General features: G+C 32.2%; 45 protein-coding genes (1 of these 45 only partly in view). 44 read left to right on the forward strand and 1 reads right to left on the reverse strand.

Annotated features, from left to right (window positions below; translation table 11 throughout):
- From pyrH to arsB, 19 genes are all read left to right on the forward strand, one after another.
- Positions 1 to 480, forward strand: partial view of a UMP kinase gene (pyrH, locus tag LQ686_RS02855; RefSeq protein WP_025905325.1) — the 3' portion only. 243 nt of this gene lie to the left of the window's left edge; 480 of the gene's 723 nt are visible here — the last part of the coding sequence; its start codon lies off the left edge, out of view; its stop codon occupies positions 478 to 480.
- 17 nt (positions 481 to 497) lie between these two features.
- The gene (frr, locus tag LQ686_RS02860) at positions 498 to 1,052 is read left to right on the forward strand and encodes a ribosome recycling factor (RefSeq protein WP_037587780.1); all 555 of its coding nucleotides are present in this window, start codon (positions 498 to 500) and stop codon (positions 1,050 to 1,052) included.
- Between the two features lie 140 nt (positions 1,053 to 1,192).
- A complete protein-coding gene (locus LQ686_RS02865; RefSeq protein WP_025905327.1) occupies positions 1,193 to 1,945 on the forward strand; it encodes an isoprenyl transferase in 753 nt (250 codons plus the stop codon).
- 11 nt (positions 1,946 to 1,956) lie between these two features.
- Positions 1,957 to 2,739 (forward strand): phosphatidate cytidylyltransferase, encoded by a 783-nt coding sequence (locus LQ686_RS02870; RefSeq protein ID WP_103361323.1) that lies wholly within the window; start codon positions 1,957 to 1,959, stop codon positions 2,737 to 2,739.
- 15 nt (positions 2,740 to 2,754) lie between these two features.
- On the forward strand, positions 2,755 to 3,885 hold the full coding sequence (locus tag LQ686_RS02875; RefSeq protein ID WP_107572773.1) for a 1-deoxy-D-xylulose-5-phosphate reductoisomerase: 1,131 nt from the start codon (positions 2,755 to 2,757) through the stop codon (positions 3,883 to 3,885).
- Positions 3,886 to 3,887: 2 nt separating this feature from the next.
- Entirely contained in the window at positions 3,888 to 5,174 is a 1,287-nt protein-coding gene (gene rseP, locus LQ686_RS02880; protein ID WP_058611079.1) for an RIP metalloprotease RseP, read from the forward strand.
- A gap of 17 nt (positions 5,175 to 5,191) precedes the next feature.
- Positions 5,192 to 6,895 (forward strand): proline--tRNA ligase, encoded by a 1,704-nt coding sequence (locus LQ686_RS02885; RefSeq protein ID WP_107572772.1) that lies wholly within the window; start codon positions 5,192 to 5,194, stop codon positions 6,893 to 6,895.
- 97 nt (positions 6,896 to 6,992) lie between these two features.
- On the forward strand, positions 6,993 to 11,312 hold the full coding sequence (locus tag LQ686_RS02890; protein ID WP_374229765.1) for a PolC-type DNA polymerase III: 4,320 nt from the start codon (positions 6,993 to 6,995) through the stop codon (positions 11,310 to 11,312).
- 121 nt (positions 11,313 to 11,433) lie between these two features.
- Positions 11,434 to 11,901: a ribosome maturation factor RimP gene (rimP, locus tag LQ686_RS02895; RefSeq protein ID WP_037587791.1), complete on the forward strand. Its 468-nt coding sequence runs from the start codon at positions 11,434 to 11,436 to the stop codon at positions 11,899 to 11,901.
- Positions 11,902 to 11,919: 18 nt separating this feature from the next.
- Positions 11,920 to 12,987, forward strand: coding sequence for a transcription termination factor NusA (gene nusA / locus LQ686_RS02900; protein ID WP_037587793.1), 1,068 nt, complete (start codon positions 11,920 to 11,922; stop codon positions 12,985 to 12,987).
- Between the two features lie 17 nt (positions 12,988 to 13,004).
- On the forward strand, positions 13,005 to 13,289 hold the full coding sequence (gene rnpM, locus LQ686_RS02905; protein ID WP_025905335.1) for an RNase P modulator RnpM: 285 nt from the start codon (positions 13,005 to 13,007) through the stop codon (positions 13,287 to 13,289).
- Complete coding sequence (locus LQ686_RS02910; protein ID WP_025905336.1) at positions 13,286 to 13,612, forward strand: ribosomal L7Ae/L30e/S12e/Gadd45 family protein; 327 nt, start codon at positions 13,286 to 13,288, stop codon at positions 13,610 to 13,612. Before rnpM ends, LQ686_RS02910 begins: the two co-directional genes overlap by 4 nt.
- A gap of 4 nt (positions 13,613 to 13,616) precedes the next feature.
- A complete protein-coding gene (infB, locus tag LQ686_RS02915) occupies positions 13,617 to 15,725 on the forward strand; it encodes a translation initiation factor IF-2 (protein ID WP_239733158.1) in 2,109 nt (702 codons plus the stop codon).
- Positions 15,726 to 15,963: 238 nt separating this feature from the next.
- On the forward strand, positions 15,964 to 17,139 hold the full coding sequence (locus tag LQ686_RS02920; protein ID WP_103361320.1) for a glycerate kinase family protein: 1,176 nt from the start codon (positions 15,964 to 15,966) through the stop codon (positions 17,137 to 17,139).
- A gap of 5 nt (positions 17,140 to 17,144) precedes the next feature.
- Positions 17,145 to 18,521, forward strand: a complete 1,377-nt coding sequence (locus LQ686_RS02925) for an SLC13 family permease (protein WP_107590575.1) — start codon at positions 17,145 to 17,147, stop codon at positions 18,519 to 18,521.
- Between the two features lie 11 nt (positions 18,522 to 18,532).
- Positions 18,533 to 19,216 carry a response regulator transcription factor gene (locus LQ686_RS02930; protein ID WP_049319074.1) on the forward strand — a complete coding sequence of 228 codons (684 nt, stop codon included), beginning with the start codon at positions 18,533 to 18,535 and terminating at the stop codon, positions 19,214 to 19,216.
- A 4-nt stretch (positions 19,217 to 19,220) separates the two neighbouring features.
- Positions 19,221 to 20,576, forward strand: coding sequence for a sensor histidine kinase (locus tag LQ686_RS02935; protein WP_107590576.1), 1,356 nt, complete (start codon positions 19,221 to 19,223; stop codon positions 20,574 to 20,576).
- 1 nt (position 20,577) lies between these two features.
- On the forward strand, positions 20,578 to 21,240 hold the full coding sequence (locus LQ686_RS02940; protein ID WP_107596469.1) for a PepSY domain-containing protein: 663 nt from the start codon (positions 20,578 to 20,580) through the stop codon (positions 21,238 to 21,240).
- 62 nt (positions 21,241 to 21,302) lie between these two features.
- Positions 21,303 to 22,592, forward strand: coding sequence for an arsenite efflux transporter membrane subunit ArsB (gene arsB, locus LQ686_RS02945; protein WP_107596475.1), 1,290 nt, complete (start codon positions 21,303 to 21,305; stop codon positions 22,590 to 22,592).
- 25 nt (positions 22,593 to 22,617) lie between these two features.
- Here the strand turns inward: arsB and LQ686_RS02950 are convergent, their stop codons facing one another.
- Positions 22,618 to 23,166: an Ada metal-binding domain-containing protein gene (locus tag LQ686_RS02950; protein WP_107590578.1), complete on the reverse strand. Its 549-nt coding sequence runs from the start codon at positions 23,164 to 23,166 to the stop codon at positions 22,618 to 22,620.
- A 132-nt stretch (positions 23,167 to 23,298) separates the two neighbouring features.
- Between LQ686_RS02950 and LQ686_RS02955 the strand changes: the two genes are divergently transcribed.
- The 25 genes from LQ686_RS02955 (at position 23,299) to LQ686_RS03075 (ending at position 50,790) form a co-directional block, all read left to right on the forward strand.
- The gene (locus tag LQ686_RS02955; protein WP_107565687.1) at positions 23,299 to 23,799 is read left to right on the forward strand and encodes a methylated-DNA--[protein]-cysteine S-methyltransferase; all 501 of its coding nucleotides are present in this window, start codon (positions 23,299 to 23,301) and stop codon (positions 23,797 to 23,799) included.
- A 69-nt stretch (positions 23,800 to 23,868) separates the two neighbouring features.
- Entirely contained in the window at positions 23,869 to 24,432 is a 564-nt protein-coding gene (locus LQ686_RS02960; RefSeq protein ID WP_025905346.1) for a dihydrofolate reductase family protein, read from the forward strand.
- 330 nt (positions 24,433 to 24,762) lie between these two features.
- On the forward strand, positions 24,763 to 25,206 hold the full coding sequence (locus LQ686_RS02965; protein ID WP_025905347.1) for a hypothetical protein: 444 nt from the start codon (positions 24,763 to 24,765) through the stop codon (positions 25,204 to 25,206).
- A gap of 68 nt (positions 25,207 to 25,274) precedes the next feature.
- Positions 25,275 to 26,048, forward strand: a complete 774-nt coding sequence (locus tag LQ686_RS02970; protein WP_025905348.1) for a MurR/RpiR family transcriptional regulator — start codon at positions 25,275 to 25,277, stop codon at positions 26,046 to 26,048.
- 115 nt (positions 26,049 to 26,163) lie between these two features.
- The gene (gene malX, locus LQ686_RS02975; protein WP_107590580.1) at positions 26,164 to 27,729 is read left to right on the forward strand and encodes a maltose/glucose-specific PTS transporter subunit IIBC; all 1,566 of its coding nucleotides are present in this window, start codon (positions 26,164 to 26,166) and stop codon (positions 27,727 to 27,729) included.
- A 20-nt stretch (positions 27,730 to 27,749) separates the two neighbouring features.
- Positions 27,750 to 28,916 carry a MalY/PatB family protein gene (locus LQ686_RS02980; protein WP_107596470.1) on the forward strand — a complete coding sequence of 389 codons (1,167 nt, stop codon included), beginning with the start codon at positions 27,750 to 27,752 and terminating at the stop codon, positions 28,914 to 28,916.
- Between the two features lie 97 nt (positions 28,917 to 29,013).
- Positions 29,014 to 29,358, forward strand: a complete 345-nt coding sequence (rbfA, locus tag LQ686_RS02985; RefSeq protein WP_048542606.1) for a 30S ribosome-binding factor RbfA — start codon at positions 29,014 to 29,016, stop codon at positions 29,356 to 29,358.
- 257 nt (positions 29,359 to 29,615) lie between these two features.
- Positions 29,616 to 30,542 (forward strand): tRNA pseudouridine(55) synthase TruB, encoded by a 927-nt coding sequence (truB, locus tag LQ686_RS02990; RefSeq protein ID WP_182672425.1) that lies wholly within the window; start codon positions 29,616 to 29,618, stop codon positions 30,540 to 30,542.
- Positions 30,543 to 30,554: 12 nt separating this feature from the next.
- Entirely contained in the window at positions 30,555 to 31,511 is a 957-nt protein-coding gene (gene ribF / locus LQ686_RS02995; protein WP_025905353.1) for a riboflavin biosynthesis protein RibF, read from the forward strand.
- A gap of 102 nt (positions 31,512 to 31,613) precedes the next feature.
- On the forward strand, positions 31,614 to 31,883 hold the full coding sequence (gene rpsO, locus LQ686_RS03000) for a 30S ribosomal protein S15 (RefSeq protein WP_025905354.1): 270 nt from the start codon (positions 31,614 to 31,616) through the stop codon (positions 31,881 to 31,883).
- A gap of 120 nt (positions 31,884 to 32,003) precedes the next feature.
- Complete coding sequence (gene pnp / locus LQ686_RS03005) at positions 32,004 to 34,118, forward strand: polyribonucleotide nucleotidyltransferase (protein ID WP_239733159.1); 2,115 nt, start codon at positions 32,004 to 32,006, stop codon at positions 34,116 to 34,118.
- 452 nt (positions 34,119 to 34,570) lie between these two features.
- Positions 34,571 to 35,791 carry a M16 family metallopeptidase gene (locus LQ686_RS03010; protein ID WP_107596473.1) on the forward strand — a complete coding sequence of 407 codons (1,221 nt, stop codon included), beginning with the start codon at positions 34,571 to 34,573 and terminating at the stop codon, positions 35,789 to 35,791.
- A gap of 143 nt (positions 35,792 to 35,934) precedes the next feature.
- Positions 35,935 to 37,608 carry a ribonuclease J2 gene (gene rnjB / locus LQ686_RS03015; protein ID WP_025905357.1) on the forward strand — a complete coding sequence of 558 codons (1,674 nt, stop codon included), beginning with the start codon at positions 35,935 to 35,937 and terminating at the stop codon, positions 37,606 to 37,608.
- A 209-nt stretch (positions 37,609 to 37,817) separates the two neighbouring features.
- Entirely contained in the window at positions 37,818 to 40,109 is a 2,292-nt protein-coding gene (locus LQ686_RS03020; protein WP_239733160.1) for a DNA translocase FtsK, read from the forward strand.
- Positions 40,110 to 40,118: 9 nt separating this feature from the next.
- A complete protein-coding gene (locus tag LQ686_RS03025) occupies positions 40,119 to 40,832 on the forward strand; it encodes a GntR family transcriptional regulator (RefSeq protein WP_239733161.1) in 714 nt (237 codons plus the stop codon).
- Between the two features lie 77 nt (positions 40,833 to 40,909).
- Complete coding sequence (yfmF, locus tag LQ686_RS03030; RefSeq protein WP_025905360.1) at positions 40,910 to 42,184, forward strand: EF-P 5-aminopentanol modification-associated protein YfmF; 1,275 nt, start codon at positions 40,910 to 40,912, stop codon at positions 42,182 to 42,184.
- Complete coding sequence (yfmH, locus tag LQ686_RS03035) at positions 42,177 to 43,466, forward strand: EF-P 5-aminopentanol modification-associated protein YfmH (RefSeq protein WP_107565680.1); 1,290 nt, start codon at positions 42,177 to 42,179, stop codon at positions 43,464 to 43,466. The genes yfmF and yfmH overlap by 8 nt, the downstream gene beginning before the upstream one ends.
- A complete protein-coding gene (ymfI, locus tag LQ686_RS03040; RefSeq protein ID WP_025905362.1) occupies positions 43,459 to 44,163 on the forward strand; it encodes an elongation factor P 5-aminopentanone reductase in 705 nt (234 codons plus the stop codon). Before yfmH ends, ymfI begins: the two co-directional genes overlap by 8 nt.
- A 16-nt stretch (positions 44,164 to 44,179) precedes the next feature.
- The gene (locus tag LQ686_RS03045) at positions 44,180 to 44,995 is read left to right on the forward strand and encodes a YmfK family protein (RefSeq protein WP_025905363.1); all 816 of its coding nucleotides are present in this window, start codon (positions 44,180 to 44,182) and stop codon (positions 44,993 to 44,995) included.
- A gap of 20 nt (positions 44,996 to 45,015) precedes the next feature.
- Positions 45,016 to 45,411 (forward strand): helix-turn-helix domain-containing protein, encoded by a 396-nt coding sequence (locus tag LQ686_RS03050; protein WP_037587819.1) that lies wholly within the window; start codon positions 45,016 to 45,018, stop codon positions 45,409 to 45,411.
- Positions 45,412 to 45,475: 64 nt separating this feature from the next.
- Entirely contained in the window at positions 45,476 to 46,057 is a 582-nt protein-coding gene (pgsA, locus tag LQ686_RS03055; RefSeq protein WP_037587820.1) for a CDP-diacylglycerol--glycerol-3-phosphate 3-phosphatidyltransferase, read from the forward strand.
- Positions 46,058 to 46,114: 57 nt separating this feature from the next.
- Positions 46,115 to 47,263: a CinA family nicotinamide mononucleotide deamidase-related protein gene (locus tag LQ686_RS03060; RefSeq protein WP_025905366.1), complete on the forward strand. Its 1,149-nt coding sequence runs from the start codon at positions 46,115 to 46,117 to the stop codon at positions 47,261 to 47,263.
- A gap of 211 nt (positions 47,264 to 47,474) precedes the next feature.
- Positions 47,475 to 48,488, forward strand: coding sequence for a recombinase RecA (gene recA, locus LQ686_RS03065; RefSeq protein ID WP_049319417.1), 1,014 nt, complete (start codon positions 47,475 to 47,477; stop codon positions 48,486 to 48,488).
- 218 nt (positions 48,489 to 48,706) lie between these two features.
- On the forward strand, positions 48,707 to 50,266 hold the full coding sequence (rny, locus tag LQ686_RS03070; protein WP_239733162.1) for a ribonuclease Y: 1,560 nt from the start codon (positions 48,707 to 48,709) through the stop codon (positions 50,264 to 50,266).
- 197 nt (positions 50,267 to 50,463) lie between these two features.
- Positions 50,464 to 50,790, forward strand: a complete 327-nt coding sequence (locus LQ686_RS03075) for a hypothetical protein (protein ID WP_025905369.1) — start codon at positions 50,464 to 50,466, stop codon at positions 50,788 to 50,790.
- Positions 50,791 to 50,819: the final 29 nt, after the last annotated feature.

Raw genomic sequence — 50,819 nt, forward strand, 5'->3', positions numbered from 1 at the left:
ACTGTTATGAATGCTTTAGCATTACAAGATAGTTTAGAACAATTAGATTGTGATACTCGTGTATTAACTTCAATCGAAATGAAACAAGTTGCTGAACCATATATTAGAAGACGTGCGATTCGTCACTTAGAGAAAAAGAGAGTCGTTATATTTGCAGCGGGAATAGGGAATCCTTACTTCTCTACTGATACGACTGCAGCTTTAAGAGCAGCCGAAGTTGAGGCTGACGTTATCTTAATGGGTAAAAACAATGTTGATGGTGTTTATTCTGCTGACCCTAAAGTAGATCCTAAAGCAGAAAAATACGAAAGATTAACATATATTCAAATGTTACAAGAAGGATTACAAGTTATGGATTCAACTGCTTCATCATTCTGTATGGACAATGATATCCCACTTGTTGTATTCTCAATTATGGAAGAAGGAAATATTAAACGTGCTGTTCAAGGTGAAGAAATCGGTACGATTATTACAAAATAAACTTGAGGTGTAATTCCATGGCAGATGTTATTCAAGAAACGAAGTCAAAAATGAACAAAACTATTGAAAGTTTCAATAGAGATTTAGCTGGTATTAGAACTGGACATGCAAATGCAAATCTTTTAGAAAGAGTAAATGTTGAGTACTACGGTGTTCCAACACCTATTCAACAATTAGCAGGTATCTCAGTACCTGAAGCGCGTTTGTTAGTTGTTCAACCATATGACAAATCATCAGTTGATGATGTACTTAAAGCAATTAATGCAGCTAACTTAGGTGTTAATCCAACAAGTGATGGTACAGTTATTAGAATTTCAGTACCAGCATTAACTGAAGAACGCAGAAAAGAATTAGTAAAAGAAGCTAAAAAAGAAGCTGAAAATGCTAAAGTTGCAATTCGTAATGTTCGTCGTGATTCAAATGAAGATTTGAAGAAACAAGAAAAAAATGGCGAAATTACAGAAGATGATTTAAGAAATCAAACTGAAGAAGTTCAAAACATTACAAATGATTTCATCAAACAAATAGATGATTTAACGACTCAAAAAGAAAATGACATTTTGGAAGTTTAAAGATAAGAGCTGTACCAAATCAGACTTTGGTACGGTTTTTTCTTTATATATAACAGAATCACTCTTTTTGTGATAAAATGTATTACGATATGTTTAATTAATTTTACATATAAATTCGCGTTTGTTTGATGGAGGACGCTATGATAAAAAAGTTTATAAAGCAAAAACAACAAATAAATAATCAAGACAATGAATTATCGATACCTGAACATATAGCAATTATTATGGACGGAAATGGTAGATGGGCTAAAAATAGAAAAATGCCTCGCATAAAAGGACATTATGAAGGTATGCAAACGGTTAAGAAAATAACACGTAAAGCAAGTGATTTAGGTGTGAAATATTTGACTTTATATGCTTTTTCTACGGAAAATTGGTCAAGACCAGAAGATGAAGTGAAATATTTAATGAAATTACCGGTTGATTTTTTAAAGACTTTTCTACCAGAATTGATTGAAAAAAATGTTAAAGTCACAACGATTGGTTTTACCGAAGCTTTGCCTAAGCATACTAAAAATGCAATTGAAGAAGCTATCGAAAAAACGAAACATAATACAGGGCTAAATCTAGTATTTGCGTTGAACTATGGTGGTAGAGCAGAAATTCTTAATGCTGTTAAAGAACTTTACCATGAAGTTGAAGAAGGCAATTTAACAATTGATGATCTATGTGAAGATAATATTAAGAAATATTTATTCACTTCAGATATTCCAGATCCAGAGTTGCTCATTCGTACATCAGGTGAAGAAAGATTAAGTAATTTTTTAATATGGCAATCATCTTATAGTGAATTTATATTTACTAAGACACTTTGGCCAGATTTTGATGAACAATCACTCATAGACTGTTTGAAAATTTATCAGTCGAGACAACGAAGATTTGGTGGGCTGTAAAGGAGATAAAAATGAAGACAAGAACAATATCGGCAATTGTTGCTATGGCTGTATTTCTTCCAGTCGTAATATATGGTGGATTACCCGTAATAGCGTTAGCGTATTTATTAGCGATTATTGCTTTAAAAGAAATTTTAAATATGAATAATTTATCAATTATTTCTATACCAGGTTTTTTGTCCACTGTTTCGCTATGTATAATATTATTGCCACAAGAACTCATTAATAACGATATTAGCGTTCAACTTAAACTTCTAATCGTAATGAGTTTCTTAATGTTGAGTTATACAGTGATGTCTAAAAATAGATTTAATTTTATGGATGCCTCTTTCTGTGTCATGTCCGTTACATATATTGGAATAGGCTTTATGTATTTCTATGAGACAAGAGAACATGGCTTACAATTTATCTTATTCGCATTATTATTAGTGTGGTTGACTGATACAGGTGCATATATATTTGGTAGATTATTTGGTAAACATAAACTTTGGCCATTAATTAGTCCGAACAAAACGATTGAAGGATTTATTGGAGGTATTTTCTCAAGTTTAATCGTTGCAGTTATTTTTGGACAATATTTTGATATGGATGTATCATTATGGTTATTAATTCCATTAACGATGTTATTAAGTATGTTTGGACAATTAGGTGACTTAGTAGAATCAGGGCTTAAAAGACATTTCGGTGTGAAAGATTCAGGGAATATTATGCCAGGACATGGTGGTATATTAGATAGATTTGATAGCTTTATCTTTGTTTTACCACTGTTAAATCTATTCCTATTTCAATTGTAAATTGGGGTGAGGTCTTTGAAAAATATAGCTATTTTAGGAGCTAGTGGTTCTGTTGGACAGCAAGCATTAGATGTTATAAGAGAACATGCATCACAATTTAATTTAGTTGCATTTTCAGTCGGTAAAAACATTGCTTATGCACAGAATATAATTGAAGAATTTCATCCAGAACTCATATCTGTTCAAAATGAAGAAGATATAGATAAACTTAAACATTTAAATATTGAAATTGTACATGGGGACGCAGGTTTATTAGCAGTTGCAACATACCATAATACCGATATTTTATTAAATTCAATTGTCGGTAGTATAGGCTTAAGACCTACTATCGCAGCTATAGAAGCTGGTATAGATATAGGACTAGCGAATAAAGAAACTTTAGTTGCAGCTGGTGAACTTGTGATGTCAAAAGCTAGAGAACATAATGTTAACATTCTACCTGTCGATTCAGAACACTCAGCAATATTTCAATGTTTAAATGGTGAGAATAAAGAGCAGGTTAATAAATTAATCATAACTGCGAGTGGTGGATCATTTCGTGATTTAACACGTGCAGAACTCAAATCTGTAACACGTGATGAAGCGCTCAACCATCCTAACTGGTCTATGGGTCAAAAGATTACGATAGATTCTGCAACAATGATGAATAAAGGTTTAGAAGTCATTGAAGCAAAATGGTTATTTGATTTAGATATTGACCAAATTGAAACAGTCTTGCATAAAGAGAGTATTATTCATTCTATGGTTGAATTTAAGGATACGAGTGTGATTGCACAATTGGGTACACCAGATATGAGAACACCCATTCAATATGCATTTACATATCCAGAAAGATATACAAGAGATGCAGAAAAATTAAATTTAGCTCAAATTGGTCAGTTAAATTTTAAAGAAATGGATTTCGATCGCTTTAAATGTATACAGTATGCTTATGAAGCCATTAAAATAGGTGGTACAATGCCCGTTGTTTTAAATGCTGTAAATGAAGTAGCTGTAAATAAGTTCTTGAACAATGAAATAACATTTTTGGAAATTGAAGACATGATTGGGGAAGCAATTAAAAACCATGAAGTTATTGAGCATCCAGATTTAGAAACGATTCTAAAAATTGATGCTACATATAAATCTAAGGATTACGGGGTGTAGGCGTGATTTATACAATATTAGCATTTATTTTTGTATTTGGACTATTAGTGACAGTACATGAATATGGACATATGTTCTTTGCGAAACGTGCAGGTATCATGTGCCCAGAGTTTGCCATAGGTATGGGACCTAAAATTTATTCATATAAGAAAAATGAAACACTTTATACAATTAGACTACTTCCAGTAGGTGGTTATGTCAGAATGGCTGGAGATGGATTAGAACAAAATCCATTAACACCAGGTATGCATATCGCAATTAAATTAAACGATCAAAACGAAATAACACATGTTATTATGGATGATCAACATAAATTCCAACAAATTGAACATATCGAAATTAAAGATAGTGATTTTGAAAATGATATTTTCATTGAAGGTATTACAGCAAGCGATGAAGAAAGACATCATTTTAAAATAGCGAGAGAAGCTTACTTTGTTCAAGGTGGAGATTTAATACAAATTGCACCTAAAGATAGACAATTAATGTCTAAAAAGCCTTATCAAAGATTTCTAACTTTATTTGCAGGTCCGTTATTTAATTTTATTCTTGCTTTTGTTATTTTTATTGGGCTTGCTTATTGGAATGGTGTGCCAACGAATGAACCAGTATTTGGAGATTTAGAAGACGGTGCTCCTGCACAAACTGCAGGTATTAAAAAAGGTGACGAAATTTTATCAGTAGATGGACAAAAGATTCAGAAGTTCACAGATTTACAACCTATTTTTAAAGAGAAGAAAACTGAACCTGTAGAAATCAAAGTTGATCGTGATGGTCAAGAAAAGACTTTCAAAGTAGCAGCTAAAAAAGATAAACTAGAAGTTAGTAAAGGTAAATATGAAACACGATACATTATCGGTGTTGCACAACCGACAGAACACACAGTGTTTGGTCCATTAATTGCAGGTATTGAAAAAACAATAGTGGCAGGTCAATTAATATTCCAAGCAGTTCTTGGCTTGATTACGAGCATATTCACGGGTGGATTCTCCTTTGATATGTTAAATGGACCTGTTGGTATATATAGCAATGTAGATTCTATTGTGAAGCAAGGGTTTATTACATTAATGGGTTACACAGCGTTATTAAGTGTTAACTTAGGTATTATGAATTTATTACCTATTCCAGCTTTAGATGGCGGAAGATTATTATTTGTTATTTATGAAATGATTTTCAGAAGACCGATTAATAAAAAAGCAGAAATGGTTATGCTTTCAATTGGTGCTGTATTTTTAATATTTGTAATGATTATGGTTACATGGAATGATATTCAAAGGTACTTCATGTAGCTTATAGGAGGAAACTTATGAAACAGTCGAAAATATTTATACCAACATTAAGAGAAGTTCCTGCAGAAGCGGAAGCAATTAGTCATAAACTTTTATTAAAGTCAGGTATGATTAAACAAAATGCAAGAGGTATATATAGTTATTTACCAACTGCTAAGCGTGTACTCAACAAAATTGAGCAAATTGTACGTGAAGAAATGGAAAAAATTGATGGCGTAGAAGTACTTATGCCTGTGTTACAACAAGCCGAACTTTGGAAAGAATCAGGTAGATGGGATGCATACGGTCCTGAGTTAATGAGATTGCACGATCGTAATAAACGTGAATTTAGTTTAGGACCTACACATGAAGAAGTTGTGACTTCTCTTGTAAGAGATGAATTGAAATCTTATAAACGTTTACCAATCACTTTATTCCAAATTCAAACAAAATTTAGAGACGAACAACGTCCAAGATTTGGATTATTACGTGGCCGTGAATTTATTATGAAAGATGCTTATTCTTTCCACGCTAATGAAGATTCATTAGATGATACATACCAAGATATGTATCATGCTTATCATAATATCTTTACAAGAGTAGGTTTAAACTTTAGACCAGTACTTGCTGACTCTGGTGCTATCGGTGGAGATCATACGCATGAGTTTATGGCTTTAGCTGATATTGGTGAAGATACAATTGTTTATAGTGAAACAAATGACTATGCTGCAAATATTGAAAAAGCTGAAGTAGCTTATACACCTAATCATGAACATACACCATTAAAAGATTTAGAAAAAGTTGAAACGCCAAATGTTACAACAGCACAAGCATTAGCAGACTTTTTAAATGTGACTTTAGATAAAATTATTAAATCAATGATTCTTAAAGTTGATGATGAGTATGTCATGATATTAATTAGAGGTCATCATGAAGTAAATGATGTTAAGTTAAAATCATATTTCAAAACAGATAATATCGAAATGGCAACTGAGTCTGAAATCGTGAATATTTTAGGTGCTAAGCCAGGTAGTCTAGGACCAGTTAATGTAGACCAAATCAAAATTTATGCAGACAATTTCGTTCAAGATATTAATAATTTAGCTGTTGGTGCGAATGAAACAGGTTATCATTTTATTAATGCGAACGTAGACAGAGACTTTAAGATTGAGGCATATGGAGACTTTAGATTTATTCTTGAAGGAGAAGCATTACCGGGTGATTTAGGTACTGCTAAATTCGCTGAAGGTATTGAAGTTGGTCAAGTCTTCAAACTTGGAACGAAGTACTCTGAAAGTATGAATGCGACATTCTTAGATGAACAAGGTAAAGCACAACCACTTATTATGGGTTGTTATGGTATTGGTATTTCTAGAACATTATCAGCAGCAATCGAACAACATCATGATGATAAAGGGATTATTTGGCCAAAAGCCATCGCACCTTATGAAGTACATTTAATTGCGATTAATCCTAAAAAAGAAGAGCAACAAGCACTAGCGGATCAACTTTATGGACAATTACAAAATAAATATGATGTCTTATATGATGACCGTAAAGAAAGTGCTGGCGTGAAATTTAATGATGCAGATTTAATAGGTTTACCAGTACGTGTTATGGTTGGTAAGAAAGCTTCAGAAGGCATCGTAGAAGTAAAACGTCGTGATAATTCAGATAGTAAAGAAGTCCATATTGATGAATTAGATGAAGTACTTGCTACTTTCTATGATGCAGTAAAATAGACTGATAAAAACAACTAAATCTGATATAATATAAGATATTTAAAGAGGCTATTTAATGATTAGCCTCTTTTTCATTTTGATGAAGGTGGTCGTATAAGTGTCAATGACAGGGCAAGAGAAATTCCAAACGCTTCTCACGCAAATGAACATTACAGATGAACTTGATAAAGATGTCGTAGAACAAGGTGAACTTACAAGAATTGATGTGTCCCAATCAAAAAGATTGTGGCATTTCTACATAAAGTTGCCATATTATTTATCAAGTGAAATGTATCTTGTTTTTACAAATCAACTGAAAAGTGCTTTTAGTAGTATTGCGCAAGTTGATTGGACAATTGAAGTGACAACTAAAGAACAAATAGATGAACATATATTGAAATACATTCCACATTGTATTGATGGTACTGAATTAAGTGATAAAGTGAAACATCAACTTAAACAAAAGCCTATTATCTTTGCTGATGATATCGTAAAAGTTCAAGTGAACAATGATATTGAACGCGATTATTTCGATAAGCGTGTTAATGGTTCATTAGTAAAAGCGCTCCAGAAATGTGGCTTTCACATAAGTCGTGTTATATTCGAAACGATGGATAATGAAGAACAAATGAGAAGAGAACTTGAATCATTTGAAGCGCACATCCAACAAGAAGATGAAGAAGCTGCACGTATTGCATCAGAAAAAATGGAACGTATGAAGAAAGAAAAAGCAGAATCTAGTGATAATGAAAATGCTGTATCACGATGTCAGATAGGTAAAGACATTCCTGTAGATTCTATTCGCAAAATAGAAGATATTATTGAAGAAGAGTTCAAAGTAGCACTTGAAGGTGTTATTTTTGATATTGAAATGAAAGAACTTAAAAGTGGTAGACATATTGTCACATTAAAAATTACGGACTATACCGATTCTCTCATACTTAAGATGTTTACGAGAAAAGGCAAAGATGACCTTGAACATTTTAAAGCTTTAAAAGTAGGTACATGGGTAAGAGCACAAGGTAGAATTGAACAAGATCAATTTATACGTGATTTAGTGATGATGATGACGGATATCCATGAAATTAAGAAGTCTCCTAAACTTGATAAAGCAGATGAAAAAAGAGTTGAATTTCACTTACATACATCTATGAGTCAAATGGATGGCATTACACATATTGGTAAGTATGTTGAACAGGCTGCTAAATGGGGACATAAAGCAATCGCGATAACAGACCATAATGGTGTTCAAGGATATCCAGATGCGCATGCAGCTGCCATGAAAAATGGTATTAAAATGATTTATGGTATGGAAGGTATGCTTGTAGATGATGGTGTACCTATTGCATACAAGTCACAAGATATTCCGCTCAAGACAGCAACGTATATTGTATTTGACGTTGAAACAACAGGACTTTCAAGTCAATATGATCAAATTATAGAATTAGCTGCCGTTAAGGTTAAAGATGGCGAAGTAATTGACACATTTGAACGTTTTTCTGATCCAGGAGAACGTCTATCAGAAACAATTAAAAATTTAACCGGTATTACAGATGAAATGTTACGTGGACAACCTGATATCGAAACAGTTCTAAAAGATTTCCATGAATGGGTTGGGGACGCAATATATATTGCGCATAACGCATCATTTGATATGGGCTTTATAGATACAGGATTTGAACGTATCGGACTTGGTGCTACGACAAATGGTGTCATCGATACGCTTGAATTATCACGTACAGTGAATACTGAATATGGTAAACATGGTTTGAATTTCTTAGCTAAAAAATATGGTGTAGAACTTACACAACACCATAGAGCGATTTATGATGCGGAAACAACAGCACATATCTTTATTAAGATGTTAAAACAGTTAGAAGAACTCAATGTTTATAATCATAATCAAATAAACGAGAAGCTATCAAATGATGAAGCATATAAACGTGCAAGACCTTCGCATGTAACGCTAATCGTACAAAACCAAGTCGGACTTAAAAATTTATTCAAAATTGTCAGTGCCTCATTAGTTGATTACTTTTATCGTACACCACGTATACCACGCTCGTTATTAAACAAATATAGAGAAGGTATTCTAGTAGGTAGTGCATGTGATGAAGGGGAAGTATTTACAACGGTTATGCAAAAAGACCAAGATGAAGTTGAAAAAGTTGCGAAATATTATGACTATATAGAAGTTCAACCAAAAGGGTTATATCAAGATTTAATTGATAGAGAATTGATTAAAGATAATGAAACGATGGAAGAAATATATAGTCGTATATTAAGCGTTGGTGAGAAACTTGATATTCCAGTTATTGCAACAGGAAATGCTCATTATTTATACGAACATGATGCTGTTGCACGAAAAATATTAATCGCTTCTCAACCAGGTAATCCATTGAATAGACAAACATTACCTGAAGCACACTTTAGAACAACTGATGAAATGTTGGATGAATTCCACTTCTTAGGTGAAGAAAAAGCATATGAAATTGTTGTTAAAAATACGAACGAGCTAGCAGATAGACTCGAAACTGTAATACCGATTAGGGATGAATTATATACACCTAATATGGAAGGTGCGAATGAAGAAATTCGTGAAATGAGTTATGAGAATGCTAGAAAATTATATGGTGAAGACTTACCACAAATCGTAATTGATAGACTTGAAAAAGAATTAGAAAGTATTATAGGAAATGGATTTGCTGTTATTTATTTAATCTCGCAAAGGTTAGTTAAGAAATCCTTGAATGATGGCTATTTAGTTGGTTCACGTGGTTCTGTCGGATCTAGTTTTGTTGCGACAATGACTGAAATAACTGAAGTGAATCCATTGCCACCACATTATATTTGTCCATCTTGTAAAGAAAGCCATTTCTTTGATGATGGTTCTGTCGGATCTGGTTTCGACTTACCAGATAAACAATGTGAAAAATGTCATGTTGATATGATTAAAGAAGGACAAGATATACCGTTTGAAACATTCTTAGGTTTCAAAGGAGACAAAGTACCGGATATTGACTTGAACTTTAGTGGTGAATATCAACCAGTTGCCCATAATTATACGAAAGTACTGTTCGGTGAAGACAAAGTATTCAGAGCAGGTACAATCGGTACGGTTGCTGAAAAAACAGCTTTCGGTTATGTTAAAGGATATTTAAATGATCAAGGTATTCATAAAAGAGCAGCTGAAGTTGATAGACTTGTTAAAGGTTGTACCGGTGTTAAAAGAACGACCGGGCAACATCCAGGGGGTATTATTGTTGTACCAGATTATATGGATATTTATGATTTTACACCAATCCAATATCCTGCCGATGATCAAAAATCACCATGGAAAACAACGCATTTTGACTTCCATTCTATTCATGATAATATTTTGAAACTGGATATATTAGGACACGATGATCCAACAATGATTAGAATGTTACAAGATTTATCAGGCATTGATCCTAAGACAATTCCAGTAGATGATAAAGAAACAATGAAAATCTTTAGTACACCAGAATCATTAGGTGTAACAGAAGAAGATATTCTTTGTAAGACTGGAACATTTGGCGTACCTGAATTCGGTACAGGATTCGTTAGACAAATGCTTGAAGATACGAAACCAACTACTTTTTCTGAACTCGTTCAAATTTCTGGGTTATCACACGGTACAGACGTTTGGTTAGGAAACGCACAAGAGTTAATCAAAACAGGTACATGTGATTTATCAAGTGTTATCGGTTGTCGTGATGATATTATGGTTTACTTAATGTATAACGGTTTAGAACCATCACTTGCCTTTAAAATTATGGAAGCAGTTCGTAAAGGTAAAGGTTTAACAGATGAATTCGAAGAAGCCATGAAAGAAAATAATGTACCTGATTGGTATTTAGATTCATGTAAAAAAATTAAATACATGTTCCCTAAAGCCCATGCTGCTGCATACGTTTTAATGGCATTAAGAATTGCATACTTTAAAGTTCATTATCCGTTGTTCTATTATGCAAGTTACTTTACAGTACGTGCGACAGACTTTGATTTAAAAACAATGACGAAAGATAAAGAGTCTATTAAAGCAACGGTGAAAGAATATTATAGCCGATTCCATGAATTAGCTAAAAAAGAAAAAGATGTATTAACAGTTTTAGAAATTACAAATGAAATGGCACATAGAGGTTACAAAATCCAACCAGTTAGCTTAGAGAAAAGTGATTCGTTTGAATTCAAAATTGAAGGTGATTCACTTATTCCACCATTTATCGCAGTTCCTGGACTAGGTGAAAACGTTGCGAAACGTATCGTTGAAGCAAGAGAAGAAGGTCCATTCTTAGCTAAAGAAGACCTTAATAAAAAAGCAGGTGTATCTCAAAAAATCATCGAATATCTCGATGAACTTGGATCATTACCAAATATGCCTGATAAAGCTCAGCTTTCAATATTTGATTTATAATGCATGTTCTTGAGCATAGCGACATTATGTGATATACTGTTATTGCTTAAAATAATACTCTGACGTTTAAAGAGTGGGACATTTCCCGCTCTTTTCTGTTTGTATTAAGAGGGAGGTCATTATGAGTAAAGTTGCAGCACACGTTGAGGAAATTATTCAACCAATACTTGAAGATTTAAATTATGAACTTGTAGATGTCGAATATGTCAAAGAGGGATCAGACTATTATCTACGTATTGCAATTGATAAAGACGGTGGCGTTGATTTGAACGACTGCACAATTGCCTCTGAAAAGATTAGTGAAGTTATGGACAAAGAAGATCCTATTAAAGAACCTTATTTCATGGATGTATCTTCACCTGGTGCAGAACGCCCATTGAAAAAAGAAAAAGACTATCAAAATGCAATTGAACAACCTGTATTTATCTCGTTATACGAACCTGTTGAAGGAGATAAAGAATGGTTAGGCGTTTTAAAAGAAGTTACTGAAACATCTATAACGCTAGAAGTGAAAATTAAAACAAGAACTAAGAATGTCACGTTGCCACGCAAGAAAATCGCTAAAGCACGTCGATCAGTAATGTTATAATATAAAGGAGGATACATTGTGAAAGGTAATGAATTATTACTTGCAATTGAATACCTTGAAAAGGAAAAAAGAATACCTCGTGAGGTACTTATTGATGCAATAGAAGCGGCTTTAATCACAGCTTACAAAAAGAACTATGACAGTGCCAAAAATGTTAGAATCGAATTGAATCTTGATGAAGGTACTTATAGAGTTATTTCAAGAAAAGACGTTGTAGAAGATGTTGAAGATTATAGAGATCAAGTAGCATTAGATACAGCGTTAGTTACAAACCCAGCATACGAAATTGGAGATGTCTTTGAAGAAGACGTTACACCTAAAGACTTCGGTCGTGTTGGTGCTCAAGCAGCTAAACAAGCAGTTATGCAACGTTTAAGAGATGCTGAAAGAGGCATTCTTTATGATGAGTTTATTGATAAAGAAGATGACATTGTAACAGGTGTTATTGACAGAGTCGATCACCGTTATGTATATGTTAATTTAGGCCGTACTGAAGCTGTACTTTCTGAAGCTGAGAGAAGTCCAAATGAACAATATTTACCAAATGAACGTATTAAAGTATATGTGAATAAAGTTGAACAAACGACTAAAGGTCCTCAAATCTTTGTATCACGTACACATCCTGGTTTATTAAAGCGTTTATTCGAGCAAGAAGTTCCTGAAATTTATGACGGTACTGTTATTGTTAAATCTGTAGCACGTGAAGCTGGAGACCGTTCTAAAATTAGTGTCACTTCAGAAAATGGCGATATCGATGCTGTAGGTGCATGTGTTGGTGCTAAAGGTGTTCGTGTTGAAGCAGTCGTTAATGAATTAGGTGGCGAAAAAATCGACATCGTTGAGTGGGACGAAGATCCAAAAGTATTCGTAAGAAATGCTTTAAGTCCTTCACAAGTTGTAGAAGTTATCGTAGACGAAGAAAATCAATCGACTACAGTTGTCGTACCAGATTACCAATTATCATTAGCAATCGGTAAACGTGGACAAAATGCACGACTTGCTGCAAAATTAACAGGTTGGAAGATTGATATTAAATCAGAAACTGATGCAAGAGAAGCAGGCATTATTTCAACTGAAGAATCATAAAGTGAGGTGCTTTTATCATGAAAAAGAAAAAGATACCAATGCGTAAATGTATACTTTCAAATGAAATGAAACCTAAAAATGATATGATTCGTGTCGTTAAAAATAAAGAAGGCGAAATAACAGCAGATGCGACAGGTAAAGCACCAGGTCGCGGTGCATATGTTTCTAAAGATCTAGAAGTTATCGAAAATGCACAGAAACAAGGAAAGTTAGAACGTTATTTTGACAGTAATAAAGAAACACTTGAACCTGTCTATAAAGAAATCATTCGTTTAATTTACCGTGAGCGTATACCTAAATGAGTATAGAAAAGAAAGATCAAATTTTAAATCTTCTTGGTCTGGCAACAAGAGCTAGAAAGATTAAGACTGGCGAAGAAATTGTCATAAGTGAGTTAAGAAAAGGCAATGTTAAACTTGTCATACTTTCAGAAGATGCTGCAGCAAATGTTACAAAAACAATAAAAAATAAATGTGCAACTTATCATGTAACACTTTTAACTTTTGCTACACGCTATGAATTAGGCTACGCAATTGGAAAAGAAAGCAGAGTGGTGTTGGGCATAACTGACATTGGATTTAGCAAAAAGCTAAAAACGATGATTCATGATTTTCATGAGGAGTGAGTATATGAGTAAAAAGAGAATATATGAGTATGCAAAAGAAATCGATGTAAAGAGTAAAGCAATCATAGATGAATTAAAAAAGAATAACATAGAAGTATCAAATCACATGCAAGCATTAGAGGAGAATGACATTAAAATTTTAGATAAAGCATTTAAAAAGCAGGATTCTGCTAAAAAAGACCAATCAACTACTCACGCAAATACAAATAAATCAAATAACAACAAACAGAATAACAAACAAAACAATAAACCTAATCATCAACAAAAGAATCAAAAGAATCAAAAGAATCAAAAGCAAAATAACAAAAAACAACATAATCAACAACAGCAACAACCTAAACCTGAAGTTAAAGAAACACCATCTTTAATTACGTATGAAGAAGGTATTACAGTTGGTGAATTAGCTGATAAAATCAACAAAGATGCTTCTGAAATTATCAAGAAGTTATTCTTACTTGGTGTCGTAGCTAATATTAACCAAGCATTAGATACTGAAACTGTTGAATTAATTTGTGCAGATTATGATATTGAAGCTGAGTTAGAAGTACATGTAGATGCTACTGACTTAGAAAATTACTTTGAAGTTGATGAAAATGATGCAGACTTAATTGAAAGACCTGCAGTTGTTACAATCATGGGACACGTTGACCATGGTAAAACAACACTTCTAGATTCAATCCGTAATACACGTGTTACAGCTGGTGAAGCGGGCGGTATTACACAACATATTGGTGCATACCAAATTGTTAACAATAACAAGAAAATTACTTTCCTTGATACACCAGGACATGCTGCTTTCACAACAATGAGAGCGCGTGGTGCTCAAGTAACAGATATCACAATTTTAGTTGTTGCAGCTGATGATGGTGTAATGCCTCAAACAATTGAAGCAATTAACCATGCTAAAGCAGCTGAAGTACCAATTATTGTTGCGGTAAACAAAGTTGATAAACCAACAGCAAATCCTGATCGTGTTATGCAAGAATTAGGTGAATATGGTCTTTATCCTGAAGACTGGGGTGGAGATACAATCTTCGTTCAACTTTCAGCAATCCAAGGAGACGGAATCGATGATTTATTAGAAATGATTGGTTTAGTTTCTGAAGTTGAAGAATTAAAAGCTAACCCTAACCGTGCTGCAGTAGGTACTGTAATCGAAGCAGAGCTTGATAAATCACGTGGACCTGCAGCTTCTCTATTAGTACAAAACGGTACTTTAGAAGTTGGTGACTCATTAGTAGTGGGTAACACATACGGTAGAGTACGTGCGATGGTTAACGACTTAGGTAAACGAATCAAAACAGCTGGACCATCAACACCTGTTGAAATTACTGGTTTACATGATGTACCACAAGCTGGAGATCGATTTGTTGTCTTCAAAAATGAAAAACAAGCGCGTCAAATCGGTGAAAAACGTCAACAAGAAAATATCTTAAAACAACGTCAAGATAGTAAGAGCGTTTCATTAGATAACTTGTTTGAACAAATGAAACAAGGTGAAATGAAAGATTTAAATATCATCATTAAAGGTGATGTTCAAGGTTCTGTAGAAGCTTTAGCAGCATCATTAATGAAAATAGATGTTGAAGGTGTTAATGTACGTATTATTCATACAGCAGTTGGTGCGATTAATGCATCAGACGTTACATTAGCAGCAGCATCAAACGGTATTATTATCGGATTTAACGTAAGACCAGATGCAGGTGCTAAACGTGCTGCAGAAGAAGAAAATGTTGATATGAGATTACATCGTATTATTTATAAAGTAATCGAAGAAATCGAATCAGCTATGAAAGGTCTATTAGACCCTGAATATGAAGAACAAGTTATTGGTCAAGCTGAAGTACGTCAAACATTTAAAGTATCTAAAGTAGGTACAATCGCTGGTAGTTACGTAACAGACGGTAAGATTACAAGAGATGCAAGTGTACGTATTATTCGTGACGGCATTGTTATCTTTGAAGGTGAATTAGATACACTTAAACGTTTCAAAGATGATGCTAAAGAAGTAGCAGCTGGATATGAATGTGGTATCACAATCGAAAAATTCAACGACATTAAAGAAGGCGACATCTTCGAAGCTTTCAAAATGGTTGAAATTGAAAGAAAATAATTAAGCATAGTTTGAAGTATGTATGACGATTACTCATACTATAAAAATTCAATGAACTCAAATCTCATTATTTAGCATAGGCTAAATAATGAGATTTTTTTTATCAATTCCTCCAAATTACATAAAACTGTTAAAATGTTCGTTTTTAATCAAATTTTAATTTTTCTCTAATTGTATGTGAATCTTGTAAAGATAAATTATGGTTAAGCAAGAAATACGATATGAGGAGGAAATGAACATGAAAGTAGTGATTATTCCATCAGGATTTAAAGAAAGTTTAAGCGCAGAAGAGGTTGGAAAAGCAATTGCGAATGGTGTTAATAAAGTAGAAGGCAAACATGAAGTCACAACTATTCCAATGGTTGATGGTGGAGAAGGTTTTGTAGATACTATTATAAAACTTAAAGAAGGTAAAAAAATTGCAACGCAAGTAATGGGACCAATCGGTAAGCCGATTCCTTCATACTTTGGTGTATTTAAAGAAAGTGGTGTTAAAACAGCCGTAATAGAAATGGCAGCGATTGCTGGTTTAAGACATGTACCTAGAAATATGAGAAATCCACTTAATACAACTACATTTGGTGTAGGAGAAACAATTATTAAAGCATTAGATTATGGTGTTGAAAGAATCCTAATTGGTTGTGGAGATTCAGGTACATCAGATGGCGGAGTAGGAATGGCTCAAGCAGTAGGTGTTAAATTTTTAAATAAAGAAGGAGAACCTATATTTATTAATGGAGGGGGAGAAATTAATCGTATTCATGGTGTTGATATGAGATATATGGATCCAAGGGTACATCTAGTTGATATTGATGTAGCGGTAAATTGGATGAATATATTGTGTGGCAGTAAAGGAGTTGCAAGAGTATTTGGACCACAAAAGGGAGCATCAATTGAAGATGTAGAACAATTATCTTCCAACTTAGAACATCTTGCGAGACTAATCAAATCATTTAAAGGTGATGACTTATCTCTTATTAATGGTGGCGGAGCATCAGGTGGATTAGGAGCAGGTTTACATGGATTTTTAAATGCAAAGTTACATCCGCGCTTTGAAATTATAATGAAGTATATTAAAATTTCTGATGCAATTATTAATGCAGATTTAGTAATTACTGCTGAGGGGTGTATAGATTACCAAACACCAAACGGTAAGATTCCATCAGAAGTTGCAAGAATTGCGAAATCACACAATAAACCAGTTATCGCTTTTGCAGGAACAATTGGTTTAAATGCAAAAATTAATTATCAAAGTGGAATTGATGCTTTTACGAGTATAATCCCAGAACCAACAACTTTAGAAAATTCAATATCTGATGCAAAAGATTGGTTAGAAAATTGTTCTGAAAATGCATTTAGACATATTATGATAGGCATTAACTTAGGTAACCAAATGGTTGCTAAAGAGATGTGATCTAAATGACTAATAAGCAAATCATTTACTTATCTGTATATTTCATCTTTTCAATCTGTATTTTCTTATATACAGATATGAGTTATTTAGCTAAATTAAGTTTAATTGTATTCGTATTGTCATTAGGTCTCTATTTATTATCAAATATGCCAGCAGGTTTATCTTCGTTTATCGCGATTATGATAGGTATTCTACTTGGATTACCAGAAGATGTAATGTTTCATTCAATGAATTCGCACGTAGTTTGGTTGATGATAGGCGCTTTTATTATTAGTGCGGCAATTGAAATAAGTGGTTTGTTAAACAGAATGATTAATTTTATACATGTGAGATGTAAAACGAGTAGAAGTGTGAATATACTTTTATTTCTTATCATACAAGTGATTTCTGTTATCGTACCATCAACTTCAGGTAGAGCAGCAGCTATGTTACCAGTTTATAAAGCATTTGAAACACGATTCCCGACAAATAAGAAGTATTTTGCATTGTTAATTCCAATTTTAATATTAATGGGTGCAAATTTAACTTTAATTGGTGCCGGTAGTCATCTAGTTGGTATAGGATTATTAGAAGGAAAAGCTAATAAATCTATTTCTTATAGTGAATTTTTATTATGGGGATTGCCCTTTGGTTTAGTAATTGGTTTAGTTACTTTTATAGTGACTAAAATAATGTATATGAATATAAGTGAAGACGTACACTACCATCAAGAAAAATCGCATGAAGAACGAAAGCCTTTTACTCAAATTGAGAAAAGAGCAATTGTATATATCGTCATCACAATAACTTTATGGATGACTGAAAATATTCATGGATTTGAAATTGCTTTTATTACTATGTTGATGGGTATTTGTATGATGATACCTAGAATAGGTGTGATAACTTGGAAACAAGGTGTTCAAAATATTTCATGGAGTTTAATATTCTTTGTAGCAGGTGCTACGACTTTAGGGAATTTGTTGGTCACTTATAAAGTAGTGGATTATATACAAGATCATTTGTTAAATTATTTATCTCAATTTCAAACTTTAAATGAATTCGCTATACTTAGTATAATAGTTATTATTACTGTTACTTCCCATTTGTATATTACAAGTCATACGACACGGGCAATTGTTTTTGTACCAGTATTTTTATTATTTAGTGAAATGTTTAATTTAAATCCAGTCGCAGTAGTGTTTATTACTTTAATTGGAACGAATTATTGTGTAACATTTCCAGTTTGCTCAAAAGCATTGCTATTATTTTATGAACAAGATGAAAAGCCATTTAAAAATCGAGATTTAATGAAAATAAGTGTTATATTAATGCCAACTTATATATTATTGATGATATTTAGTTATTATATATGGTGGCAATTTACAGGACTTTCACTTAGATAGGAGACAAAATAATGGAGAAAATATTAGTTGTTGAAGATGATGAAAAAATTGCACGTGTTATACAATTAGAACTAGAATATGCAAATTATAAAATTGATATTGCACACACAGGTAAATCAGCATTAGAACGTTTAGAAAATGAAAATTTCGACCTGATTTTATTAGATGTTATGATTCCAGAACTAAATGGATTAGAAGTATTAAGACGCGTAAGAGAACAAAATGAAGACGTTAAAATTATAATGCTGACTGCACGTGATGCAGTTATGGACAAAGTTAGTGGCTTAGATTCTGGTGCTAATGATTATATGACAAAGCCATTTGAAATTGAAGAATTGCTCGCTCGTATTCGAGTTCATTTGAAAGAAAAAAGTACTTTAAAAGTACAAAATGAAGACGACAATGCATCCACTTATAGATATTTATCAATTTATAAATCAAGACGTGAAGTCTATATTGATAAGGAACCAATTAATTTAACACAAAAAGAATATGACTTATTAATTTACTTTCTAGAAAATAAAAATCAAGTGTTAACGAGAGAGCAAATTATAGAAGCGGTATGGGGTTATGACTATTATGGCGATACAAATGTTATCGATGTTTATGTCCGATATTTAAGAAAAAAACTTGATATAGATACAGAGTCTATTATAACTAGCGTTAGAGGAATAGGATATATATTAAAGGATTGATATTATGAAATTAGGAACAAAGATCCAATTATACACAACAGTAATGATTGTTATAGTAGTGATATTAATCAACTTAGTAGTATATTTTGTGTATCAAAAAATTTCATTAGATTCAGAAGTGACTCAATTAGAAAGTCGCGGAATAAATATAATGAAAGAATTACAAAATACAACTAGAGAAAATGTAAATACTGAAGCGGTATTACAATCTTATTTACTCTCTGACGGATATATTACTTTAGTAAACAAAAATGACAAAAAAATAATTCAAATTTCGACAGATGTAAACTACAAAAATATTGGTGAACCATTTAAAAATGAACAATATAAGAAAGTAGTTAATAAGAAAGGTAATCACTTTGCAATGGTATCACTACCGATTATTTGGAAAAACGGTGAAGTCAGTAATTTACAAATTTACGAAAATATTAATTTCAAATATGAAACCTTTGATATATTAAAAGGTATATTAATTGTATCTACTTTTATTATACTAATTGTTATATTTTTATTAAATCGAATTATTACTCAGATTATATTGAAACCGATTAATGAACTTATAATAAAGATGAATAAGACGAAAGAAACAAAACATTACACGACTATTGGTATTAATAAAGATGATACGAAAGAATTAAAAGAATTATCACAAACATTTAACGATATGATGCTTTATTTAAAAGATCATGATGAAAAGCAACAAGCTTTTATTCTAAATGCTTCTCATGAATTAAAAACCCCAATCACGGTTATTAGTTCATATAGTGAAATGTTAAAACGATTTGGGAAAACTCGTGAAGATATTTTAGAAGAGGGTATAGATACGATTAATGATGAAGCAAAACGTTTAAAATATTTAACTGAGCAAATGTTGGATTTAGCTAAGATAGAGAGAACGTATCATGATTTACCACTAGAGAAAATTAATTTATATGAAGAAATCTATATTTTAGTTAAACGCCTAATGGCAGTATATAAACGAAAAATTAATTTATCTGCTGAAAATCAACATATAGAAGGACTTGTGAATAAAGAAAGTTTCACACAAATTATGACTATATTTTTAGATAATGCGTACAAATATAGTCAGAGTCATATTGATATTAATATTTTAACAATTGAAGATCATGTTCAAATACAAATTAAAGACTATGGATCAGGTATTCCAGAACAAGATTTAGAGAAAATTTTTACGCGCTTTTATAGAGTTGATAAAGCAAGATCAAGAGAATCTGGTGGATCTGGATTAGGTCTTTATATTGCGAAAGAATTAGCATTGAAAAATCATATTGATATTAAAGTTGATAGTGAAATGAACAAAGGTACTCAATTTACACTTATTTTAGAGAGGGTGAAATAACTTGAAAATAGCAACAAAACACATCCTTGTTTTGTTAGCATCTACACTATTTATAGTATTAAGCATCATTATTTATATGAAAGCGAATGAAAAATTAATGAAGAAAGAAGAAGTAGAAAAGTTTGTTACCGATCGATATAAAGGGAATATTGAAGATATTTCGCTTTCTGATGATGAATCATTATTCCATGTTAATATTAAAGATAGTAATAAAGTTTATTCTTTAGATATTGATCGTAAGAAAGAGGTTATTAAAAACGTAAAATCAAAAACGATTAAAAATAAAGAGCAGTCTAATAATAAAGAAAAAAAGCAAAAAGAAAACCCTAGAAAAAAAGAAAAGAAATCATTAATCAGTGAAAAAGAAGCAAAACAAATCTCACATCAAAAAGTTGGCGGAAAATTTATAGATATAAAGAAAAATACAAATACAACGCCGAATACGTATACAATAACTCAATATGTAGATGATGATGAAGGTGCGGTTGTAACTGTTAATGCAGTAAGTGGTAAAATAAATTCTGTCTCATGGTTTAATATTGAACAACCACAATTAGAATATAATGCTCCAAAGACAGATGAAAGACAAGAAGTACAAACAAATAATGGATATTATTATGAACAAGATGATGACTTTGACGATGATGATGATGAAGATGATTAAATTTCTATCATAAAAACATTTGTTAAATATAATCTTGGTATATTTGATAGGAGGAATTGACGATAACCACATTAGCAATCATTATTTTTGTATTAACACTGACTTTCGTTATTTGGCAACCGAAAGGACTAGATATCGGTGTAACAGCATTTATTGGTGCATTAATTGCCATTATAACTGGTGTTGTACAAATAGAAGATATACTTGAAGTGACCAGCATTGTTTGGAATGCAACATTGACATTTATAGCGATAATTATCATTTCGCTTATTCTTGATGAAATTGGTTTCTTTGAATGGTCTGCGATTCATATGGTTAAAGCCTCTCGTGGAAATGGTATAAAGATGTTTATTTATATCATGATATTAGGTGCAATTGTTGCGGCATTTTTTGCGAATGATGGTGCAGCTTTGATACTTACGCCTATAGTATTGGCAATGGTACGTCATCTAGGATTTAATAAGAAAATCATTTTTCCTTTTGTGATAGCCAGTGGATTTATAGCAGATACAACTTCACTACCATTCACTGTGAGCAATTTAGTGAATATTGTTTCTGCAGATTATTTTAATATTGGCTTTGTTGAATATTTCTTACATATGTTCATACCGAACATATTCTCATTATTGGCCAGTATTGCTGTATTGTGGTTATTCTTTAAATCGTCAATACCACGTACATTTGACGATCGTCATTTAAAACAACCAAAAGAAGCGATTAAAGATTTGAAACTGTTTCGTATGTCATGGATTATTTTATCCATATTACTCATCGGATATTTTATCAGTGAGTTTGTACACATACCCGTATCAATTATTGCAGGTATAGTAGCCATTATATTTGTATGGTTTGCTAGAAAATCTCCTGCAGTTCATACTAAAAAAGTGCTCAAAGGTGCACCATGGAATATAGTCGTATTCTCAATTAGTATGTATTTAGTTGTCTTTGGACTTAAAAATGTAGGTATCCTTGCAATTTTAAGTCATATACTAACAGACATTTCTCAACATGGATTATTTGCAAGTATTATGGGGATGGGATTTATAGCAGCATTTTTGTCATCGATTATGAATAACTTACCAACCGTTCTCATAGATGCACTCGCTATCCATCAATCAGATGTTATTGCTCCGCTTAAAGAAGGCATGATTTATGCAAATGTTATCGGTTCAGATCTCGGTCCGAAAATTACACCTATCGGTTCATTAGCAACATTATTGTGGCTACATGTATTGTCACAAAAAGGTGTTAAAATACCTTGGGGCACATACTTTAAAACAGGTATCATCATAACGATACCCGTATTATTTATTACATTAGTAGGTTTGTATGTAACATTGTTAATCTTTTAAAAAACAGTTAAGATAGGAAGCTATCTTAACTGTTTTTCCGTTTACGATATTGTAAAGGTGTCATAAAATAGAATTGCTTAAATACTTTGATAAAATGTGATGTTGTTTTATAACCAACTCGTCTACTAATGTCTTCAATTGTCATTGTGTTATCAAGAAGCAATTCGCTACTTTTTTCAATTCTTATTTCATGTAAATATTGCATAATTGTTTGATGTGTAACTTGTTTGAATAGTCTTGATAAATGAAATTTTGAACCGTGACATTGGTTACAAATTTCATCTAATGTAAGATTTAAATGATAATTTCGATGAATGAAATTTTTTATTTGTAATACCCATTCTTCATCTTCTAATAATTGACCTGTTGGATTACACTTTTTACAAGGACGATAACCATTTTCTATAGCTTCGTGATAGTCTCGATATATTGAAACATTTTCTTTATTAGGTAATTTAGCATTGCATGAAGGTTTACAGAATATCATTGTCGTCTTAACTGCATATACAAAATCATCATTCGCTAATTTATTGTTTGTTTTAATGTCTTGCCATCTTTTCTCAGTTAAATACATTGCCAAATTTATCACCTCAAAAATATCATAACATATAAAAATATCCTTATATTGCTATCTAATTATGAAAACGACTATTTATATTGAGTTTACAAATAAATTCATTTAAACTATCACCAAAGGAGGTAGACGATGAAAATAATTTATCATGGTATTCTTAAGCATCTTAATAAACAACTCGATATTTATGCAAGTGATGAGGGTCTCATATTTGTAGGTTCTTTTGATAAAGAAAATGAAATACATCAGTTTATTTCAAATATAGATATTAAAGAAAATCAAGACAAAGTAAAACCATATATCGACCAATTGAATGAATATTTTAATGGCACAAGAAAAACTTTTGACTTAAAAATAGATATACAATCCACACCGTTTAACGAAACCGTGTGGCAAGCGTTGACCACAATACCATATGGAGAAACAATAACTTATTCAGATTTAACCAATAAAATTGATAAACCAAACGCAGTTAGAGCTGTTGCATCAGCAGTCGGTAAAAATCCATTAAACATTGTGATACCTTGCCATCGTGTTATAGGCAAAGACGGACAACTAAGAGGCTATAGAGGCGGACTTGAAATGAAGCAATCATTATTAGAATTAGAGTCAAGACACACCCATTTATCATAAATAATGTGGTGTGTTTTCTATTATCATTTCGTGTATGATAATAGTAAGAGATGATTGGGGGTTCAATATATGAGTAGTGATGATAATAGTAGGAAAGTCATTTTAGATTTAGCTGTTACATTAGATGGGCTTATAGAAGGCGAAAATGGCGAGATTGACTGGTGTATTATGGATCCTGAAATGAATTTTGATGATTTTTTAAATCAAGTCGATACAATCTTTTATGGAAGAAAAAGTTACGAAGCATGGGGAGATTTTCAACCGAGTTTAGAAGATTCAGAAGAAGACAAATTAATGTGGAAAAACATACATGCCAAAGAAAAGTATGTCTTTTCAAAGAAATTTAAGTTTGAAGATAAACATGTCAATGTTATTAAAGATAATATCGTAGAACATGTACATGAAATAAAAAGCAAGCCAGGTAAAGATATATGGTTATATGGTGGATCTAGCTTAATTACGACATTTGTAAATTATGGATTAGTAGATGAATATAGACTATCCATACATCCTATAGTTTTAGGAAAAGGAAAACCACTATTTATAGATATAGAAGATAGACAACAACTTAAACTAGTACATTCAAGAAAATTTAAATCAGGTGTTATACAATTAATTTATCATAATGAGTAGTAGTAGACATGTAAATGGGAAGTATACCTTAGCTGGAGATATACTTCCCATTTTTGGAAGATAAGCACTTTTATTGTTGAGTCGAGAATACGGATTCTCTTCAAGTATATAAATATACTTGATATATATAGCATAACGGTTTATTTAGAAAAGTGAAATTTGTGTTATGGATGATGACTTGTTGTGTGACAGTTGATGACATTCATTAAAGTACGAATCATTATTTTTTTGATGTATATTTACACTGTAATAAGGGAATAGGTAAGTAAATAGATTGGATACAGTAAAGTTAATCATGAACTACAAATATGACGTATTGGAGTGGTTCTTATGCAAACAATGATTGTTTATTTTGTCGGCTGCTTTATCGGATTTATTGTACATCGTATATTTCAAACTGAAAGTATGTGGATGAATGTCGCTCAATTTTCAATATTTTTCGCATTTATGTATACATTTATTGGTAGATTTATGCCTTCTATTCGAAATTCACTTATTAAAATGGTTCCGAGTAGTATTCCAAATCCAAAAATGATTGTGTATGTAACAGGGTGGTTAGAATTTGTCATTGCGATAAGTGTGTTTATTCCTAAAGTTAATTTTGTATTCAGTGTGATTGGTATTATTTTATGCTTTGTTTTGTTCCCTGGTTATATGAAAGCACATGCTAAAAATATTACTATAGGTGGAAAAGTACCGATGAATATATATTTAAGAGCACTGTTGCAAATATTATTTATTGTTTCATTTATTATCATCTTTAAGCATGCCTAAGATGGGATATAGTGAAGTATTGATGGATAAGTTATGGTATAAAAGTGAAAATATTAAGAGGGGTTAAAATGGAACAAAATGCACTTGTAGGAAAATTACAAAAAAGAAGAAATGATTTAAGTGAATTAGAGAAGAGGGTACTGGATTTTATTTTGAATGATTATACGTCGATAGCTAATATGAATATCGATGATATTGCTGAAAAGTTGTTTGTGTCAACTGCAACTGTAAGTAGATGTTCTCAAAAATTAGGTTATCAAGGCTATAGAGAACTGAAATATGCATTATTACAAAATCAACCTGATTTAAATAAAGTAAACAATGTGCAAAGTTTTGATGTTGAAATGAATGATTTTATGAATGAAAATTTGGCGAACCTTCAGAATACAATGAATGAGATCAATATCCAAGATATAGAAAAAGCAGTAGCTTATATACGAGATGCACGTGTAATAGAAGTTATTAGTGTGGGAGCGAGTTTAGTAAACGGGATTGATTTAAGTAGAAAATTAACGTTTCTAGGTAAAGTAGCACATGCGCGAACGGATTGGGATGAATTAGAAGCGGTAACGCATAATTTAGATCAAGATAGTTTAGCAATTTGTATTAGTTCTAGTGGCGAAACCTCACATATTGTCCGTTATGCTGGTCAGTTAAGAGACAACAAAGTACCAATTATTTCTATTGTTAGTAATAGGCATTCCAAATTGGCGCAGCTATCGACCATAACTTTAATTGCTAAAACGAATAGTATCTATATTGGAAATGTAGATTTAAGTTCAAGGCACGCTGCTATGTTTATGATAGATTTTCTATTAATGATGTATGGTAAACAATTATAATGTAACGACATTCATAAGATGTAAGCGCGTCCAAAATGATTATATACTATTGATGCCCCTTTAATACATTTGTATATTTAAATTACATTAATGTATTAAAGGGGTGTTATTAAATATGAGTAAAAAGAAGAAGCAAAGTAATGTGTGGGATTTTCTTCAAAATATGGGGAAGACATTTATGCTTCCTGTAGCTTTATTAGCTTTTATGGGATTGATTTTAGGAATAGGGAGTTCATTTACAAGTGAGTCAATGATTGATGTCTTTCCATTTTTAGAGAATAACATGATACAGCTAGTATTGAAGTTTCTAGCAACAGTTGGGGGATTTGCTTTTACATATTTACCTGTACTATTTGCGATCGCTATACCAATCGGACTTGTTAAACATGAAAAAGGTGTAGCTGCATTCTCAGGGTTTGTAGGTTATACAGTTATGAATTTAACGATTAATTTCTATTTAACTGAGACGCATCAATTAGCCGATACAGATAAATTACAACAAGCTGGACAAAGTATGGTATTAGGTATTCAAACACTCGAAATGGGTGTGCTTGGTGGTATTATTTCTGGTCTTATCGTTTATAAATTACATAATAAATTTAGTTATACACAGTTACCTGACAGCTTTGCGTTCTTCTCAGGTTCAAGGTTTGTGCCAATTGTAACATCTCTCGTATTGGCAGTAGTTGGGTTAATTATACCGATTGTTTGGCCATTCTTCGGCATGATCATTGGAAGTGTTGGTGCACTAATTCAACATTCTGGTGTCTTTGGACCATTTTTATTCGGTGCTGGTGAAAGGTTATTATTACCATTCGGTTTACATCATATTTTAGTATCTATGGTTAGATTTACTGAAGTTGGTGGTCATTCTATTATTGAAGGTAAGGATGTATTTGGCGCATTAAATATTTTTTATGCGCAATTACAAAATAATTTACCAATATCTCCAAATGTAACAGCATTCTTATCACAAGGTAAGATGCCTACATTTATGTTTGGTTTACCTGCTGCAGCTTTAGCAATTTATCACGCAGCGCCTAAAGAGAATAGACATAAAATTAAAGGTCTCTTAATTTCAGGATTTGTAGCGACATTTGTTACAGGTATCACGGAACCAATTGAATTTTTATTTTTATTCATTAGTCCATTGCTTTGGATCTTCCATGTCATCATGACAGGTTTAGGATTTATGGTTATGAATATTCTAGGTGTGACAATTGGTAATACAGATGGCGGCGTACTAGACTTTCTAATATTTGGCGTCATGCAAGGTAGTTATACGAAATGGTGGCTTGTCATAATTGTTGGATTAATATGGTTTGTTATCTATTATTTAGTGTTCAAGACAGTTATTTTGAAATTCGACTTAAAAACACCAGGTAGAACTGTTGAAAAGAACGATAAAAATGAAAGTAATTCGACACAAAATCGTACAAATCAAACAGACGAAATGGCTTCTGATATGCTTCAAGCGATTGGCGGTTCTAGTAATATTATAAGCATCGATAACTGTATTACACGTTTAAGATTAGTGCTGGAAGATGCAGAAATTGTTGATGATGAAAAGCTAAAAGAACTTGGTGCATTAGGTGTCGTACATTTAGATAAACAAAATGTACAGATTATCATCGGAACGAGAGTAACAACTGTCCGAAAACAATTAGATGCCATTATTTAAGTTAAGAAGGGATTTTTGTAATGTATAATTTTGATAAGGTGATTGATAGAACAGGGACAAATTGTACTCAGTGGGATTATGTTCAAGACCGTTTTGGGCAAAGTGACTTGTTGCCATTCACAATTTCAGACACAGACTTCGCGCTACCACATTCAATTATGGAACATTTAAATAGACGTATGAAGCATCCAATATTCGGTTATACGAGATGGAATCATACAGACTTTAAATCAACCGTTATGAATTGGTATAAAAGCCGTTTTAATACGGAAATTGATGAAGATTGGATTTATTATACACCAACTGTGATATATGCAGTTTCACAGCTAATTCATATGAAATCTAATTTGAACGATGGTGTGATCATTCAAACACCAGCATATGACGCATTTTATAATGTGATTAAAGAGAATCATCGTACAGTTGTGGAGAACCAACTTTTCTACGAAGATGGTTATTATACAATTGACTTTAAACAATTAGAGATGCAATTAGCGAAACCTGAAAATAAAATTTTGTTATTATGTTCTCCTCATAACCCAACAGGTAGAGTATGGAATGAAGATGAACTGACTACAATCATTAAACTATGTCAGGAACATCATGTTTATATCATTTCTGATGAAATTCATATGGATATCGTTCGAAAGGGTAACAACCACATTCCAATACTGGATAAAAGTACAAATGATATAGCAATTGTGACAAGTGGTAGTAAGACTTTTAATTTTCCAGGTCTACTTTTTGCGTATACTTTAATTCCTAATAAAGAAGATGGGGATGCATTTTTAAATCATATGAAAAAGCAAGATGGTTTATCATCACCAAGCATTATGGGGATGGAAGCTACGATAGCAGCATATGAAAAAGCGAGTGATTGGGTAGATGCTTTAAACGAATATTTAGATGACAATATACATGCAGTTCAATCATTCTTAAAAGAGCACATACCAGAAATAAAAGTTGTCTATCCAGAATCAACATATCTTATATGGTTAGATGTTTCAGATTTAAATATGACGATGGATGAATTGCAATACCGACTTATTAACATAGGCAAAGTTGCGATAATGGATGGACAAACATATGGCGGTAATGGTCAGCACTTTTTAAGGTACAATGTTGGATGCCCAAAGTCTAAAGTATTAGAAGGATTAGAGCGACTAAAGTTAAGTATTGAAACATAATATATTTATATCGAGTGATTATCTTTTTAAGCATTCAAGCATGTGCTATAATATACTAATGTATATAGAGAGATGAGAATGTTAAGAGGTGAAAGATATGAGTATTCGTTCTGAACGAGTAGGCGAACAAATGAAAAAAGAATTAATGGATATCATCAACAATAAACTTAAAGATCCAAGAGTTGGATTTTTAACAATTACAGATGTAGAACTTCCAGGAGACTTATCACACGCTACAGTTTATTTAACTGTATTAGGTTCTGATAAAGAAAAAGAAGATACATTTAAAGGTTTAGAAAAAGCAAAAGGCTTTATTAAATCAGAATTAGGTAATCGTATGAAATTGCGTATTTTACCAGAATTGCATTTTGAATATGATGAATCAATCGATTACGGTAATAAAATTGAACGCATGATTCAAGATTTAAATCGTAATGATTAATCCAAATTTAGGCTAAGACACAATAAAATGTCTTGGTCTTTTTTTGATTAGAGGGGCTGTAACTACCATTATTCTGAATTGTGGAAATAAGAACGCGCTAACTACCATTATTCCGAATTCTGGTAATTAGAGTGACCCCTTCGTTAGGGACATTACTCGGAATTCTGTCCCCAAGCACTCGCGCATTTTTTATGAAATTGAGTTATTTCTTCTTTTTATGAATATTTTCATGTAAAATTAAAAAGAATAGAAACATTATGGAGGTCGTAAATTTGGATGGCATTCTAGCAATTCATAAGGAAGTTGGTATGACAAGTCATGACGTCGTATTTAAACTTCGTAAAATTTTAAAAACAAAAAAAGTTGGCCATACTGGAACTTTGGATCCTGAGGTAAGTGGTGTACTACCGATTTGTGTTGGGAAAGCGACGCGTGTGAGTGGTTATGTGATGGAAAGTGGCAAATCATACAGAGCTGAAGTAACGATTGGTGTTAGTACAACGACTGAAGACCAAACTGGTGAGATTGTAGATCAGAAGCGTGTTGATCAAAATTTATGGGACAAAGATGAAATTATTGCGACTTTAAAACAATTAGAAGGTGACATAGAACAAATTCCACCTATGTATTCTGCTGTTAAAGTTAATGGTAAGAAATTATATGAATATGCTAGACAAAATATTGAAATTGAACGTCCTGTAAGAAGGGTACATATTAACAGTATTAATTTAATTTCTGATATTATTTATGAGAATGATATTTGTAAATTTGAAATTGAAGTTGAATGTGGCAAAGGGACATATATTAGAACGTTAGCAACTCAAATTGGTGCGTTACTAAATTATCCTGCACATATGTCTCATTTAATTAGATTGAAAAGTGGCGGTTTTACTTTAAATCAGGCTATTAAATTAGATGACTTAAGAGAAATTGTTGAGCAAGATAAGTTACAAGATGTGATTCTTCCATTAGAATATGGATTGAATGGTTTAACGAAAATTACCGTACATGATAAAAATATCGTAACGCGTATTCAGAACGGACAAAAAATAGAAAAATCTTTAATAGATGAAAGTAAACATGATGGCGAATTTGTTGTTTGGTATGAAGACAAAGCGATTGCTATTATGGATACTTATGATAAAAATGAAACACTTTATAAACCGAAAAAAGTTTTTCTTTAAAGGAGTATATAGATGGAAGTTATAGAAATTACACACCCAATTAAATCTAAACAATTTGTAAATGAAAATATTGCTTTAGCTATCGGTTTTTTTGATGGTATACATTTAGGTCATCAACAAGTTCTTAAAAAAATGATTAAAGTAGCTAAAGATAAACATTTAAAAAAAGCTGTTATGACATTTGATCCACACCCCTCAGTTGTCTTAAATCCTGAAAAGAAAAGAACAACGTATTTAACACCTATTGCAGATAAAATTGAAGCAATTGAAAAGTTAGGCGTAGATTACTGTTTCGTCGTTAACTTTTCTTCTACATTTGCAGATGTGTCTGCGGATGATTTTATTGACCAATATTTTATTCAAAATCATGTGAAAGCTGTTATTGCTGGTTATGATTTCAGTTTTGGTAAATATGGAAAAGGAAATATGGCATCATTACAAGAGAATGATTATCCATTTGATGTATTTGTCGTATCTAAGCAAACATTACATGAGGATGAAAAAATCTCAACTACGAATATTAGAACATCACTTGAATTAGGAGAAATAGAAGCTTGTAATTTAGCTTTAGGACGCCCATATGTTATTAAAGGTATGGTTGTTCAAGGCGAAAAAAGAGGGCGTACGATTGGTTTTCCTACAGCTAATGTTGAACCAAGCGATGACTATGTATTACCTAGAAAAGGTGTTTACGCTGTAACATTATTAATTAAATCAAGAGATAAGTCATATAAAGGTGTGTGTAACGTTGGTGTGAAACCAACATTCCATGATCCATCTGTTTCTCAAATAAGTATTGAAGTTAATATCTTTGATTTTGAAGAAAGTATATATGGTGAGCGTGTAGAAGTATATTGGCACCATTTTATTAGACCAGAACAAAAATTTGATGGCATAGATGCACTTGTTAATCAAATTAAGCAAGATAAAGAAGAAGCAAAAGCGTTATTATCACTTGAAAGAACATAAAGAGTTATGTATAATGATTTGAGTGCCTAATCCTTGGCTTATCGACACTCCGACGATCAGCTCAGGTTTACGGTGAATACAATTATAGGAGGGAAATTGACAATGGCAATTTCACAAGAAAGAAAAAACGAACTAATCGAACAATACCGCGTACATGAAACTGATACTGGTTCTCCAGAAGTACAAATCGCAGTTTTAACAGCAGAAATCACTGCTTTAAACGAACATTTACGTACTCACAAGAAAGACCATCATTCACGTCGTGGATTATTAAAAATGGTTGGTCGTCGTAAACATTTATTAACATATTTACGTGAAAATGATGTTCAACGTTACCGTGATTTAATTAAATCATTAGGATTACGTCGCTAATCGTAATTTCAATCGAAGGAAATCAATCAGATTTCTTTCGATTTTTTTATAAATAAATATAAAAAATATGTGTATAATGGTATGATATAAGAGATTAAGTGTATGAGAGGAGATTCATAAATGTCTCAAGAGAAGAAAGTCTTTAAGACAGAATGGGCAGGAAGTCCATTAATAATTGAAACAGGCCAATTAGCAAAACAAGCTAATGGTGCAGTATTAGTAAGATATGGGGATACAGTTGTATTATCAACAGCAACTGCATCAAAAGAACCTAGAAATGTAGACTTTTTCCCATTAATGGTTAACTATGAAGAAAAAATGTATGCTGCAGGAAAAATTCCTGGTGGCTTTAATAAACGTGAAGGTAGACCTGGTGAAGATGCTACTTTAACAAGTAGATTAATTGATAGACCAATTCGTCCATTATTCCCTAAAGGATACAGACATGATGTTCAAGTTATTTCTATCGTAATGAGTGTTGATCCAAACTGTTCACCAGAAATGGCAGCTATGATCGGTTCTTCAATGGCATTATCTGTATCAGATATTCCATTTGAAAGACCAATTGCAGGTGTAAACGTAGGATTAGTAGACGGCGAATTTGTTATCAATCCAGATGTTGAACAAAGAGAAGTTTCTTTATTGGATTTACAAGTAGCGGGTCATAAAGATGCGATTAACATGGTTGAAGCGGGTGCTAAAGAAGTAACTGAAGAAACAATGTTAAATGCTATTTTATTTGGTCATAAAGAAATTCAAAGATTAGTTGAATTCCAAGAAGCTATTATTGAAGATATTCAACCTGAAAAAGCTGAATTTATACCAGTTGAAATTGAAGCTTCATTTGAAGAAACAGTTCGTGCTAAAGCAGAAGCTTTAGATATTATTTCAGCAATCAGAACTGAAGAAAAACAACAAAGAGATATCAATATTTCTGCAGTTAAAGAAGAAGTTCTAAATGACTTTACTAATGAAGAAGATCCAGATAACGAAGAAGTTCTTAAAGATGTAAGTAAAGTATTAGATGCACTTGTAAAAGAAGAAGTGCGTCGTTTAATTACTGAAGATAAAGTAAGACCAGATGGACGTAATCCTGAAGAAATCAGACCTTTATCTTCTGAAGTTGGATTATTACCAAGAGCACATGGTTCAGGTTTATTTACACGTGGACAAACTCAAGCATTTTCAGTTGCGACTTTAGGTGCATTAGGTGAACACCAAATCATTGATGGTCTAGGTACAGAAGAACAAAAACGTTACATGCATCACTATAATTTCCCTAACTTCTCAGTTGGTGAAACAGGACCAGTAAGAGCGCCAGGACGTCGTGAAATTGGTCACGGTGCATTAGGTGAACGTGCATTATTACAAGTTATTCCAGATGAAAAAGAATTCCCTTATACAATAAGAGTTGTTTCTGAAGTACTTGAATCAAATGGTTCATCATCACAAGCTTCAATTTGTGGTTCAACTTTAGCATTAATGGATGCAGGTGTGCCAATTAAAGCACCTGTTGCAGGTATTGCAATGGGCTTGATTACTAAAGATGACAACTACACAATTTTATCTGATATTCAAGGTATGGAAGATGCACTAGGTGATATGGACTTTAAAGTTGCAGGTACAGAAAAAGGTATCACTGCTATTCAAATGGATATTAAAATAGATGGTTTAAGTGAACAAATCTTAAAAGAAGCACTTGAGCAAGCAAGAATTGGTAGATTATATATCTTAAATCATATGCTTGAAACATTGAGAGAACCTAGAGAAGAACTTAGCCAATATGCACCTAAAATTGAAATTATGCATATTAAACCAGATAAAATTAGAGATGTTATTGGACCTGGTGGTAAGAAAATCAATGAAATCATTGATGAAACAAGTGTTAAATTAGATATCGAACAAGACGGTACAGTATTTATCGGATCTAAAGATAAAGAAATGATTGACCGTGCTAGACAAATTATTGAAGATATTACAAGAGAAGCTGAAGTCGGAGCAATTTATATGGCAACAGTTAAACGTATTGAAAAATTCGGTGCATTTGTTGAAATCTTCCCAGGTAAAGATGCACTTGTTCATATTTCTCAATTCTCTAACGAAAGAGTTAACAAAGTTGAAGATGTAGCTAAAATTGGCGACCAATTCTTAGTAAAAGTAACTGAAATTGACCGTCAAGGACGCGTAAACGCATCACGTAAAGTGATGTTAAACGAAGAAAAAGAACAAAAATAATAAATGAAATGATTCAGATAGGGACATTGACAATCATTAAAATCTGAAATTTAAAGTGTCAACAAAGTCATAGATTTTGTTGGCATTTTTTATGAGTAAGTAGAATAAGAAGTTACATGACATATGTTAGTAGTGGTATAAATAAGGGTGTCGTTATTAGCGGTTCTGACAAAAGGTGCAAATACTGATACCGTTATTAGCAGTTTTGATACAAAGTGCAAATTCTGCGATCATACATGTACATAATACTTCTCAATACTTATAATAAGAAAGCTTTTAATTTAATGATTGCTTCATATAAAATACTTTTATAACCGATACGCCTGAGGGAATCGTACAAGTCGAAGACTACAGGCTGAGACTGTACCCTAGGCAAGAGAGGTTATGAAAGTATGTATGTCTACTAATAAAGGGACATTGACGTGTCCCTATTTATTTTGAGGTGAATAAATATGGCTGATTTACAACGACTGAATAATGGAACGACTGTGATTTTTGAAGAAGTTCCAAACAGTGAAACAATTAGTGTAGGTGTTTATGTCAATACTGGAACGGGTGACGAAGGTGATTATCCTGAAGGTATTGCTCATTTTATGGAACACATGTTGTTTAAAGGTAGTGAACACTATACAAGACAGCAATTATCAAACGAATTTGATAAAATTGGCGGCTATAACAATGCATATACGACAAAAATGTATACGTGTTATTTCTGTAAAACATTAAAAAGATTTGAACATAAAGCAATTGATTTACTTATAGATATGGTTAAAAACCCGTTATTTCTTGAAGAAGAAATTGTTCGTGAGAAAAAAGTTATTTTAGAAGAAATTAAAATGATTGAAGATACACCAGAAGAATGGTTAATGGATAAATTGGAACATGAAATTTATAAAGACCAACCATTAGGACGAATGATCCTTGGTACGCCTGATAGTGTCAATCAAATTAATAGAGATACATTAGTTGATTTCCATAAAAAATATTATCAAAGTAATCGATTAATTGTTTCAGTTGCGGGTGCTTATAGCGAATCTATGAAAGAAATATTGCTTAAGCAATTATCTGATGACATTGAAATACCGCTTGATCAACAAGAACAAGACATGACTTTTATTGAGAAGAAAGAAACTTATTATAAAAATGAGCTAGAGCAAACGCATTTTATGAGAAGTTATGATGCACCAAGTTATAATGATGAACACTATTATGCAACGAATATATTGAACACGATTTTAGGCGAAACAATGAGCTCTAAATTGTTCCAAGTTCTAAGAGAAGAATATGGATTATGTTATAATGTTTACTCAGATTTCCAAAGTTTTCACAATGATGGCTTGCTGACAATTTATGTAGCAACTGATAAAGAAAATGTTGATGCATCTAGTGAACTTATTACTGAAGTGCTTGAGTCATTATTAAGTGATGGTATTACACAGAATGAATTAGATGATGCTAAAAGCCATATTATCACAAGCTTTTTAATGGCGTCTGAATCTAACCAAAATAAAATGACGAGAAATGCACGTTCAATCATGTTTCATAATGAATTAATTACGAATGAGCAGTTCGAGCACGAGATTAATCAAATACAGTTAGCAGATATTAAATCAGCTACGAAAAGATTACTAGATGCACCTTATTCTGAGTTTATTTTGACAGAGAAATCATAAAGTTATGACCTGATATAAAAATTATTGTCTTCCTTAATTTAAAATATGTATAAGACTGTTGTATGTGCTTGTATAATCGATTATATAAATGGTATGATTAAATAAATATATTATGGACGGGACTACATTTAGGAGGAACAATTTTGAGTTTAATAAAAAAGAAAAATGATAAAATTCGTATCATACCACTCGGTGGTGTAGGAGAAATTGCAAAAAACATGTATATCGTTGAAGTGGACGAAGAAATGTTCATGTTAGACGCTGGTTTAATGTTTCCAGAAGATGAAATGTTAGGTGTAGACGTTGTTATACCAGACATACAATATGTTATTGAGAATAAAGATAAACTTAAAGGTATCTTTTTATCACACGGACATGAAGATTCTATCGGTGCTGTAAGTTATATACTTGAAAAGCTTGATGCACCAGTATACGGATCAAGATTGACGATCGCATTAGTTAAAGATCATATGAAAGCAAGAAAAATCAATAAAAAAGTACGTTATTATACAGTAAATAAAGATTCTGTCATGAGATTTAAAAACGTTAACGTGACATTCTTTAATACAACACATTCTATCCCAGATAGTTTAGGTGTATGTATCCATACATCATATGGTGCAATCGTTTATACTGGAGAATTTAAATTCGACCAAAGTTTACAAGGTGCCTATGCACCAGATATCGCTAAGATGACTGAAATTGGTCAAAATGGCGTATTTGCGTTGATAAGTGATTCAACAGAAGCGGAAAAGCCTGGCTATAACGTTCCTGAAAATGTAATCGAGAGTCATATGGTTGATGAATTTGCAAAAGCAAGCGGACGCATTATCGTGTCTTGTTATGCATCTAACTTTATTCGTATTCAACAAGTGTTGAATGCGGCTAGTAAATTAAACCGTAAAGTTTCATTCTTAGGACGTTCTTTAGAAAGTTCTTTCAATGTTGCACGTAAATTAGGATACTTTAATATTCCAGAAAATCTTTTAGTACCTGTGCATGACATTAGTAAATATCCTAAAAATGAATTAATTATTATTGCTACAGGTATGCAAGGTGAACCAATTGAAGCATTAGGTCAAATGGCTCAACAAAGACATCCTATTTTAAATATTTTAGAAGGCGATAATGTTTATATTTCTACAACAGCTTCTGCTAATATGGAAGTGATTATTGGTCAAACTTTAAATGAATTAGTTAAAGCTGGCGCACACATTATGCCTAATAACAAAAAAACACATGCATCTAGTCATGGTTGTATGGAAGAACTTAAAATGATGCTTAATTTAATGAAACCTGAATACTTCATTCCAGTACAAGGTGAATTTAAAATGCAAATCGCACATGCGAAATTAGCAGCTGAAACAGGCGTAGACCCTGAGAAAATTTTCTTACTAGAAAAAGGTGACGTTGTTAACTTTGATGGCGAAAAAATGATTGCTAATGAAAAAGTTACAGCTGGTAACGTATTAATTGACGGTATCGGTGTTGGAGATGTAGGTAATATTGTTTTAAGAGACAGACACTTATTAGCTGAAGATGGTATATTTATTGCTGTTGTAACTTTAGATCCTAAAAATAGAAAAATCGTTGGTGGACCTGAAATTCAATCACGTGGATTCGTTTATGTTAGAGAAAGTGAAGAATTATTAAATGACGCTTCAGAAAAAGTCCGTGAAATTGTTGAAGAAGGTTTACTTCAAAAGAAAATTGAATGGTCTGAAATGAAACAAAATATGCGTGATAAACTCGGTAAGTATCTATATGAACAAACGAAACGTCGCCCGATGATTATTCCAATTATTTCAGAAATCTAATGAATTGTTTTATGGATGATTTTTAACAGTCAAGAGATGAGACTAAATTCTATATCAATATAATGGGTTTTTCCATCTCGGCAAAGATGAACAAATAATGTGTCTTACACGCTATTTGTTCATTAACTGCCTACATACTATATGAGGCTGAGACATCTATTTATGTCCCAGCCTCTTTTTGCATTATAGATAAGGAGGCTATTTCAAAAATGGTACAAAAGAAGAAGCCAGCAACACGTAAAAGAAAAACAACACGTGGCAAGAAAAAGCAAAAAGATAATACATTAAAATACGTCATACAGATGATTGTGTTGTTTTTACTCGTGTTAGGTATTTTTCAATTAGGATTTATAGGTTTAATGATTGATAGCTTCTTTCATTTCTTATTTGGATTCTCAAAATATTTCACCTATATACTGATAGCGATTATTTCACTATTAATAACAGTGAATGGTAAATTAAAATTCACAAGAAGAGTAAATGGATTGCTCGTCTTTCAAGTAGCATTGCTATTCATTATGCAGTTAGTATTATATTTCAAAGATCCATCGTTTAAAACGTTTAAGACAACCTTGAGTGAAACATATTCAAGTTTAGAACGAAATGCATTTTACTTTAACGGTGGTGGTTATATTGGTTATTATGCGTTTAATGTCATAAGCAAGCTTATTTCTGTCTTTGGATATAGTTTATTAACGATACTCGTTTTACTATCTAGTGTTATTTTAATCATGAAGAAAAGACATCGTGATATTACGAAATCAGCATTTGATATGGCACAAAGTAAAACTAAATCAAAAATGACAAATCTTGAACAAAAAAGAGAAGAGAAGGCGAAAGCTAAACAACTAGAAAAAGAGAAGCGTCAAAAAGAGCAGCCTAAAGACGTTTCACATTTAGAAGAAGTCGAACCAGTTCAAGAAATTTCTAAAAATGACCAACTACAAACTAATGAAGAAATTCCAATCTTTGAATCACAAGAAAAGTTAGCTGCTAAAAGAGCACAACAACCTAAACAAACGGTTCAAAAAGAGCATGAAAATCATGAACCTGAAATGAACGAGTCAACAATAGATGAAACTGAGAATTTAAATTATAAATTACCACCGATTACGATTTTAAACGACCCACCTAAATCACAATCAGTGTCTAAAAAGACTGTTCAAGAAAAAGGGAAACTACTTGAAGCTACATTAAGAAACTTTAATGTTGATGCGAAAGTGACTCAAATTAGGATTGGACCTGCTGTTACGCAATACGAAGTACAGCCAGCTCAAGGTGTGAAAGTAAATAAAATTGTTAATTTGAGTAATGATATTGCACTGAATTTAGCAGCAAAAGATATTAGAATTGAAGCACCTATTCCAGGTAAGTCGGCAGTTGGGATTGAAGTACCTAATGAACATATTTCAATGGTAACGCTGAAAGAAGTACTGAATGAGGCAAAACCAACATCAAATAAACTTGAAGTTGCTTTAGGAAGAGATATTTCAGGTAAACCGATTACTGCAGAATTAAACAAATTACCTCACTTACTCGTAGCAGGTGCTACAGGAAGTGGTAAATCAGTTTGTATTAACGGTATTATCACAAGTATATTAATGAATGCTAAGCCACATGAAGTAAAATTAATGCTTATTGATCCGAAGATGGTTGAATTAAATGTGTATAACGGGATACCACATTTATTAACACCAGTTGTTACAAATCCTCAAAAGGCAAATCAAGCATTACAAAAAATTGTATCCGAAATGGAAAAAAGATACGACTTGTTCCAACACGTTGGTGCAAGAAATATTGAAGGATATAATCAATTCATTGAACGTACGAATCAAGAAATGGAAGAAAAACAAGCACAATTACCTTATATAGTCGTCATTGTTGATGAACTTGCTGACTTAATGATGGTTGCTGGTAAAGATGTTGAATCATCCATTATGAGAATCGCACAACTTGCTCGTGCAGCAGGTATTCACTTAATTATTGCAACTCAAAGACCATCTGTTGATGTCATCACAGGTAGTATTAAAGCTAATATACCTTCTAGAATTGCATTTGCAGTAAGTTCTGCAACAGATTCTAGAACAATTTTAGATAGTGGTGGTGCTGAAAAATTACTAGGTAGAGGTGATATGCTATTCTTATCTAGAGATTCTTCAAAACCAACAAGAATACAAGGTGCATTTCTTTCTGATGGTGAAGTTGAATCAGTTGTCCAACATGTTGTTGGAGAACAAACAGCGAACTATGTTAAAGAGATGGAACCTGACGAACCAACTGAAACAAATGAAATGGAAAGTGAAGATGCTTTATATAAAGAAGCATATTTATTTGTTGTAGAAGAACAAAAAGCAAGTGCGAGTTTATTACAAAGAAGATTTAGAATAGGGTATAATAGGGCATCTAGGTTAATGGATGATTTGGAAAGTAATGGTGTTATTGGTCCTCAATCAGGTAGTAAACCTAGACAAGTATTGGTTGATATTTATCAAGACGAATAGGGGGATATTATGTCTACAAATGCAAGTACAAATTTCGTTAAAAATTGGATATTAGAAAAAATTCAAACAGCAGAACTTAAACCGGGAGATGCTATTCCGAATGAGTTTGAAATTAAAAAGTTGTTAAATATAAATTATGATGAAATCGAAAAAGCCATACATGAACTTGTCACGGAACAAATTTTATCTCAAAAAACAGGCGACGTAACAGTGGTGAAACCTACACAATCATATTATTATCCATTAGACGAATTAGTAAGTATTACAAAAATGATAGAAAAAAATGGTGAAGTTGCTGGAACTGAATTTATTAGTTTAGATGAAGAAGTTGCAACTTTAAAAGATATAGAAGTATTAAACTTAGAAAAAGATGCATATATTTCAGTAATTGAAAGAGTACGTACAGCTAATGGCGAGCCAGTCGTTTATTGTTTAGATAAAATTGCTACTGATTTATTTGCATGCAGTGACTACCGATCCAACTCATCTATTCTATCCGCAATTGAAAGTAAAGTAGAATTTAAAATAACACATGCTAATACATCTATAGAATCTATTAGTTATGAACCATATATTAGTGAAATACTGAATTCTGAACCAGATGATGCAATGATGTTATTAACACAAGTTCATTATAACGAACATGGTACACCTGTTCTTTATTCACTAAATTATTTTAAAAGCAGTCTTGTAAAGTTTCGAATTACAAGAAATAGGATATAATAAATATATTGAGAGAAACAAAGTAACAATTGTTGCTTTGTTTCTCTATATACATACATATAAGAGAGGTATCTATTATGATAACAACAGAACATATACAATTATCTTCAAATGACGTTTATGTGATACCAACTGAAAAATTTAAAACAACGACTATCGTTTTTAAATTTGTAGCACCATTAAACAGTGAGACGATTACATCTAGGTCAATTTTAAGTAAATTAATTACACGTGTTACAAAACAATACCAAACTGATAAAGAAATGAATAATTTGCTTGCGGACTTATATGGTGCGCATTTATTTAGCTATGTCAATAAACAAGCTAATAATCATATCATGACAATTGGTATTGAAATCGTAAATGAAAAGTATTTAAATAGTGAACTTCCACTGTTTGAGCAAGCCGTTAAATTATTGCATGAAGTGATTTTCAACCCACTTATTGAAAATGGAAAATTTAACGAAAAATATACGAAGCAAGAAAAATCTTTATTACATAAAAAATTAACTGCAATTGAAGACAACAAATCACAACGTGCATTTATTCAATTTATGAATCATATGTTTGAAGATGAGCCATATAAATATTTAGCTTCAGGTCGACTAGAAGATATTGATAATGTAACGTCTGAATCTTTAGTGAATACATATCATGATTTGTTACATGAGAATGCGATATCTACATATATTATTGGAAATGTTGAATTAGATGAAGTTAAATCATTGTGTCATGAATATTTTAATTTCGATCATAATAGTCAATTAGAGATCGAAACGACATTATTAAAAGATATTAGAGAAGTAAAAGAAATAGTAGATTATACAAAGATTGATCAAGCAAAATTAAATATGGGATATAGGTTCCCAATAACATTCCATTCTAAAGAATATTATTCGTTCTTAGTATTAAATATGTTACTTGGTGGAGATGCTTCTTCTATTTTATTTAGTGAAGTACGTGAAAAACAAAGTTTAGCATATTCAATACATTCTCAAATTGATGCAAGAAATGGATTCTTATATATAGTTGGTGGCATTTCTAAAGATAAAGTACATGTTGCTAAAGAAACAATTTTAAATATATTTAAAGATATTCAACAAGGTGAAATTGAAACAGAGCGACTGACTTTAGCGAAGAAAGTCTTAATCTCACACGCACGAGAAATGTTTGATAAGCAACGACAAATGATTGACTTATTGCATACACATGCCAGATATCAATCCGTTTATAACTATGATGAGTGGATTAAAGAAATTGAATCTATCACTATTGAAGACATTAAAAAGATCGCACAACTTGGACAATTAGATACAATATATATACTGACTGAAGGTGATAACAATGCGTAATCAATATTATAAGCAGATTGATGAAACTGTATTTGAAGAGACTTTAGAGAATGGTTTAAAAGTAGTAGTTATTCCGAAAGCAGGTTTTTCAAAGACTTTTGTGACATATACAACACATTTCGGTTCACTTGATCACACATTTAAGCCACATGGCAAAGATGATTTTGTAACTGTTCCGGACGGGGTTGCACACTTCTTAGAACATAAATTGTTCGAAAAAGAAGACGGGGATGTCTTTACAAGTTTCGCTGAAAATGATGCACAAGTTAATGCATTTACGACATTTGATAGAACAAGCTATTTATTTAGTGCGACAGGAAATGTACACGATAATATTATTCGTTTATTAAAGATGATTGAAAGCCCATATTTTACTGAGAAAACAGTAGAAAAAGAAAAAGGAATTATCGCTGAAGAAATTAAAATGTACCAAGAACAGCCGAATTATAAATTAATGTTCCAAACTTTAGGTGCACTCTATCATAATCATCCTGTACAAGTGGATATAGCTGGATCTGTTGAAAGTATTTATGATATTACGGCTGAAGATTTATATTTATCATATGAAACGTTTTACCATCCAGCAAATATGGTGTTAATCATTGTTGGAGATGTTGATCCTGATGAGACTATACAATTAGTGCGTGAACATGAAGATAAAAGAAATATGCATGAAATGCCACCTATTACGAGAAAAACCATAGACGAACCGACATCTGTCCATACACCATATGTCGAAACGAAAATGGATATTGTGCAAGAGAAATCAATGTTGGCATATAAATTCAAGCCTAATACAATTTCTGATAAAGTTCGCGTCAAAAATGATATGGAAATGATGATTGCTTTAGATTTAATGTTTGGTGAACAAACTGAATTTTATCAATCAAATTTAGAAAAAGAAGTAATTGACGATACGTTTGGTTATCAATTTGCTAACGAAATGACATATAGTTATTTAATTCTAGCTGTGACAACTGATTACCATCATGAATTTAAAGAAGCGGTTAAAGCTGAACTTAAGAAATATATTGAAAATGGATTTGTTCCAGAAGAGTTAGAAAGAGTGAGAAAACAAACTTTAGGGGAAATTGTATCAAGTTTAAATTCTCCAGAATATATTGCGAATCAATATACTAAATTCTATTTCGAAGGTGTCGAACTATTTGAACTTGTAAACATTTTAGAATCTATAACAGTAGAAAGTGTACAAGAAACATTGGCTTCATTAATAGACTTTGATCATGTTGTAGAAAGTCGTTTGGTGAAACAAAATGGCTAGAACATTTATTGTTGGTGGTAGTGGTGACATTGGCTTATCGATTGTTGATGAATGTTTATCACTAGGGCATGAAGTGATACTGCATTATAATCAATCTAATATTAATGAACTCAAACAAAGGTATGCCGGACAACCTGTTACTTTTCTACAATTCGATTTAACAAACAAAGATAATTTACAATCCTTAACATCAATCGGACATATTGATCAATTAATATATGCAGCTGGGCAATCGTCATTTGGTGCGATTCAAGATTTTACAGATGATAATATTGATGTTCAATATAATTTGAATGTATATGCGCTCATAAAAATTGTTCAATTATTTGTTGATGATATTAGAAAGAGTGAAAATGGCAGAATAATCGTTATATCATCTATTTGGGGTGAGACTGGTGCAAGTTACGAAACAATCTATTCAACAATGAAAGCTGCTCAACTTGGTTTTGTTAAATCTTTAGCAAAAGAACTTGCTTTAACATCTATTACAGTAAATGCTATATGTCCAGGTGTCGTTCATGGTAAAATGACAGATGAACTTGATGAAATTACACAAACACAATTAAAAGATGAAATACCACAAGGTCGGTTTGTTCAAACTAAAGAAGTTGCGGCAACTGTGGGATATTTATTAAATCCATTATCTCAAAGTGTGACCGGTCAAGTACTTCGTGTAAACGGAGGATGGTATATTTAATATTGGGGTGGTTATTATGGAAGAAGTCATTAAAAAAGAATGGTACTTAGAATACGATATACAAGTAAATAGAGCAGGTTTATTAGGGGATATCTCTAGTTTGCTTGGTATATTAGGTATTAATATCATAACGATAAATGGTGTCGATCAAGGCCGAAGAGGGCTACTCATTAAGACAGATGATATGAATAAGGTTAAACGTTTTGAAAATATTGTTAAAGAAATTGATGATATCACAATTAAAAAATTACGTACACCAGGCTTAAGAGATCGATTAGCGGTAAGACATGGTAGATATATTAAACGAGATGTTGATGACAAAAAGACTTTTAGATTCGAAAGAAAAGATTTAGGTTTGCTAGTTGATTTTATGGCAGAACTGTTTAAAGAGAACCGTCATAAACTGATTGGTGTGAGAGGTATGCCAAGAGTAGGTAAAACTGAATCGGTTGTTGCCGCAAGTGTGTGTGCCCATAAAAAATGGTTGTTTATTAGTTCAACACTTATTAAGCAAACTGTAAGAAGCTCTTTATTAAAAGGTGAATATAGTGATGAAAATGTTTATATTATTGATGGGGCTGTAACGTCTAAACAAACCGACGAAAAGCATAAACAACTCGTTAGAGAAGTTATGAGTTTACCAACAATTAAAGTAGTAGAACATCCTGATTTATTTGTACAGCGCTCTGAATATAGCCTTGAAGATTTTGATTATATTATTGAACTAAGAGAAACAGAAGACCAAGAAATTACATATGAGCAATTAAATAAAAATGATTTATTTACAAATGACAATATGGCATTTGGAGATGGATTTGGATTTTTTGAATAAATTGTTTGAGGTGAATATATTTGAAATATATTGGAGAAACGTTAAGAAGTAAAAGAGAACAATTAGGGATGACTTTAGTTGAACTTGAAGAAAAAACAAAGATACAACGACCATTTTTAATGATGATTGAAAAGAATGAATTTGAAAATCTACCAAATCCCGATTATACAAGAGGTTTTATAACGAAATATGCTTCGGCAATCAATATGAGTGCACCAGAATTAATTGATAAACATCAAAGTGAGTTGCCTAAAACAGCACCTTCTGCTAAAGAAGCTTTTAGACAGCTTACGCAAGAAAAAAGAAGCCAAACTGAAATATCAGAGAATAAAATGGTAGCTAAACTCATAACACAAATGGTTACGTTCTTTGGTATATGTTTAATTGGATGGATATTATTAATAATTATCATTTAATTATATATAGTATTGATTTATAATAGTATTATTATGCAGTTGTAAGAAAAGAAGGAGAACGAATATGAATATTCCTAATCAATTAACAGTATTACGTGTTATTTTAATACCTGTATTTGTTTTATTTTTACTTGTAGATTTTAATATGGGTGACATGCATTTCTTATTTGGACAAGAAATGAGAATAGAACAATTTATAGCTGGTATTATATTTATTTTAGCTTCTGTTACAGATTGGTTTGATGGCTATTTAGCGAGAAAATGGGAACTTGTTACAAACATGGGGAAATTTTTAGACCCTCTAGCTGATAAATTATTAGTAGCGAGTGCATTAATTGCATTAGTAGAACTTGATAAAGTATCATCAGTTATTGCTATTATCATCATTGCTAGAGAATTTGCTGTAACAGGTCTAAGATTACTTCAAATTGAACAAGGCTTTGTAAGTGCAGCTGGTCAATTAGGTAAAATTAAAACGGCTGTCACTATGGTTGCAATCGTATTTATCCTATTACAAGAACCATTCTCTACTTTATGGCAAATTAATCTTGGGCAATGGCTCATGTATATTGCTACTTTCTTTACAATTCTATCTGGTATAGAGTATTTTTATCATGGTAGAGATGTATTTAAAGGATCAAAATAATAACAACATTTAACCTACAACATTTCGTTTGTAGGTTTTTCTGTAGGAGGCAAAAGTATGAAAGTTAGTATTTTAAGCGTAGGTACTGAAATTTTATTAGGACAAATTGCTAACACAAATGCACAGTTTATATCAAAAGTACTTAATGAACTCGGTGCAAGTGTGATGAGACACGTTGCTGTAGGCGATAATCCTGGAAGATTAGAACGTACTTTTAAAGAAGAATTAGCGCATCATGACGTTGTGATTTTAACAGGCGGTTTAGGACCAACGAAAGATGATTTAACAAAACAAACTGTTGGTAAAGTATTAGGTAAATCGCTAGAAACAAATAAACAAGCTATGGATCAGATTGAACAATATTTTAAAAATGCAAACCGTACGATGACACCTAACAATAGACAACAAGCACTTGTTATTGAAGGTAGTGAAGTACTTAAAAATGACTTTGGTATGGCACCAGGCATGTATTTAGAAGTGGATGACAAAAAAGTCGTATTATTACCTGGTCCGCCGAAAGAACTTCAACCAATGGTCAATCAATATCTTGTACCTTTCTTCTTAAATGAAGAACGTGTCATCTTTTCAGAGTCGTTGAAATTTATGGGTATTGGTGAATCTAGTTTGGAAACAGAGTTGATTGACTTAATAGATAATCAATCCAATCCTACAATTGCACCACTTGCTGGTCAACATGAAGTATCACTTCGTATTACAGCTAACGCGAATACTAAACAACAAGCGATAGATTTAATCCAGCCTGTTAAAACAGAAATATTAAATAGAATCGGCGAATTTTATTACGGTAGTGATGATTTAACAGTTGAAGATGCTGTATTTAATGAATTAGACCAACCACTTGTTATCTATGATGGCATTACAGATGGCGTATTAAATGCGCGACTTAAGCTTTCTAAAGACAGCAAACAATATTTAAAATCATATCTCTTACAAAATTCATGGACTGATGAAATGTTGAATATTAGGCAAGATGATTCAATTGAACAAATTGCTAATAAGTTAAAATCAACATTTAATGTAGAAAGTGTTATCGTTTTAAAACAAGATCATAAAGAATCAACAGTATATATTTCACATATGCAAAAAAGGGAAAAATTTATTTCGTCATTAAGTCAATCATATGCTGGAAGACGTGATAGAATAAGCAATATAGCACTTATAAAGTTTTTGAACCAATTAAGGTAACTTGCAATAATTCATAAAATCGGTACTTATGTTCGCTTAATTTTAAAAAATGCGTACAAAAACACGAACAAATATTCGCTTTATGCTTGCAATTTAGAACAAAAGCATTTATAGTAATAATAGCTAATTAAACAAGTAAATTCATTTTATATATATAGGAGGTTATCGCGTGAACGAACGTCAAAAAGCACTCGATACAGTAATTAAGAATATGGAAAAATCCTTTGGTAAAGGGGCAGTAATGAAGCTAGGGGATAATACAAGTAGAGAAGTATCAGCAGTTTCTAGTGGCTCAATCACACTTGATAAAGCATTAGGTGTGGGTGGTTACCCTAAAGGACGTATCATTGAAATATATGGTCCAGAAAGTTCTGGTAAAACAACAGTAGCTTTACACGCTATCGCTGAAGCACAAAGACAAGGTGGCGTAGCTGCTTTTATTGATGCTGAGCACGCACTAGATCCTGTTTATGCTAAAAACTTAGGCGTAGATATTGATAACCTATATTTATCACAACCTGACCACGGTGAACAAGGTTTAGAGATTGCAGAAGCATTTGTTCGTAGTGGTGCAGTTGATATTGTTATTGTCGACTCAGTAGCTGCATTAACACCTAAAGCTGAAATTGAAGGTGAAATGGGAGATACACACGTTGGCTTACAAGCAAGATTAATGAGTCAAGCTTTACGTAAATTATCAGGTGCTATTTCTAAATCAAATACAACAGCTATCTTTATCAACCAAATTCGTGAAAAAGTTGGCGTTATGTTCGGTAATCCTGAGGTAACACCAGGTGGACGTGCGTTGAAATTCTATAGTTCTGTTCGTTTAGAAGTACGTCGTGCTGAACAATTGAAACAAGGTCAAGAAGTAGTGGGTAACCGTACTAAAATTAAAGTTGTTAAAAACAAAGTTGCGCCTCCATTTAGAGTAGCAGAAGTTGATATTATGTACGGTGAAGGTATTTCACGTGAAGGTGAATTAATCGACTTAGCAGTTGAATTTGATATTGTAGATAAATCAGGTGCTTGGTATTCATATAATGGAGAACGTATGGGTCAAGGTAAAGAAAACGTTAAGACTTACTTAAAAGAAAACCCAGCTATTATTGAAGAAATTGATGGAATCTTAAGAGATCAATTAGGCTTTAACGGTAAGAAGAAAGAAGAAGCTAAAAAAGAAGAAAAACCTAATGAGCCTGAACAAGAAACTTTATTAGACTAAATAGTATTTTGTCATTAAATTAAACATTCTATAGATTACGTTTCATTGTGTAATCTATAGAATGTTTTTTTATAAAAAATAGAATTAAAAATTAAAGTACATGTCCTTGACACTTGTACAAATTTAAACGTACAATTGAGTTGTATGATTCCATAGTTTCATTTAATCATATTTTTGTATATATAAGACGTAGAACCTAGATAGAAGGAGGTGTTTATGTGGACTTATTAACCCTCTTACTCATTTTGCTAGGAGTTATTCTAGGTGTTGTTGTAGGATACTTTTTCGCACATAATAGCTTAACGAAAAAGCAAGATCAAGCTCGTCAGTCTGCTCACTATATTATAAGTGAAGCTACTAAAGAAGCTGAGAGTCTTAAGAAAGAAAAGTTGATTGAAGCAAAAGAAGAAAATCAACAAATTAGAGATCATCTTGATAGTGAAATTAGAGAGAGAAGAAGTGACCTACAAAAGCAAGAAGCAAGATTACTTCAAAAAGAAGAAAATTTAGAGCGCAAATCTGATCTTTTAGACAAAAAAGATGAAATTCTAGAAAACAAAGAAGCTAAAATTGAAGAGCGACAACAACAGGTAGATGCAAAAGAGAGTAATGTTCAAGAAATAATAATGAAACATGAACAAGAACTAGAACGCATCTCCGGACTCACACGTGAAGAAGCTCGTAAAGAGCAATTCTCACAAGTAGAAGATGAACTGTCACATGATATTGCTGTACTTGTAAAAGAAAAAGAAAGAGAACTAAAAGCAAATGTCGATAAAAAAGCTAAAGAACTGTTGTCTATTACTGTACAAAGATTAGCAGCAGATCATACTTCAGAATCGACTGTATCGGTAGTTAATTTACCAAATGATGAGATGAAAGGACGTATTATCGGTCGTGAAGGTCGTAATATTCGTACTTTAGAAACATTAACAGGTGTAGATTTAATTATAGACGATACACCAGAAGCGGTTATTTTATCTGGATTTGATCCAATTCGAAGAGAAATCGCTAAGACAGCCTTAACTAATTTAGTATCTGATGGACGTATCCATCCAGGTAGAATTGAAGATATGGTTGAAAAAGCGAGAAGAGAAGTGGATGACCTAATGAGAGAATCAGGTGAACAAGCGACATTTGAATTAGGTATTCATAACTTACACCCAGAATTGGTTAAAATTTTAGGACGTATGAAATATCGTACAAGTTATGGCCAAAGTGTACTGAAACACTCAGTAGAAGTTGCACAACTTTCAGGAATGTTAGCAGCTGAACTAGGTGAAGATGTTACTTTAGCAAAACGTGCAGGTTTATTACATGATATTGGTAAAGCTATTGATCACGAAGTTGAAGGTAGCCATGTTGAAATAGGGGTAGAACTTGCAAAGAAATATCATGAACATGATACAGTCATAAATGCAATACACTCACATCATGGGGATGTAGAACCAACATCAGTTATTTCTATACTGGTAGCAGCAGCAGATGCATTAAGTGCTGCAAGACCTGGAGCTAGACGAGAAACTTTAGAAAATTATGTGAAACGTTTAGAAAGATTAGAAGAAATATCAGAAGGTTATCAAGGTGTTGAAAAAGCATTCGCAATACAAGCAGGTAGAGAGATTAGAGTAATCGTTTCTCCTGAAGATATTGACGACTTGAAAGCACATAGAATAGCTAGAGATATTAAAGATCAAATTGAAGGCGAATTACAATATCCAGGGCATATTAAGGTGACAGTTGTCCGGGAAATGAGAGCTACTGAATACGCTAAGTAGAAGAGTTCTCAAATTTTAAAAACCCTAACCGAATGCGGTTAGGGTTTTTTATGTTGTTATCAAAATAACTTTTGAACAATACAAAATTGTAGTATAATATATATGTATAATATGGAAGTGAAAAAATATTTAATGTAATTTAAACTGAAAACGATAAAACCATTCATAGTAGATTTATATAAAGTGAGGTGTGATATATGAATAATGACTACGTAACTAGAGCAGAATTTCAAATGCTAGAAAAACATATGAACACAAGATTTGATTTAATAGAAAGCTCTTTAAGAGAAGTAAAAAACGAATTGAAGAATGATATTAAAAGTGAAAGTCATCAAAGAATGATAGAATCTGAATCATTAAAAGAAGATATTATCAATTTAGTAGATCAAAAAATTAGCGCCAACATTAGTAATATGAAAGACGCTCAAAATAAATGGTTTATAGCAACCATACTCGTCGTACGGCTTTGTCAAATTAAGTGTGTAAGTTATTCAAGATACTTAATAACTCTATCTTTAATTTGATCATGTAAAAGAAGCTGGTTCATAACCAT

The organism is Mammaliicoccus sp. J-M41 (assembly GCF_022385935.1).
In the GTDB taxonomy this organism is placed as follows: Bacteria; Bacillota; Bacilli; order Staphylococcales; family Staphylococcaceae; genus Mammaliicoccus; species Mammaliicoccus sciuri_A.

Bases quoted from the DNA above. Each gene is read 5' to 3' on its own strand.
- LQ686_RS02970 (WP_025905348.1), top strand. From the start codon at position 25,275: ATGGAACAAAATGCACTTGTAGGAAAATTACAAAAAAGAAGAAATGAT.
- ribF (WP_025905353.1), top strand. From the start codon at position 30,555: ATGGAAGTTATAGAAATTACACACCCAATTAAATCTAAACAATTTGTA.
- LQ686_RS03010 (WP_107596473.1), top strand. From the start codon at position 34,571: ATGGCTGATTTACAACGACTGAATAATGGAACGACTGTGATTTTTGAA.
- LQ686_RS03060 (WP_025905366.1), top strand. From the start codon at position 46,115: ATGAAAGTTAGTATTTTAAGCGTAGGTACTGAAATTTTATTAGGACAA.
- LQ686_RS02950 (WP_107590578.1), bottom strand. From the start codon at position 23,166: ATGTATTTAACTGAGAAAAGATGGCAAGACATTAAAACAAACAATAAA.
- LQ686_RS02885 (WP_107572772.1), top strand. From the start codon at position 5,192: ATGAAACAGTCGAAAATATTTATACCAACATTAAGAGAAGTTCCTGCA.
- LQ686_RS02955 (WP_107565687.1), top strand. From the start codon at position 23,299: ATGAAAATAATTTATCATGGTATTCTTAAGCATCTTAATAAACAACTC.
- LQ686_RS02870 (WP_103361323.1), top strand. From the start codon at position 1,957: ATGAAGACAAGAACAATATCGGCAATTGTTGCTATGGCTGTATTTCTT.
- rnpM (WP_025905335.1), top strand. From the start codon at position 13,005: ATGAAAAAGAAAAAGATACCAATGCGTAAATGTATACTTTCAAATGAA.
- LQ686_RS03020 (WP_239733160.1), top strand. From the start codon at position 37,818: ATGGTACAAAAGAAGAAGCCAGCAACACGTAAAAGAAAAACAACACGT.
- LQ686_RS03045 (WP_025905363.1), top strand. From the start codon at position 44,180: ATGGAAGAAGTCATTAAAAAAGAATGGTACTTAGAATACGATATACAA.
- LQ686_RS02960 (WP_025905346.1), top strand. From the start codon at position 23,869: ATGAGTAGTGATGATAATAGTAGGAAAGTCATTTTAGATTTAGCTGTT.
- rimP (WP_037587791.1), top strand. From the start codon at position 11,434: ATGAGTAAAGTTGCAGCACACGTTGAGGAAATTATTCAACCAATACTT.
- yfmF (WP_025905360.1), top strand. From the start codon at position 40,910: ATGATAACAACAGAACATATACAATTATCTTCAAATGACGTTTATGTG.
- recA (WP_049319417.1), top strand. From the start codon at position 47,475: ATGGAAAAATCCTTTGGTAAAGGGGCAGTAATGAAGCTAGGGGATAAT.
- rbfA (WP_048542606.1), top strand. From the start codon at position 29,014: ATGAGTATTCGTTCTGAACGAGTAGGCGAACAAATGAAAAAAGAATTA.
- LQ686_RS02925 (WP_107590575.1), top strand. From the start codon at position 17,145: ATGACTAATAAGCAAATCATTTACTTATCTGTATATTTCATCTTTTCA.
- LQ686_RS03075 (WP_025905369.1), top strand. From the start codon at position 50,464: ATGAATAATGACTACGTAACTAGAGCAGAATTTCAAATGCTAGAAAAA.
- LQ686_RS02920 (WP_103361320.1), top strand. From the start codon at position 15,964: ATGAAAGTAGTGATTATTCCATCAGGATTTAAAGAAAGTTTAAGCGCA.
- malX (WP_107590580.1), top strand. From the start codon at position 26,164: ATGAGTAAAAAGAAGAAGCAAAGTAATGTGTGGGATTTTCTTCAAAAT.
- LQ686_RS02865 (WP_025905327.1), top strand. From the start codon at position 1,193: ATGATAAAAAAGTTTATAAAGCAAAAACAACAAATAAATAATCAAGAC.
- LQ686_RS02930 (WP_049319074.1), top strand. From the start codon at position 18,533: ATGGAGAAAATATTAGTTGTTGAAGATGATGAAAAAATTGCACGTGTT.
- LQ686_RS03025 (WP_239733161.1), top strand. From the start codon at position 40,119: ATGTCTACAAATGCAAGTACAAATTTCGTTAAAAATTGGATATTAGAA.
- ymfI (WP_025905362.1), top strand. From the start codon at position 43,459: ATGGCTAGAACATTTATTGTTGGTGGTAGTGGTGACATTGGCTTATCG.
- infB (WP_239733158.1), top strand. From the start codon at position 13,617: ATGAGTAAAAAGAGAATATATGAGTATGCAAAAGAAATCGATGTAAAG.
- pgsA (WP_037587820.1), top strand. From the start codon at position 45,476: ATGAATATTCCTAATCAATTAACAGTATTACGTGTTATTTTAATACCT.
- LQ686_RS02935 (WP_107590576.1), top strand. From the start codon at position 19,221: ATGAAATTAGGAACAAAGATCCAATTATACACAACAGTAATGATTGTT.
- truB (WP_182672425.1), top strand. From the start codon at position 29,616: ATGGAGGTCGTAAATTTGGATGGCATTCTAGCAATTCATAAGGAAGTT.
- yfmH (WP_107565680.1), top strand. From the start codon at position 42,177: ATGCGTAATCAATATTATAAGCAGATTGATGAAACTGTATTTGAAGAG.
- pnp (WP_239733159.1), top strand. From the start codon at position 32,004: ATGTCTCAAGAGAAGAAAGTCTTTAAGACAGAATGGGCAGGAAGTCCA.
- rpsO (WP_025905354.1), top strand. From the start codon at position 31,614: ATGGCAATTTCACAAGAAAGAAAAAACGAACTAATCGAACAATACCGC.
- LQ686_RS02965 (WP_025905347.1), top strand. From the start codon at position 24,763: ATGCAAACAATGATTGTTTATTTTGTCGGCTGCTTTATCGGATTTATT.
- LQ686_RS02910 (WP_025905336.1), top strand. From the start codon at position 13,286: ATGAGTATAGAAAAGAAAGATCAAATTTTAAATCTTCTTGGTCTGGCA.
- LQ686_RS02980 (WP_107596470.1), top strand. From the start codon at position 27,750: ATGTATAATTTTGATAAGGTGATTGATAGAACAGGGACAAATTGTACT.
- frr (WP_037587780.1), top strand. From the start codon at position 498: ATGGCAGATGTTATTCAAGAAACGAAGTCAAAAATGAACAAAACTATT.